General features: G+C 44.0%; 52 protein-coding genes and 1 other RNA gene (1 of these 53 running past the window's edge). 15 read left to right on the top strand and 38 right to left on the bottom strand.

Annotated features, from left to right (window positions below; genetic code table 11):
• Positions 1-108: 108 nt before the first annotated feature.
• Positions 109-1797, bottom strand: a complete 1689-nt coding sequence (locus AC27KT_RS07200; protein WP_487128640.1) for an AIPR family protein — start codon at positions 1795-1797, stop codon at positions 109-111.
• 430 nt (positions 1798-2227) lie between these two features.
• Positions 2228-2586: a transfer-messenger RNA gene (ssrA, locus tag AC27KT_RS07205) on the bottom strand.
• Positions 2587-2979: 393 nt separating this feature from the next.
• Between ssrA and AC27KT_RS07210 the strand changes: the two genes are divergently transcribed.
• The gene (locus AC27KT_RS07210; RefSeq protein WP_487128642.1) at positions 2980-4203 is read left to right on the top strand and encodes an NADH:flavin oxidoreductase/NADH oxidase family protein; all 1224 of its coding nucleotides are present in this window, start codon (positions 2980-2982) and stop codon (positions 4201-4203) included.
• Positions 4204-4247: 44 nt separating this feature from the next.
• Here the strand turns inward: AC27KT_RS07210 and smpB are convergent, their stop codons facing one another.
• Entirely contained in the window at positions 4248-4727 is a 480-nt protein-coding gene (gene smpB / locus AC27KT_RS07215) for an SsrA-binding protein SmpB (protein WP_014949307.1), read from the bottom strand.
• A gap of 145 nt (positions 4728-4872) precedes the next feature.
• Between smpB and AC27KT_RS07220 the strand changes: the two genes are divergently transcribed.
• Positions 4873-5304, top strand: a complete 432-nt coding sequence (locus tag AC27KT_RS07220; RefSeq protein ID WP_014949308.1) for a type II toxin-antitoxin system RatA family toxin — start codon at positions 4873-4875, stop codon at positions 5302-5304.
• Positions 5301-5648, top strand: a complete 348-nt coding sequence (locus AC27KT_RS07225; protein WP_474831862.1) for an RnfH family protein — start codon at positions 5301-5303, stop codon at positions 5646-5648. The genes AC27KT_RS07220 and AC27KT_RS07225 overlap by 4 nt, the downstream gene beginning before the upstream one ends.
• Positions 5649-5739: 91 nt before the next feature.
• Here AC27KT_RS07225 and AC27KT_RS07230 read toward each other — a convergent pair whose 3' ends face one another.
• Positions 5740-6216, bottom strand: a complete 477-nt coding sequence (locus AC27KT_RS07230; RefSeq protein ID WP_012518305.1) for a MarR family winged helix-turn-helix transcriptional regulator — start codon at positions 6214-6216, stop codon at positions 5740-5742.
• Positions 6217-6246: 30 nt separating this feature from the next.
• Positions 6247-8217 (bottom strand): BCCT family transporter, encoded by a 1971-nt coding sequence (locus AC27KT_RS07235; RefSeq protein ID WP_487128645.1) that lies wholly within the window; start codon positions 8215-8217, stop codon positions 6247-6249.
• A gap of 322 nt (positions 8218-8539) precedes the next feature.
• On the opposite strand from AC27KT_RS07235, the gene AC27KT_RS07240 reads away from it, so the two are divergent.
• From AC27KT_RS07240 to AC27KT_RS07250, 3 genes are all read left to right on the top strand, one after another.
• Positions 8540-11242: a TonB-dependent receptor gene (locus AC27KT_RS07240; protein ID WP_487128647.1), complete on the top strand. Its 2703-nt coding sequence runs from the start codon at positions 8540-8542 to the stop codon at positions 11240-11242.
• Positions 11243-11419: 177 nt separating this feature from the next.
• On the top strand, positions 11420-13399 hold the full coding sequence (locus tag AC27KT_RS07245; RefSeq protein ID WP_487128649.1) for a tetratricopeptide repeat-containing sulfotransferase family protein: 1980 nt from the start codon (positions 11420-11422) through the stop codon (positions 13397-13399).
• Positions 13400-13720: 321 nt separating this feature from the next.
• Positions 13721-14635 carry a hypothetical protein gene (locus AC27KT_RS07250; protein WP_487128651.1) on the top strand — a complete coding sequence of 305 codons (915 nt, stop codon included), beginning with the start codon at positions 13721-13723 and terminating at the stop codon, positions 14633-14635.
• 78 nt (positions 14636-14713) lie between these two features.
• Here the strand turns inward: AC27KT_RS07250 and ppsR are convergent, their stop codons facing one another.
• On the bottom strand, positions 14714-15526 hold the full coding sequence (gene ppsR / locus AC27KT_RS07255) for a posphoenolpyruvate synthetase regulatory kinase/phosphorylase PpsR (RefSeq protein WP_039222165.1): 813 nt from the start codon (positions 15524-15526) through the stop codon (positions 14714-14716).
• Between the two features lie 271 nt (positions 15527-15797).
• On the opposite strand from ppsR, the gene ppsA reads away from it, so the two are divergent.
• Both ppsA and AC27KT_RS07265 read left to right on the top strand, forming a co-directional pair.
• On the top strand, positions 15798-18170 hold the full coding sequence (ppsA, locus tag AC27KT_RS07260) for a phosphoenolpyruvate synthase (protein ID WP_487128653.1): 2373 nt from the start codon (positions 15798-15800) through the stop codon (positions 18168-18170).
• Positions 18171-18474: 304 nt separating this feature from the next.
• Positions 18475-18624, top strand: a complete 150-nt coding sequence (locus AC27KT_RS07265; RefSeq protein WP_156964778.1) for a hypothetical protein — start codon at positions 18475-18477, stop codon at positions 18622-18624.
• Between the two features lie 706 nt (positions 18625-19330).
• Here AC27KT_RS07265 and AC27KT_RS07270 read toward each other — a convergent pair.
• The 3 genes from AC27KT_RS07270 to AC27KT_RS07280 all read right to left on the bottom strand — a co-directional run bounded on the left by AC27KT_RS07270 (position 19331) and on the right by AC27KT_RS07280 (position 22681).
• Positions 19331-21592, bottom strand: a complete 2262-nt coding sequence (locus AC27KT_RS07270; protein WP_487128656.1) for a molybdopterin cofactor-binding domain-containing protein — start codon at positions 21590-21592, stop codon at positions 19331-19333.
• Entirely contained in the window at positions 21589-22095 is a 507-nt protein-coding gene (locus AC27KT_RS07275) for a (2Fe-2S)-binding protein (protein WP_487128658.1), read from the bottom strand. The genes AC27KT_RS07270 and AC27KT_RS07275 overlap by 4 nt, the downstream gene beginning before the upstream one ends.
• A gap of 370 nt (positions 22096-22465) precedes the next feature.
• On the bottom strand, positions 22466-22681 hold the full coding sequence (locus tag AC27KT_RS07280; protein WP_487128660.1) for a PGPGW domain-containing protein: 216 nt from the start codon (positions 22679-22681) through the stop codon (positions 22466-22468).
• Positions 22682-23024: 343 nt separating this feature from the next.
• On the opposite strand from AC27KT_RS07280, the gene AC27KT_RS07285 reads away from it, so the two are divergent.
• The gene (locus AC27KT_RS07285) at positions 23025-23444 is read left to right on the top strand and encodes a DUF4826 family protein (protein WP_487128662.1); all 420 of its coding nucleotides are present in this window, start codon (positions 23025-23027) and stop codon (positions 23442-23444) included.
• Between the two features lie 36 nt (positions 23445-23480).
• On the opposite strand, the gene AC27KT_RS07290 is transcribed toward AC27KT_RS07285, so the two are convergent.
• The 7 genes from AC27KT_RS07290 to AC27KT_RS07320 all read right to left on the bottom strand — a co-directional run bounded on the left by AC27KT_RS07290 (position 23481) and on the right by AC27KT_RS07320 (position 30411).
• Positions 23481-23939: a GNAT family N-acetyltransferase gene (locus tag AC27KT_RS07290; RefSeq protein ID WP_487128664.1), complete on the bottom strand. Its 459-nt coding sequence runs from the start codon at positions 23937-23939 to the stop codon at positions 23481-23483.
• A gap of 9 nt (positions 23940-23948) precedes the next feature.
• Complete coding sequence (locus tag AC27KT_RS07295; protein WP_487128666.1) at positions 23949-25115, bottom strand: cupin domain-containing protein; 1167 nt, start codon at positions 25113-25115, stop codon at positions 23949-23951.
• A gap of 348 nt (positions 25116-25463) precedes the next feature.
• Positions 25464-26276, bottom strand: coding sequence for an adenylate/guanylate cyclase domain-containing protein (locus AC27KT_RS07300; RefSeq protein WP_487128668.1), 813 nt, complete (start codon positions 26274-26276; stop codon positions 25464-25466).
• Between the two features lie 104 nt (positions 26277-26380).
• Positions 26381-27748: an adenylosuccinate lyase gene (gene purB, locus AC27KT_RS07305; protein ID WP_487128670.1), complete on the bottom strand. Its 1368-nt coding sequence runs from the start codon at positions 27746-27748 to the stop codon at positions 26381-26383.
• 13 nt (positions 27749-27761) lie between these two features.
• Positions 27762-28388 carry a high frequency lysogenization protein HflD gene (gene hflD / locus AC27KT_RS07310; protein ID WP_487128672.1) on the bottom strand — a complete coding sequence of 209 codons (627 nt, stop codon included), beginning with the start codon at positions 28386-28388 and terminating at the stop codon, positions 27762-27764.
• On the bottom strand, positions 28388-29515 hold the full coding sequence (gene mnmA / locus AC27KT_RS07315) for a tRNA 2-thiouridine(34) synthase MnmA (protein ID WP_044556785.1): 1128 nt from the start codon (positions 29513-29515) through the stop codon (positions 28388-28390). The genes hflD and mnmA overlap by 1 nt, the downstream gene beginning before the upstream one ends.
• 353 nt (positions 29516-29868) lie before the next feature.
• Positions 29869-30411: an rRNA large subunit pseudouridine synthase E gene (locus AC27KT_RS07320; RefSeq protein WP_487128674.1), complete on the bottom strand. Its 543-nt coding sequence runs from the start codon at positions 30409-30411 to the stop codon at positions 29869-29871.
• A 512-nt stretch (positions 30412-30923) separates the two neighbouring features.
• On the opposite strand from AC27KT_RS07320, the gene AC27KT_RS07325 reads away from it, so the two are divergent.
• On the top strand, positions 30924-33143 hold the full coding sequence (locus tag AC27KT_RS07325; RefSeq protein ID WP_487128676.1) for an NADP-dependent isocitrate dehydrogenase: 2220 nt from the start codon (positions 30924-30926) through the stop codon (positions 33141-33143).
• Positions 33144-33625: 482 nt separating this feature from the next.
• On the opposite strand, the gene cspD is transcribed toward AC27KT_RS07325, so the two are convergent.
• Entirely contained in the window at positions 33626-33844 is a 219-nt protein-coding gene (gene cspD, locus AC27KT_RS07330) for a cold shock domain-containing protein CspD (protein ID WP_014949330.1), read from the bottom strand.
• Between the two features lie 243 nt (positions 33845-34087).
• Here cspD and clpS point away from each other — a divergent pair, with 243 nt between their 5' ends.
• Entirely contained in the window at positions 34088-34408 is a 321-nt protein-coding gene (gene clpS, locus AC27KT_RS07335; RefSeq protein WP_014949331.1) for an ATP-dependent Clp protease adapter ClpS, read from the top strand.
• A gap of 24 nt (positions 34409-34432) precedes the next feature.
• Positions 34433-36709 (top strand): ATP-dependent Clp protease ATP-binding subunit ClpA, encoded by a 2277-nt coding sequence (gene clpA / locus AC27KT_RS07340; protein WP_487128679.1) that lies wholly within the window; start codon positions 34433-34435, stop codon positions 36707-36709.
• 173 nt (positions 36710-36882) lie between these two features.
• On the opposite strand, the gene infA is transcribed toward clpA, so the two are convergent.
• The 4 genes from infA to trxB all read right to left on the bottom strand — a co-directional run bounded on the left by infA (position 36883) and on the right by trxB (position 39659).
• Positions 36883-37101 (bottom strand): translation initiation factor IF-1, encoded by a 219-nt coding sequence (infA, locus tag AC27KT_RS07345; RefSeq protein ID WP_014949333.1) that lies wholly within the window; start codon positions 37099-37101, stop codon positions 36883-36885.
• Between the two features lie 75 nt (positions 37102-37176).
• Positions 37177-37899, bottom strand: coding sequence for an arginyltransferase (locus AC27KT_RS07350; protein ID WP_487128681.1), 723 nt, complete (start codon positions 37897-37899; stop codon positions 37177-37179).
• Positions 37896-38642 (bottom strand): leucyl/phenylalanyl-tRNA--protein transferase, encoded by a 747-nt coding sequence (gene aat / locus AC27KT_RS07355; protein WP_487128683.1) that lies wholly within the window; start codon positions 38640-38642, stop codon positions 37896-37898. The genes AC27KT_RS07350 and aat overlap by 4 nt, the downstream gene beginning before the upstream one ends.
• A gap of 51 nt (positions 38643-38693) precedes the next feature.
• On the bottom strand, positions 38694-39659 hold the full coding sequence (gene trxB / locus AC27KT_RS07360) for a thioredoxin-disulfide reductase (protein WP_487128685.1): 966 nt from the start codon (positions 39657-39659) through the stop codon (positions 38694-38696).
• A gap of 576 nt (positions 39660-40235) precedes the next feature.
• On the opposite strand from trxB, the gene yfbV reads away from it, so the two are divergent.
• Positions 40236-40685, top strand: a complete 450-nt coding sequence (gene yfbV, locus AC27KT_RS07365; protein ID WP_487128687.1) for a terminus macrodomain insulation protein YfbV — start codon at positions 40236-40238, stop codon at positions 40683-40685.
• A 73-nt stretch (positions 40686-40758) separates the two neighbouring features.
• Here yfbV and AC27KT_RS07370 read toward each other — a convergent pair whose 3' ends face one another.
• The 3 genes from AC27KT_RS07370 to AC27KT_RS07380 form a co-directional block, all read right to left on the bottom strand.
• A complete protein-coding gene (locus tag AC27KT_RS07370; RefSeq protein WP_487129066.1) occupies positions 40759-41250 on the bottom strand; it encodes a SprT family zinc-dependent metalloprotease in 492 nt (163 codons plus the stop codon).
• A gap of 50 nt (positions 41251-41300) precedes the next feature.
• On the bottom strand, positions 41301-43166 hold the full coding sequence (gene sppA, locus AC27KT_RS07375) for a signal peptide peptidase SppA (protein ID WP_487128689.1): 1866 nt from the start codon (positions 43164-43166) through the stop codon (positions 41301-41303).
• A gap of 161 nt (positions 43167-43327) precedes the next feature.
• Positions 43328-43519 carry a hypothetical protein gene (locus AC27KT_RS07380; protein WP_039220626.1) on the bottom strand — a complete coding sequence of 64 codons (192 nt, stop codon included), beginning with the start codon at positions 43517-43519 and terminating at the stop codon, positions 43328-43330.
• A gap of 44 nt (positions 43520-43563) precedes the next feature.
• Between AC27KT_RS07380 and AC27KT_RS07385 the strand changes: the two genes are divergently transcribed.
• Together AC27KT_RS07385 and AC27KT_RS07390 are read left to right on the top strand one after the other, a co-directional pair.
• Positions 43564-44175: an HvfX family Cu-binding RiPP maturation protein gene (locus AC27KT_RS07385; RefSeq protein WP_487128691.1), complete on the top strand. Its 612-nt coding sequence runs from the start codon at positions 43564-43566 to the stop codon at positions 44173-44175.
• 169 nt (positions 44176-44344) lie between these two features.
• Positions 44345-44896, top strand: a complete 552-nt coding sequence (locus AC27KT_RS07390) for an NAD(P)H nitroreductase (protein WP_014949342.1) — start codon at positions 44345-44347, stop codon at positions 44894-44896.
• 100 nt (positions 44897-44996) lie between these two features.
• Here the strand turns inward: AC27KT_RS07390 and AC27KT_RS07395 are convergent, their stop codons facing one another.
• The 14 genes from AC27KT_RS07395 to AC27KT_RS07460 all read right to left on the bottom strand — a co-directional run.
• Positions 44997-45836: a DUF2797 domain-containing protein gene (locus AC27KT_RS07395; protein ID WP_487128694.1), complete on the bottom strand. Its 840-nt coding sequence runs from the start codon at positions 45834-45836 to the stop codon at positions 44997-44999.
• Between the two features lie 42 nt (positions 45837-45878).
• Positions 45879-46886 (bottom strand): asparaginase, encoded by a 1008-nt coding sequence (ansA, locus tag AC27KT_RS07400; RefSeq protein ID WP_487128696.1) that lies wholly within the window; start codon positions 46884-46886, stop codon positions 45879-45881.
• A gap of 195 nt (positions 46887-47081) precedes the next feature.
• Positions 47082-48044, bottom strand: coding sequence for a lipoyl synthase (gene lipA, locus AC27KT_RS07405; protein WP_487128698.1), 963 nt, complete (start codon positions 48042-48044; stop codon positions 47082-47084).
• Entirely contained in the window at positions 48037-48708 is a 672-nt protein-coding gene (gene lipB, locus AC27KT_RS07410) for a lipoyl(octanoyl) transferase LipB (RefSeq protein ID WP_487128700.1), read from the bottom strand. The genes lipA and lipB overlap by 8 nt, the downstream gene beginning before the upstream one ends.
• Positions 48709-48972 carry a DUF493 family protein YbeD gene (gene ybeD / locus AC27KT_RS07415; RefSeq protein WP_014949347.1) on the bottom strand — a complete coding sequence of 88 codons (264 nt, stop codon included), beginning with the start codon at positions 48970-48972 and terminating at the stop codon, positions 48709-48711.
• 101 nt (positions 48973-49073) lie between these two features.
• Positions 49074-50258 (bottom strand): serine hydrolase, encoded by a 1185-nt coding sequence (locus AC27KT_RS07420; protein WP_487128702.1) that lies wholly within the window; start codon positions 50256-50258, stop codon positions 49074-49076.
• A gap of 316 nt (positions 50259-50574) precedes the next feature.
• Positions 50575-51597 (bottom strand): septal ring lytic transglycosylase RlpA family protein, encoded by a 1023-nt coding sequence (locus tag AC27KT_RS07425; protein WP_487128704.1) that lies wholly within the window; start codon positions 51595-51597, stop codon positions 50575-50577.
• 5 nt (positions 51598-51602) lie between these two features.
• Positions 51603-52718: a rod shape-determining protein RodA gene (rodA, locus tag AC27KT_RS07430; protein WP_239245809.1), complete on the bottom strand. Its 1116-nt coding sequence runs from the start codon at positions 52716-52718 to the stop codon at positions 51603-51605.
• The gene (gene mrdA / locus AC27KT_RS07435) at positions 52718-54631 is read right to left on the bottom strand and encodes a penicillin-binding protein 2 (protein WP_487128706.1); all 1914 of its coding nucleotides are present in this window, start codon (positions 54629-54631) and stop codon (positions 52718-52720) included. Before mrdA ends, rodA begins: the two co-directional genes overlap by 1 nt.
• Positions 54632-54661: 30 nt before the next feature.
• The gene (gene rlmH / locus AC27KT_RS07440; RefSeq protein WP_039220720.1) at positions 54662-55132 is read right to left on the bottom strand and encodes a 23S rRNA (pseudouridine(1915)-N(3))-methyltransferase RlmH; all 471 of its coding nucleotides are present in this window, start codon (positions 55130-55132) and stop codon (positions 54662-54664) included.
• 116 nt (positions 55133-55248) lie between these two features.
• A complete protein-coding gene (gene rsfS / locus AC27KT_RS07445; protein WP_159609639.1) occupies positions 55249-55566 on the bottom strand; it encodes a ribosome silencing factor in 318 nt (105 codons plus the stop codon).
• A gap of 17 nt (positions 55567-55583) precedes the next feature.
• Positions 55584-56285 (bottom strand): nicotinate (nicotinamide) nucleotide adenylyltransferase, encoded by a 702-nt coding sequence (gene nadD, locus AC27KT_RS07450; protein WP_487128709.1) that lies wholly within the window; start codon positions 56283-56285, stop codon positions 55584-55586.
• Between the two features lie 13 nt (positions 56286-56298).
• Positions 56299-57327 carry a DNA polymerase III subunit delta gene (gene holA / locus AC27KT_RS07455; RefSeq protein ID WP_487128711.1) on the bottom strand — a complete coding sequence of 343 codons (1029 nt, stop codon included), beginning with the start codon at positions 57325-57327 and terminating at the stop codon, positions 56299-56301.
• Between the two features lie 15 nt (positions 57328-57342).
• Positions 57343-57671, bottom strand: partial view of an LPS-assembly lipoprotein LptE gene (locus AC27KT_RS07460; protein WP_487128713.1) — the 3' portion only. It continues 208 nt past the right edge of the window; only the last 329 of its 537 coding nucleotides appear in the window; the start codon falls outside the window, past its right edge; its stop codon occupies positions 57343-57345.

Here is a 57671-nt window from a genome sequence, read left to right on the forward strand (position 1 = left end):
CATTAGATTATGTTGAGTTGTATTAGCTTACTTGTGCTAGCTTAGACTTGACCTGACAACTAAGCGTCTTTAAGTTGCGTCGCCGATTGAATTTGAGTTAGGTTATCTTCAAATGAGCGTATTGATAGAGTTTACAACCATAGTGATCAACTCATTTCCCTTTGCGACTTTGTTGGTTGCACCCAAGCTGCCGTAATCTCGCTGGACAATTCTTAACACTTTATTAATAACATCTTCATCAATTAAATCTAGATTCAGGGTCTCAATGCTATTAACAGTCGGCATTCCTTTTAGCACTACATAGCTAACACCAAAGGCAACGTAGTATTTGAGGTCACTCCTAACACTCGTGTCAATGGTGTTATTTGCCTTCAAATTACTATCAACCTTTTGGAGTACAGCAACGCATTTGTAATAAACTTCAAGAGCGATTTTATCGGAAAATAATTTATTGTACTCTTCATCGTTGCTCAACAGCGTAGAAGGCCTTGCTCGCGCGACATTTGGCTTATGCAACAATATCGACATCAAGGCCTGCCCTAAAAGGGAAATAGATATAATTTTGGCAATGGGCTTGCCAGAGTTTTTATAGTAATTCTTCCTTCGATCATAATATAGCCCCTTAGTCACAAAATAATCTTCAATATCTCGATGTATCTTGTCAGTACCTCTTAACGATACCTGCGGAATCTTAGTTTGGCTGTTAGTTGCCTTTATAATGCGGTCTCTGCTTTCTTCAGTTTCAGGACAAATTACACGAACTAAAACATGTCGCTCTCTACAAGGTTTTTCGCTATTTTGACTTCCATTAAAGAAGTTAAATATCTCAGTAGACGTTTGTAAGCCATTTACAATTTCAGGGTTTTCAATCGCTAATTCTTTGCCTGAAGTGAAAATTTTTGTGCCAAGAATAGTTACTCCGTTATTCAACCACCAAAAGTCTTCGTTTTTAGGTTCTTCTAAGGTATTTTGGATATCTTTATTTACGTTGACATTCCCTTGATAGTCCCTCACGTTGGATTCGAATATAGATTTATTAAGCTGTTTTTCCTCATTGCAGATAAAGCTATATAAATTCTTCAATTCAACTAGCGCAATATATAACCCTTTATCAGGTGAAAAGCCTTCTTTTGTTACCAAACTGAAAGTGCTTTTGGGTTGCTTTCTTGCTTCTTCAAGTAGTTCTTTTGCACCCCAGAACGTAAAAGATGCTTCGCTTCCTGAGAGAGTTGCTTGTATATCTTCTACAACTCGTTCGCCCTTTATTATGCATTTATTGTGAATAGTAGATTTGTTTCCTTTTGTAGCGTAATAGCACTTTATATTCAATTTAGGAAACTTTGTTACACTCGCTTTGATAATTTTTCGGATTAATTCAAAGTGGGCTAGTAATTGTGGATTGTATTCTCCATCAAAGGTATCTAAGTCCACATTTAGGTTGAGCATATCGTTTAAGGTTCTTTGAATCGATTCAATTGCCCTTTCTTTAAAAGAGGCTGAATATTTAGTTTGAAAATAATGAACCTCAATTACCGAGTGACGCTTCAGAAAATCAAAGTTATCAGGTTCTTCATTAATCAGCTCTCCATCTATAAATATGTAAGCACTGTCGATTCCACCATCATCTGGCCCATCAAGTATACCTAGTTCAATTTCTTCGAAACTTAGATCTTTATCCTTTAAGATATTCTCAACAGAGAAGACTTCAAAAAAATCACTATCATTTCCTACGTACTCTAGTTCTGACATTTGTCCAGTAACTAGTGCTTCAATAAGTGCCAAGTCGTTATTTGCCATTAGATCCTTCTATAAAAATACTTACTACATTTCAATACTATACAATAAAAAGAGGATTTGAAGAAAGGCTTGCTTTAAGCGTAATTAATTTAGTTGAACAGCATAAATAGAATTCGTGATCTTACAGTTTTATCAAAACCCTTAATCGGTCAGATCAGGCTGATGCGATGGCGATAAACTTTTTACACAAAAACTGCACAGAAAGTAAAAGTGGCACCGTTAGGGCATACGGAAAGGAGAGCAAATCATCGTGTAGTAATGGTGTATTTCCACCAAAATTTAAGCAAAAGCCGAAAACTTCAAATTAGCCTGAAACCCTTTAAATACAGTGCGTGCAGGGAAAGTGTACTTTGTTGTTGATTGCTAGTGGGTTGTTAGTGGGGGATTCCGCTACAGCCCCCGTTGTAGTGGGGCTGTAGTGGGTTTAATGTGGTGGAGCTGGCGGGATTTGAACCCGCGTCCAGAAAATGTCTACCTTTGGTACTACATGCTTAGTTTGTCATTTATTTAACTGCTTGGAACTCCGACAAACAGGATTTCCTTGCAGCTGGCCTAATACTGTTTCGCGGTTCACCCTTAGACAAGGTTCCCTCGCTATCCTACTTGGATGACCTTCCGAATCCCCGCTAGCAGGAAAAGACTAGGGTGGAAGGGCCTATGCCGGTTATTAAGCGGCTAGTGCGTATGTTTCGTCGTTTGCGACTATTTAAATGCGGCTTTTTAAGAGGCAAACCGCTCCTCTGCATGCACCTCCGGCTTCCTAGATCCTGTCGAATCCTAATCAGCCCCGAGTGTGATTTTCAATAATAGCACAATTGTTACATGGTGAAATACATTCTTTTGAAAATTACTATAAATTTTAAGGGTTTGGCTATAAATCAACCAAAAATAACATCTAGTTTTTCAAAAGCTTACCTGTGTGGCCTTCAGTTGAAGCTTTGCTTAAACAGCAACACACAAACATTGAGTATTATTGAACTACCATAGATATGCGGATGCTTGAATAAAATTCAAGTGCCGAGCGCACAAGGGCTGTGCAAAAAACGCAATTTATAAACTAAAGTAGCGCTTTTTATTTGATTACTTTAGCGAATTTTTAAGGAAATAGTGCTGATGTAATGATGCAATTAGTAGCAAGAACCATTAAAGTACGTGAGCATAATTAAAAGGCTTGTAGTGTAAATGTCTTCAGATTCCATATTGTATTCTCCGTATACCTTGCCGTGTGGCGTAACAGCGCGTAATCGTATCGTTAAAGCTGCGATGGAAGAAAATATGTCGAGTATGGGAAATATTCCCGGAGAGTCTTTGTACTCACTCTATCGATATTGGGCCCACGGCAATTTAGGCATGGTGATCACAGGCAACGTTATGGTCGATAAAGGCGCCATGACAGGGCCAGGTGGCGTAGCACTAGAAAAAGATACCGACATCGCGCCGTTTCAAAAGTGGGCAAAAATCATTAAGTCTAATGGCGCTTTGGCCATAATGCAGATTAATCACCCTGGTCGACAGGTATTTAAAGCGATGAAAGGCAAAGCTATTGCGCCTTCTGCGGTACCGCTTGATATGGGTAAACACTCCAAGCTGTTTGCTCAACCACGAGAAATGACCTGCCAAGACATTCACGATGTGTGCAAACGTTTCGTTCAAACTGCTAAGCAAGCTGAAAAAGCCGGGTTTGATGGTGTTGAAATTCACGCGGCTCACGGTTATTTGCTTACGCAGTTTTTGTCTCCGCTTACTAATCAGCGCCAAGACGAGTGGGGCGGTTCTATTATTAATCGCGCACGCTTATTAATAAACATAGTCAGTCAGGTTCGAGCGGTTTGCGCTAAAGACTTTATTGTTATGGTAAAGCTTAACTCTGCAGACTTTCAGAAAAATGGCTTTTCTTTTGATGATGCCTGTGAGGTGGTAAATCGCTTGGAAGCCTTGGGTGTTGATGTTGTAGAGTTGTCTGGCGGCAGTTATGAAGCGCCTGCCATGCAAGGGCAAACTCGTGACGACACCACGCTGGCCAGAGAAGCGTACTTTTTGGAATTTGCGCAGGCACTGGTAAGTAAAACTGATATTCCGCTTATGACAACTGGCGGTATAAAAAGGGCCGAGGTAGCAGAGGAAGTGATTGAACAGGGCTGTGCCCTTGTTGGATTAGCCAGCGCCCTTGCTATTACGCCCGACCTAGCTAAAAAGTGGCAACAAGAATGGGCGTATTCGGGCATAATTCCACACTGCTCTTGGAAAGATAAATCGCTTGCAAGCCTTGCGAATATGGCCATGGTGCGAAGACAACTTAGACGCCTTGGGAATAACCTAACCACCTTGAGAAACCCGTCTCCGCTGTGGAGTCTGATCCTTGATATGCTACATCGCAAGAAAATGACGAAACGAGACGTAGGTTAAACCTATTACATTTCTTTTTCGGCAGCCCAAATAAAAACACAGCGTTAAACGCTGTGTTTCATCATTCTTTCTTTTTGACGTTGCCAATCTTTGTCTTTAATGGTGTCACGCTTGTCATGGGCGTGCTTACCTTTTGCTAAGTGAATTTCTAGTTTCACCCAACACTTTTTCCAATACATAGACGTGGCAACGATTGAATAACCTTGGCGGTCTCGCGCACCCATTAAACGGTCAATTTCTCGTTTGTTCAGCAACAATTTGCGAGCACGCTCAGGAGCAGCGATAACGTGGGTAGAGGCTTGATTCAGCGGACTAATTCTACACCCTACCAAATACGCTTCGGCATTCTGGATAATAATGTACGCATCGGTAATGTTCACTTTACCGGCACGAATACTTTTAATTTCCCACCCTTGAAGCTCAAGTCCGGCTTCGAACTTGTCTTCTAGGAAATAGTCGTGACGCGCTTTTTTATTCTGCGCGATATTTCCTGTGGTGTTTTTGTTGGCTTTATTCTTTTTCATGCTGGCTATTATACTGATTGTTCAAAGGAATGTCTTTAGTTGTCATTGTTATCTTATATTGGGGCATTTGGTTCAAAACCGAATACAAGCGAACCAAATTTTCTGTGATACAATGCCGCCAAGAGTTTTAATTGTAGTGGAATCAATGCCAAGTATTCATAGAAGCGCGCTGGTAGCTCATAGCGCAGAAGCCATGTTTAACTTAGTCAACGATGTAGCTTCCTACCCAGAGTTTTTGCCAGGCTGTACCGATAGCAAAATCCTCGACACGTCAGCGCAAAGCATGAAAGCGTCATTGTTAGTGGCAAAAGCTGGTATCAAGCAATGGTTTACAACGCACAATGTGCTAGAGCCAGGTAAAAGTATTCAAATGCAACTGGTTGACGGTCCGTTCCGCTCACTTACCGGTGGTTGGACATTTTCAGCGTTATCAGAGGAAGCCTGTAAAATTGAATTAAACCTAGAGTTTGAATTCAGCAATAAGCTAGCTGAAATGGCTTTTGGTAAAGTGTTCAATAGTTTAGCCAGCAGTATGGTTGCAGCGTTCACAGACAGAGCGCGGAGCGTGTACGCATGAGTAATAAGCTCATCAATATTGAGGTTGCCTACGCGTTGCCCACCAAGCAAACTATCATTGATGTTGCTATTCATGAAAATGCGACGGTGGAAGAGGCGATCAACGCCTCTAATGTGCTTGAGCAGTTTCCCGAAATCGACTTAAAAGCAACAAAAGTGGGTATTTGGAGCCGTGTTGTTAAGCTACGCGACACGCTTACCGACGGCGATCGTATTGAAATTTACCGCCCGCTTATTGCTGACCCTAAAGAAATTCGAAAACGCCGTGCTGAGAAAGCGAAAGAGGAAGGGCGCGCTGACAAAATCACGGGTGGAAAGGTAAATCCACTTAAGGCGAAGTCATAGTAGCCAGCCGAGCGCTTCTGCGGCAGCGCCAAAGATAGATACAAAAATGGCCTTCAAGTGAAGGCCATTTTTTTAAAGAAGACAAAGGCTATTAGCTTTTTTCTGAAATGCTGCCTAGTTCCAAGAAAGGTGAGGCATCAATATCTTCAGCGTCCATCATGCTAGCAATACGCTGAACGGTAGCGACCATTTGGCTTTGCTCCCACTCTTTAAGCTGCGAAAAACGCTCCACAAAGTGTTCTTGAAGCGGGCGAGGTGCGTCAACCACTGCCTCTTTGCCGCGTTCGGTTAAGAATACGCCCACTTTTCGTTTATCTTGCGTACTTCTTATGCGCGTAGCTAAGTCTCGTGATTCTAGTCTATCTAGAATATTCGTGATGGTTGCAGGACTTAAGTTAATATTCTCTGCAATTTCGCGCACCATTATACCCGGGCGTTCTTCAATATTTTGCATTACCAATAACTGTGGGCCTGTTAAACCTACATGTTTACTTAGCTGCTTGCTGCGTAGGTCTACAGCGCGTATTACGCGCCGTAGTGCTACTAATAGTTCTTCTTCTTTTCGCATGTTACTTCCAACAAATGCGTAACCTATCGGTTACTTAAGCAAATGAATAAAATGTTGGTGCTTATGATAGTGATCGATGACGTCATTAATGACCGAAATCTTCGACCAGCCCATAATATCATAGTTTTGACCACCTTCACTCAAGTGCACTTCGGCGCGATAGTACGTGGCCTTTTCGTTTTCGTCCAGTGCTGGCGTATCACTTGGACCAAATTCAGGCTGTTCTGTCGGCACTGGGTGCACAGCATATATGAATTCAGGGTCATTACCCATATCAACAGTCAAAATGAGCGCTTCGTCCGTATCTTCAATCTTTATTTCAAACTGTTGCGCTTTAAACTCTTCACTTACCTCAGTAAGCGCGGGTTTAACCACTTTGTTTATATAACGACGAACGGCGGTTTCATCCGGAAAGGTCACAATATTTTCAAGGCGTTCTTTCCAGTTTTTATCTGAATCATTATGCTGCGGTGTACCCGTTAGCACTTGTAAACTTTCACGCTTATACGCCTCGATACGCAGCGCTTTCAATAAGCCCGATATGGCGATAAGCAACACAATGGCAAATGGTAGGGCAGCTGCAATCGTCATAGTTTGCAGCGCGCCAAGTCCACCGGCGTATAGTAACACTGAACTCACGACACCAACGCCAACAGCCCAGTAAACTCGCTGCCATAGCGGGGTGTTGTTTTCACCGTGTGAACATAACATGTCAACAACCATAGCTCCCGAGTCGCAAGAGGTTACGAAGAAAACGATGACCATCAATACTGCAATAAGGCTTAGCACTGAAGAGAAAGGGAACTGCTCCAAGAATACAAACAGTGCCACTGAGGTATCTTCATTTACCATTTGGGCCAGTACGTCTTTACCTTGTACCAACACCTGATCGATAGCGGCGTTGCCGAATACGGTCATCCAAAATAGTGTAAATGCTGATGGAATAAGCAGTACGCCCATTACAAATTCACGAATGGTTCTACCGTAAGAAATACGCGCGATAAACAGGCCTACAAACGGTGCCCATGCTAACCACCAACCCCAGTAGAAAATAGTCCAACCGCCAATCCAGTCTGTTTTCTCATAGGCGAACAGGTTAAATGTGTTACGTACTAAATCAGATAAGTAAGCTCCAGTGTTTTGCATAAAGGCTTGCAGTAAAAATACGGTTGGGCCTAAAACAAGAACAATTAAAAGTAGCAGTAAGGCTAAAACCATATTGGTTTCTGACAGACGGCGGATGCCTTTTTCCAAGCCAGTAGTTACAGAAATAACGGCTAAACCAACAACACCTGCCATTATAGCTATTTGAACACCAGTATTTGACGGTAAACCAAATAAATAGTTAAAACCCGCATTTACTTGCGAAGCGCCGAAGCCAAGCGACGTTGATACACCAAAAACTGTTGATGTGACCGCGAATATATCAACGATGTGTCCAGGCCAGCCGTAAATCCGGTCACCAATTAACGGATATAAAGCAGAACGCAGTGTAAGAGGTAAGTTTTGACGGTACGCAAAATAGCCCAAAATCAGCGCTACGACCGCATAAATTGCCCAAGCATGAACACCCCAATGGAAAAACGTAGTTTTCATTGCTTCGCGAACGGCGTCAATGCTTTCAGCCTGCGCCGTAGGGGGCGCTAAAAAGTGCATTAAAGGCTCGGCAACGCCGAAAAACATAAGCCCAATTCCCATTCCAGCAGCAAATAGCATACTTAGCCATGTCCCAAAACCAAATTCGGGGCTTGCGTGATCTGGACCTAGTTTAATCTCGCCGTAGCGCGACATGCCTAAGAAAACAACAAATACTACTATCACTGCGACAGTAAACACATAAAACCAACTGCCGTTAGTGACAATTGCGCTCTGTAGCTTTTGGAAGATCGCATCCGCAGCTTCAGGAGCGCCTGCGGCGAAGATAAGTAAGCATAGAATCAATGCTGACGATGTAATAAACACCGGCTTATTGAGTGGAGATTTCTTTTGGTTTTCAATCACGCAGTAATTTCCTTTCACCTTTTGTTTCAACTTAGGTTATTACGGCGAAATATACAGCATGGAGCACTTTTAATAAATATCAGATGAAATAATTCGATATGTATCTATTGTCGGGTTTGGTGTTGAATCCTAATTGAAAAAGTCTGTTATTTATCTTTGATATATAGACTTTGTGGTAAGTTTTTTGGTTTTACGGTTAAAAAATAATCGTTAGAGTAGAAATAAATAAGAGATGGTGTATCGTAATATATGATCTTTTTGATATGTGTTTGAAGTAAACACAGTCCGAAGAATAAAAAACAATTGAAGGAAATACACACAAATGCGAAAAACTCAGCTTAGCTGTGCCATCATCGCTGCACTGGCATCTACCTCTCTGGCTGCGCAAGAATCAGACGCGCCTGCTAAACTTGAAACCATTGAAGTTACCGCCACCAAACGAAGTGAATCTATTCAAGACGTTCCGGTTGCGGTGACTGCACTTAACGGCAAAGCACTGGAAAATCTTGGAATAGACAATTTCCAAGATTATGTTGAATTTTTACCTAACGTGGTATTCCAGGGCACAGGTCCAGGCCAGAATGAAATCTACATTCGCGGTGCTGCAACAACCCAATCTAATATCATGTTGTCTTCGGTACAGGCGTTACAGCCATCCGTAGCCTTCTATCTTGATGAAATGCCAGTATCTATGGCAGGGCGTAATTTAGATGTTTACGCTACAGACGTTCAACGTGTAGAGGTACTTCCTGGGCCACAGGGCACATTGTTTGGCGCTAGTTCACAGGCGGGCACTATTCGTTTAATCACCAATAAACCTGAGCACACGAGCTTCGCTGCAGGTTTCGATACCAACATCGGTTTTACTAAAGACGGTGAAATGAGCAACTCGGTACAAGCGTATTTCAATATGCCGCTTACCGACGACCTAGCAGTTCGTGTTGCCGCGTACAATGACAAACAAGGCGGTTGGATAGACAATGTCATGAATGTGCCGGGCGAGGGTGGCTACATTGGCAGTGCTGTGGTTATTGACCGCATTTCAGGTGGTCCATTAGCAGATCCGGTGGGCATGGACGCAAACAGAATTACCAATCCGAATATTAATTCTAATACCGACGCGGCCGTTGTTTCCCCACAAAACGATGCTCTTGTCGAAGAAGACTTCAACGATGCGATGTACACAGGTGCGCGTTTTGGATTATCTTATCATTTTAATGATGACTGGGACTTGCTTGTACAGCACACCCAACAGACATTAGACACAGAAGGTGTATTTGCCTACGACCCTACACTTGAAGGTGAAAGCTCGGCGCTGCGTTTCCAGCAAGAAGAGAATAAAGACGAATTCGGTTTAACTACGTGGACGCTTGAAGGGCGTTTAGAAAAACTGAACGTGGTATATACCGGTGGTTATTTAGACCGCGAAATTGATACGCTAGCGGACTATACAGGCTATACAAACGGCGGCTTATTCTCCGCGTATTACGTGTGTAACCACTACGATACGCCTGATAACACCGCAGACGAGCGTTGTTTAGATCCAACCAAATATTATAAAGAAGACACATCTTCTACCCGTAATACTCACGAAATTCGTTTCAATACCACCATGGATACGCCATGGCGGGTGACGGCTGGACTGTTCTATGACGAACAAGAAGTTGCAACTGTTGGTCAGTTCAAGATTGCCAATACAGAAATGACGACATTCGGGTTTGATAACCTTCAACGTACCCTAGTAGGAAATGAAGGCATTAATAGTGATGGTGGCCCTTTCCCTTCTGAAGTGAGCTTTATCAACGATATCACGCACACCATTGAACAAATCGCCGTATTTGGTCAGCTGGAATATGATATTACCGACACGATTACAGCAAGTATTGGCGCACGTTGGTATGAAATCGATGATATCTACGTAGGCTCAACGTCAACCGTTGACGTAACGCGACGTATTCGTGCGTTCGGTACACAAGACCCAGATGAGCTTGCGGCCGTTGGACTAGACCCTGATGCAGTAGCAGCGGCTATTCAAAGCGGGCAGTTAGAGGTAGACCTGTTAGACGACAAGGGCGTGCTAACCGTAGACGACACTATTTTTAAGTTCTCGCTAGACTGGAAGGTTAACAAAGACGTATTACTATTCGCTAACTATTCAGAAGGCTTCCGACCTCCAGTTACTAACCGTGTTGGTGGTGGCCTGGCAACGAATCAGTCTGGTAAATTTGAAAACTTCCGTATTCCTGTATATTCCACAACGGATACGCTAGATAACTACGAATTGGGTCTCAAAGGTGACTTCTTTGATGGTCAATTCCGAGTAAATGCTACGGCTTATTATTCTGAAATTGAAGAACTGCAAACGTCGCGCTTCGACCCTACTAATATCTCGTTCTTGGTATTCACCGACAATGTAGGCGATGCTGAGATTAAGGGTATTGATGCTGACATGACTTGGCTTGCCACTGATGACCTTATCATTAATGCTGCTTTCAGTGTATTGGATACCGAATTAACTCGCGTAAACTCAGAACTTGAAGGTATCGCTGCTGGTGTTGGTTCAGAGCTTCCATACTCAGCGAAATTCTCTGGCAATATTAACGCACGTTACTTCTTCGAACTTGAAGGTGATAAGCGTGGGTATGTGAACGGCTCTGTAAGCTATACTGGCGACCGCTTGGCAGGTATGGTTATGGATGCCTATGTAATGGAAGATGCAACGTCGCTTATTTACGGCACAGGTTCAGGCCTTAAGATTGAACAAGAAGCCGACGTGTTTGAAGGGGTCACTTATACCGATTCAAATGGTGAAACATTCCGTGGTGGCCGTTACGTACAGGAGTCCTATATCCTGACGAACCTTGCTGTTGGCGTAACAAACGACGTATGGAAAGCCGAGCTTTACATTGATAACGTGTTTGATGAGCGTGCAATTTTGAATATTGATACGCAGCAATTCACGCCTAAGGTAGTAACAAATAGGCCGCGTACTATTGGTCTTCGTTTCTCATACGATTACTATTAAGGTTAAGTTAGTAAAGCTAAATTGGCGATTTACGATTAGCAATTAACGTTGCAGGGGCAATACGCCTTCATGACTTTTAAGTAAATGAAGGTGAGTTAGCCCCCAATTTTTGGAACGGCTAGCTCTACGAGTTCGCCGTTTTTTGTTTTTACGCTAATTTAAAAACAGGCGTTTTTAATGACACTAGAAGAACAAAAAGAAATACAGCAGTTAAAGCAAGGGCTTATGCAATCACAGCATCAAGCCGTCATTTCTGGATGCAATGACATGCTGCGACGGGCTAAAGAGCCGTTGGGTGTAAGCCAAAATACGCTCAAAGAGGTGCTATATTTAAAAGCGGTAGCATACCGTCTATTGGCTGATGTAAACAGCGCCATCGAAACGTTAAATGAACTCATTGCATACTTCCCAAATTACGCCCGGGCTTATCAAGAACTGGGCTACTGTTACTTGTCTTCTGATCGAAAAAAGGCTGCGCATAGTTTTTATCAGGCCACACGTTTTAATCCAGCGTTATTAACGGCATGGCTTCAGCTTGAAAAAGTGTATAAAGCAGATGATCAAACACAAGCACTAGCGCTTTGTCAGCAGCAAATTGCATTTCTTACATCGTTGCCCAAGCCGCTATTAGGCGCTACAGATCTAATGCACGAAGGGCAATTGCACAAAGCTGAACAAGTATGTCGACAATTTCTAGCTAGTCATGAGCATCACCCTGAAGCAATGATGTTGCTTGCCGAAATTGGGATTCAATTGAAAGTATATAGCGACGCTGAATTTCTATTAGAAAGCTGTGTCACTTTATACCCAGAAAATGACAGAGCTGCCGCTGCCTACCAAAACCTGTTATCTAAAATGGGTAAATTTCCTGATGCCGCGACTGTAGCTAGCAAGCGACTCAGACAATCACCAGACAACTTCACCGTAAAAGTAGGCTTGGCGCACGCGCTTGTTGGTATAGGTGAGTTAGAGCAAGCCATTAATCTTTATAAAGAGTTACTAAAAGATAGCGAGGATAGGCCTGCAGTTTGGGTAGCGTTAGGGCATGCCCTAAAAGCTAAAGGAGATATTGACGATGCAATACAGGCTTATGAGAAAGCCATTGTATTTGAAAAGGACTTTGGCGATGCATACTGGAGCTTAGCGAACACAAAAACCTATCGGTTTAGTGATGCCCTGATCAGGCAAATGGTCACGCTGGTAGATGCTGATGCGACAAAATTGGATGATGAAATTCACATTTGCTTTGCTTTAGGAAAGGGATTCGAAGACAGAGCAAATGCTTCCCGCGCGTTTGAGTATTATGCGCGGGGTAATAGCCTTAAAAAGCGTACGCTACAATTCGATATTGCTAAAACTGAGAAGGCATTACAGGCTCAGCAGCAGGCTTTTACAAAGGAAAGCTTTAACAAAGCGCAAGGCTGCCAGGCGTCCGATCCTATTTTTATTGTTGGTCTTCCTCGGGCAGGTTCAACTCTTCTTGAGCAGATCCTCGCGTCGCACTCTCAAGTGGACGGTACGATGGAGCTGCACGACATATTAGGGATAGCGTCGTCACTCAGTCATCAAACTACGCCTTACCCATTAAATGTATCAGCATTGAGCGAAGAAACACTGTCAAAACTAGGTGAGCAATATATACAGCAAACCCAAGCCTATCGACAAGGTGCGCCTTTCTTTATTGATAAAATGCCTAACAATTTCATTCATATTGGGCTTATAAAAAAGATATTGCCCAACGCAAAGATTATTGATGCACGAAGAAACCCCATGGACTGCTGTTTTAGCGGCTTTAAACAACTCTTTGGCGAAGGGCAGGAATTTAGCTATTCACTTGATGACATTGGTCGCTATTACAATGCTTATGAAGAACTCATGGCCCACTGGAATGAAGTATTGCCTGGCGAGATTCTGACAGTGCAGCATGAAGATGTCCTAGATGATTTGGAAGGTCAGGTTAAACGCATTCTTGATTTTTGTGGCTTAGCCTTTGAAGATAACTGCCTAGCGTTTCATAAAACCAAAAGAGTCATTAAAACACCAAGTTCAGAGCAGGTTCGTCAACCTATCTACAAGACGGGGATGGGGCAGTGGAAACCTTTTGAATCTGATTTGGGGGAGTTAAAAGCAGTGCTTGACGTAACCAGCGCCCGTTAACACATTTTGAAGAAGTGAGTAATGCCCAGTAAGTAAAAGAAGGCAGGCTATGTTTTGCGAAACAAACCTGTTTTTTAATTAGCGCAGCTGATTCAACGATTACGATTTTCCTCAACGTTTATGTGAAAATAATTTTAGGTATAAAACGTTGAGTTTGGAAAAATGCGAATCGGGTTGCTGCTAAGTGCGATGCGGCTAATTGATACTCCCCATCAACACGACGGTCTTTTTATTTAAAGAGAATCTATGGGTTCTCTTGTTAACTATTACAGGCACTGCTTTTGACGTATACTGCATACAAAATAAGAGCTTTCGCTAGTAATGATAAAAAAACTATCACTCAGCATTTTATTATTCTTTGCGCTTTTTGTATTTCATGCAAACGCCGCCACAAAAGACATCCAGCCTCTTTGCGAAGAAAGCGTTGACAAGTGCTTAGCGAAAATAAGCGTATTACAAAATCAATTAGAGAAAAACACACTCCCATGGTGGGATCTTCAAATAAGAAAGTTTGATATCTTATTTAATGTTCAACGCTACGGTGAGCTTTATGCGCTTCTCAGGCCTTGGCTTGAAACCTCTAATTTAGAAGGAGTATCAGAGTACGAGCCGCTGGTGTCTTTGTTTTTTGGAAAATGGCTAAGGGCTAACGGCCGAGAAGACGAAGCGAGAGCAGCACTAACCGAGTCTTTGACGGGATTAAAAGCACAATATATAAAGATGCCGTCTCCTCAAGTGGGTATAAGGATTCTAAATCTTCTAGCCGTACTGGGTAAAGCAAGAGAAGCACAGGACTTTGCCGAACAACTTGAAAGAGAAAACTACGATGCACCTTTTTTCTACCAAGAAATATTTGCTGAACTGGGGCACATAGCATTGAAAGAAGGCGACAATGCAAAACATATCGAATATCGAGTTAAATCGTTACATTGGGCGTTGAAGGTACCTAACCTGCAGCAGCAGGCCGTTGCCTACAGCAATTATGCTGTAGCGCTTCGCAACAATAGGAATTATCAGGAGGCAGAGCAGGCTTTCCTGAATGGTTTAGCATGTGCGGAGCAAGCGGAGGATATCGCTCAAATTAACAGTATTAAGTTACGGATAGCGGAAAACGCTACGCTTGGCAACGACCCTGAAAAAGCGAGACGTTGGCTCAAGCAAATATCTGTTGAGGGGCTTCCATCTTTACAGTTATCGCGCTACCGAAAATTGGTAAAAGATAACGCACCGCATTAATCGTTAGGTTCATTTCGATTAGCTGCAGGCAAAATGCACATTGCGGCACGCTTTTTTGTTTACCAATTGTTAGATTCACTAATACTTACGGCGTTTCAGTCCAGTCTCGGCTAAAATCTTTGCCGAAATTTCTTCAATAGAATATTTGGTGCTATTCAAAAACGGGATCTTTTCCTTTCTATACAAGTTCTCTACTTCACGAAGTTCCATTCGACATTGTGGTAGCGACGCATATTTGCTGTTTGCACGGCGCTCAGAACGTATTTGATGGAGTCTATCCGCTGCAATAGTTAACCCAAAGAGTTTATGCTTGTATCGTCGTAGAGCAGGGGGAAGCTTCAGCATGTCGCCCATATCTTCCTCTGTAAAAGGGTAGTTAGCTGCTTTGATGCCGTACTGAAGTGCTAAGTACAAGCTTGTAGGCGTTTTTCCTGAGCGTGAAACGCCGGTAAGTATAATATCGGCTTCGTCGTAGTCTTTTAGGTTGGAACCGTCGTCATTGGCCAACGCGTAATTTACGGCTTCAATTCTAATATCGTAGGTGGTTTCGTGGATACTGTGTGTACGATGTTTTTCTGGTTTTGAGGGAACCCCTAATACTTTTTCTAAGGGCGCAACAAATTGATCGAGAAAATTATAGTTAATGCCCACGGATTTAGAGATTATTTTGCGAATATCTACATTCACAATTGTATAAAAAACAAGCGGCCTCTCTCCGGTGTCTTGAAAACTTTCAGAAATTTGCTGTAAAACTTTGTGAGCTTGTTCCTCAGTTTCAACGAAAGGAATAGTGTTGTGATTGAAAGAAACAGGAAACAGAGAAAGCAGGGCGTGGCCAAAGACCTCTGCAGTGATGGCTGTACCATCTGAAATATAAAAAGCTGTGCGCACAACATATCCTTAACATTGGTGTAATTTTATTACAAAAGTAATAAAGGGTTTACTTTCTGAATTTCCCCATTCTAAGATGATTTCGTCGAAAAGCTACACGGTTCTTGTGAATGACGGCAAATTTCAAAGGTTTGCTGTCAAAACTAATGGACAGCGTTAACAGTGGTTTTCGCCACATATCGACAACAATTTGATGAGTTTCAGGTGATAAAAAGCACAAACCTGAAATTAACCTCATACCCTACACATAAAAAAGCTGGAGGCTTGGGCTGTGCAAGAATACGTACTTTGGTATCAAGAACTGGGCATGCATGATGTGGGTCGCGTAGGCGGCAAAAATGCATCATTAGGCGAGATGATTTCAAACCTGGCTAACGCCGGTGTGCAGGTGCCGGGTGGTTTTGCTACCACCGCCGAAGCATTTAATGAGTTTCTAGAGCAAAGCGGCTTAGAAGCTCGTATCCACGAAGTCTTAGACTCGTTAGACGTAGACGATGTAAATGCCCTTACCGAAGCAGGTAAGAACATTCGCCAGTGGATCATCGATACGCCATTCCAAGGCAAATTAGAAGAAGAAATCAAAACTGCGTTTGTCACGCTACAGGGTGATGCTGGTGAAGAGGCCTCATTTGCAGTGCGTTCGTCTGCTACCGCAGAGGATATGCCAGATGCGTCATTCGCAGGACAACAAGAGACTTTCCTAAACGTTAAAGGTTATGAAGCCGTGCTTGTGGCTATAAAGCACGTGTTTGCATCGCTATTTAACGACCGCGCTATTTCTTATCGTGTTCACCAAGGCTACGACCATAAAGGCGTGGCGCTATCCGCTGGTATTCAGCGTATGGTGCGCAGTGACATCGCTTCATCAGGCGTTATGTTTACTATCGATACAGAATCTGGCTTTGAAGACGTTGTATTTATAACCAGCTCATTCGGTTTAGGTGAAATGGTGGTGCAGGGTGCGGTTAACCCTGACGAATTCTACGTACACAAGCCAACGCTAGACAAAGGTCTTCCAGCTATCGTTCGTCGTAACCTTGGTAGTAAGCTAACCAAGATGGTGTATTCAGATGATGAAGCACACGGTAAACAAGTATCTATTGTTGATATTGATGCTGCTGACAGCAAAACCTTCTCGTTAACCGACGAAGAAGTTATGGAGCTTGCTAAGCAGGCACAAATTATTGAACAGCACTACAAGCGTCCTATGGACATTGAATGGGCCAAAGACGGCGCAGACGGCAAGCTTTACATTGTTCAGGCTCGTCCAGAAACAGTACGCAGCCGTGAAGACTCACAAAGCATTGAGCGCTTCCAATTAAAAGGTCAAAGCAACATTGTTGTTGAAGGCCGCGCAATTGGTCACAAAATCGGCGCTGGTGTAGCAAAGGTACTTGATTCAATTGAAGAGATGGACAAGATCCAGGCGGGTGATGTTCTGGTCACTGACATGACAGACCCTGACTGGGAGCCTATCATGAAGAAGGCGTCTGCTATTGTTACCAACCGTGGCGGCCGTACGTGTCACGCGGCTATCATCGCACGTGAGTTAGGCATTCCAGCGGTGGTTGGTTGTGGCAATGCCACTGACAGTATTAATACTGGCGATAAAATCACTGTGTCTTGTGCTGAAGGTGACACCGGTTTTATCTACGGTGACGAACTGGAGTTCGACGTTGTGACATCACGCATTGACGCAATGCCTGACCTTCCGCTTAAAGTTATGATGAACGTGGGTAATCCTGATCGCGCATTTGATTTTGCTCGCTTGCCAAACGCGGGTGTTGGCCTTGCTCGCCTTGAGTTTATTATCAACCGCATGATTGGTGTGCACCCTAAAGCACTACTTAATTTCGACAGCCAGCCTGAAGAGCTGAAAGAAGAAATTAGCGATATGATTGCAGGCTACGAATCGCCAACGGAATACTACATCGAGAAATTGGTAGAAGGTATTTCGACCATTGGTGCTGCATTCTCGCCAGAGAAAGTTATTGTTCGTATGTCAGATTTCAAATCGAACGAATACTTCAACTTAGTGGGCGGTTATCAATACGAGCCAGACGAAGAAAACCCAATGTTGGGTTTCCGTGGTGCAAGCCGCTACATCTCTGAAGATTTTCGCGATTGTTTTGCCCTTGAATGTGAAGCAATTAAACGGGTTCGCAACAAAATGGGCTTAACCAATGTTGAGATCATGATCCCGTTCGTACGCACGCTAGAAGAAGGTCGTAAAGTTATCGAGCTTCTAGAAGAGCAAGGTTTGAAGAAAGGTGAAAATGGACTTCGCGTTATTATGATGTGCGAACTTCCATCAAATGCATTGCTTGCAGATAAGTTCCTAGACATTTTCGATGGTTTCTCTATTGGTTCTAACGACTTAACGCAGCTTACCCTAGGTCTAGACCGTGATAGCGGCCTTATTGCGCACTTGTTTGACGAGCGTGACGAAGCAGTTAAAGCATTGCTTTCAATGGCAATTCGGGCTGCGAAGAAGCGTGGAAAATACGTAGGCATTTGTGGTCAAGGTCCATCCGACCATGAAGATTTTGCCGCCTGGTTGGTGGAAGAAGGTATCGATTCAGTATCACTAAACCCAGATACAGTTGTAGAAACGTGGTTATACCTTGCAGAAAAACACGGCTAACGGCGTAACGCGATGGTTCTTAATTAGATAAATGTTTGGCTCATAGTTAGTCTTACTTTAGAACCAGCTTTAACAACTTTTAGAAGAGACTTTCGGGTCTCTTTTTTTTTGATTGTTACTGAAGTTACTTGAAGATTTAGGTTATTGAAGTCGCGTATTACATTCCTCAAAAAAACTATGGTTATTTAGCAAAAGTATGCGTTTTTGTGTGCTGAAAACATGACTTTGTGTAATTAAAAATGTAATATTACATGGTGACTTTCACTTTGAATCTTTCATTAATAAATAACTTGGTTGAATTCTCATGGCACATAATGACAGCGCGGTTTCAGTAAACACTTCCGAAGAAAATGTTATGCAATCAGGCTCTGTGGTAGAGCAGTTGGCGCAAGCCCAAAAAGAAATTAACGAACTTAAAATGCAGTTGATGTGGATGGAACGCAACTACGAGTGAATATCTAGTTGTTAAACTCGGGCTTAAATAGTCCGAGTTTTTTGTTTGGTTAAAAAGAAATTTTGAAAGTCTACACTTCGACTTTCAGTTTTTGGTTGGTCTTTTCGGGTAAGGCTTTTTCCTTGAGTTTCAATTTATGTGCTAGTGTAGTCAAATAACGTTAGCAATATTTTAGATACAGGGAAGGGAAGAAAAATGGCTTATCGGTTCAAATTTTTTGCTCAACCAGTAATCACTAATATAAGAACCCTTTGTGAAGCAGCCCTTGTAGAATTCACTATTGGTTTGATTTGTGCGGTATTTGCTTACGCAAGTTACGGTATTTTCGTCCATCTTTTCGTCGCGTGCATCGTTATCTCCCTAGCGTGCTTCTGCTTAAGCATCTACAACCTTTACTGTCTTTACTCTCATCCTTGAAGTGTTTTAAAAAATCCTGACCTTTTTTACCAAATTTTGATTCTAAATAAACGTAACAACGAGAGCATGCTTAGCGTCCAAAGTGAACCTTGTACTACTTTGGATAGATAATTCCCCACGCAGAAGGCGTTTGTAAGTTCCCTAGCTAAACGTGGACATGCAGCAAACGTAAAGGGGTATAAAAGTACACCGATAAGAAAAGGGTAAACACATGATGTGTTTACCCTTTTTAAATACTTAAACCATGGCTTTGAGATTTCACTCATGGCGGTGCTGGTTATTTAGGAGCTTATGCTTTTAGCTGGTTACCGATAGGTAATTGACGAATACGCTTACCACACGCCGCAAAAATGGCATTACAGAGCGCTGGTGCGTATACCGGCGTTGCTGGTTCACCTACACCGGCTGGCGGTGCATCGCTTTCAATTACTTCTACGTCTACCTCTAGTGGTGAATCGCTCATACGCGGCACACGGTAGTTGTGAAAGTTACTTTGCTGTACACGACCTTTATCAAAGGTAATACCGTCACTGATGGCGGTGGTAATACCGTATACTGAGCCGCCTTGCGTTTGGTTTTTCACCGTGTCTGTATTAACCACAGTACCTGCATCAATGGCCACCCATGATTTAATTACGTTTAGCTCGCCCGCGTCAGACACCTCAACTTCCACCACAGTGGCTACATATGTTAGGAAGCTGCGGTGCGCTGCTATCCCAAGGCCGCGGCCTTTTGGTATCTCTCGACCCCAACCAGCCATGTCAGCCACTTTCTCGATAACATTGCGCAGGCGCCCTGTATCCAGTGGATAAACCGATTTATCACCCCAATAGTTGTTGTATTCGGCTTTTTGCTCGGTAACATCGATAACTCTGTCAGGGCCGATAACTTCTAAGAGGTAATCCTTCGCGTCTTTACCTGCCTTGTGCGCCGCTTCATTGATAAACGACTGAACGGCAAAAGCGTGAAAAATATTTGATACAGAACGCATCCATCCAATACGCGCTTTTGCTGGTGCTTCACCGCGTTCTAGCTTCATATTTGGTGTAAGAATTGGATTGTCTGTAAAGCCCAAATCTAACTCAAAGCTAAACGGCGCGTTGGCTCCTTCTTGGAAAGTAGAGGCAATGGGTGAAAACGCGGTTCTGTGAAGATAAGCGTCAATTTTGCCATCTTTAGTAAGCGCTGCTTCAACATGCTGTGCAGACACTGCATGGTAGAAACCGTGCTGAATGTCGTCTTCACGGGTCCATTGAACGCGGATTGGTTTGCCCGTTTTCATTGAAAGGAATGCAGCTTCAGCAGAAAAGTCAGGCTTAGACTTACGCCCAAATGCGCCACCCAACATGGTAACGTGAACGTTGATTTTTTCCTTGTCCATGCCAACCATAGCGCCCACGGTTTCCATATCAGCCTGCGGATTTTGTGTTGCGGCCCACACGTCAACGCGATCTTTATGGTACATGGCAGTAGCGCATGGTGGCTCCATGGGAGCTTGTGCTAAATGCGGCAAGTAATAGTCAGCAACCAGCTTGTCGCTGGCTTTTTCTAAAACGCTCAACGCATCGCCTTTTTCTCTAACAAGCGCTTGAGGTGCATTTACTGTGTTAAGCAGCTGCTCTTTAAAGTTCGCTGAGTTATAGTCGCCGTTTGCACCATCGTCCCAAGTCACTTCTAGCGCCTTACGGCCTTGCCACGCTGCCCATGTGTTGTTTGCAATAATTGCAATTCCACCTTTAGGCTGGAACTGAGGCGCACCTTTAGGGGCTGGAATTTCAATAATGTCGACAACACCTTTTACTGCTTTAGCCTTGTCAGCATTAAAGCTTTTCACCTTACCGCCCACTACAGGTGGGCGTTCGATTATAGCAACAAGTGCTTTTGGCTCGCGCACATCGGCGGCAAAGGTGGCTTTACCAGTAACGATATCTTGAAGATCGATATGCGCCATACCGGTATTAATGTAACGCCATTCTTTCCTTTCTTTAAGCGTAAGCTTGTCTGCTTCTGGCGGCGTAATGGTTAATGCATCGTCTATTAAATCTTTATAAGCAAGCGTTTTACCTGAAGTGTGTGTTACCACATGCTGCTCGGCAACACAGGTACTTGGCTCAACACCCCAACGCTTAGCTGCTGCATGCTGCATCATATAACGCACGCTTGCGCCCATTTCTCGAAGACGCTGCATATTAAAGCGAATACTACGCGAGCCATCGGTGTTTTGGTCACCGTACTTAGGGTCGCCTTTGCCCTGAATAACAACGACTTTGTCCCACGCTGCTTCCATTTCATCAGCGACTATCTGGGCAATAGCAGTACGGATCTGTTGACCCATTTCGCTGCGGTGACACGTTACTTCAACCATGCCGTCAGGACGAAGTGCAATAAACAAGTTTGCGCGCTTTGCGTTTTCTGCTGGTTTCGCCAAAACTCCAGCCATAGCACGTGGCGCACCACCCATAAAGTAGGTGCCAAGGACTAACGCGCCTGCGGCCGCTGTGGATTTCAAAAAGCTGCGGCGATTCATGTCAAAATAAGTATTTTCACTCATGCTTCTTCCCCCGCTTGGGTTGGGTCAAAGTAGCTCACGCCTGCATTGCTGGTCATGGATTTCGATGCTGACTTAATGGCTTTATGAATGCGAGGGTAGGTTCCGCATCGGCAGATATTGCCAGACATGTTCTGAACAATTTCTTCGTCGCTTGGTGTTGGGTTGGTCGATAACAGGCTGGCAGCTTGCATGATTTGACCACACTGACAGAAACCACATTGTGGTACTTTGTGTTCTACCCACGCTTTTTGAACGGGGTGCTCACCATTTTCGCTAAGTCCTTCAATAGTGGTAATTTTTCTGCCTTGAACGGCAGAGACAGGCAATACGCAAGAGCGTTGTGCCATACCGTCAATATGAACAGTACAAGCGCCACATTGCGCCATACCACAGCCAAACTTAGGTCCTGTAAGGTTTAATTCGTCACGAAGGTACCACAACACTGGTGTTGATGGATCACCAGAAAATTCGTGTTTGTTACCATTAACGGTAAACGTGATCATGGTCTTGTCTCCATTGGTAAGCGAAAGATATGACTGGGGCCAGATGGTTTAAATATGGCCTACCCAAGCAGCGCAATGCGGGGTAAACGCACTACACAGAATCATATCGATACGGTTACATTGCCTGATGATACGAACTATCTAAGATGCAGAACATTCAAAGATATACGCCACTACTTTTATTGTTAAAGGCTTCGCAATTAATACTTTAGAATACGTTAACACGCATTACATTATTACGCATTTACATAAGATTAAATGTTAAGTGGTTGCGACAAAATGAGATAGCAACGCCGACAGTTTCGCTGCCAAGGAATGTGAAATTTGACCTTGTCTAGGAGGGGCACATAATCGCTTACAAAAAGAGAAACTAGCGAAGCTTTCTCATTAAAAGAAATCGGTCTAGTTTGCGCGCACTTAACGTCATCGCCCTTTGGCTAAATTTGAGCCAACCCCTTGCTCGTGGCCAGTCATAACTCAAAAGAACCAAGCCAGATACAACCAAAAGTATAGAGCCTGGGAGTAAAGTTAAAATAATTCCGCCAACAAACAAGATTGCCCCTAGCGTTAGCCTTAATATACGCATACGTCAGAACTCGGTTAAAATAGAAAATATATTGTTAGTCTTACTCAAAAGTATTTCTTTGCCAATGATAAAAATGTAAATGTTTGTGCTATACCTTTCGATATAGGTGTTTGCAGCAAATACTAAGATATTGTCGAATTAGTAATCGTTTGAATGCCAATGGGTAACCATTAGCCTTATTGCAGTGGAAAGCTCGCTAGAAATACAGTACAAAGGAAGGCAGATACACAAGCACGAGGCGCTGCATTCAATGCCCTCTGCTCTAAGAAATTATGCGTGAGAAGACATCAATGCGTGGACATCAAGATTACGCAAATAAAAAACGATAAGAAAGAGAGAAACCATGGCTGAACAACAAGAAAGACAACCTATCAGCGAAGAAGAACGTGCAGATTGGGTAAGAGAACAATTTCAAAAAGCTAACAAATTCTTAGCCGAAAATGGCGTACTGTTTGACACAGTAATTACCGAAGAAAGCCGTTACTTAATGCCATACCTGGCTGTCTGGAAAATAAGAGCGATGGACGGAAAACTTTATTGGGTAATAAGCGGCGACCTGCCTACTGACTATACGTCGGTGGACAATGCAAAAGATGCAAAAGAAGTGTTGCGTCATTTTGCTATGCACTGGCAAATGAAAGCTGAAAACTTGATTAACGCTGAGGGTGCTGATGAAAGCCAGAAGGCATTTGGCGAACTTTTAGTTAATCGAGCTGAGAGCTTGTTTACCATGCAAAATACCCCAGATTTTTGGGGCCAATAATAGTCCGGCTTTTTCTTATACCTCAATTCCACAAGGTTAATGAAGCTGCGTAACGTCCGGCAGGGGAAACCGCTCTGCCGGGCATTTCAATCTTTGTCTCGGTACACCAGCATCCATAAAAACCTGACCGTCTGGTGTAAAGCCAATGGACTTATGATATGACACGCTTTCAAGGTTGCATATCACTCTAATATTAGGAACGTTATTTCGCTTGGCGGCGGTTATTAAGGCTTCAAACAAAGCACGATAAACAGAGAGTGTTCGGTGGCAGCGCTTAACGGCAATTCGACCTAGTTCACCTCGTTGGGTTAATCGCCCGGTAGCAATGGGTTCGTTTTCATCGTTAATAATAAGTACATGACATGCAGAGTGGTCGTGCTCGTCGAACTCGCTCGCTTCAGGCACGCGCCACTCTAAAACAAAAACATGTTCCCTCAGTGCTTTAAGTCGATGTTTATCCTTTTCCCAATCGACGTTTTGTATAGTAAACGCCATACTTACCTGTTAACCCTCGAACCATTCCCAGTAACCATTATTTATAAGTGTAGTTAAGGTTTCTAAAAATGTAAAAGAGGGGGCATCTTGGCAACAAGTTGCGTTCAAAATGCTGCCTGATGCCAACACTTCAAACCATTCTTGGTCACGTTTAGAAAAAGCGAATTGACTGCCGTTGACGTAAAGCGCACGAGGAAGCCCGCGTTTGCCATCACATATTAATGCTCTAACCCCAGGTGCAGGGGCAAAGCTTATACCAGCGGCAAACTCATTTGAGATTTGCTCTAAGCTAACCTCATCCTCAAGAGGATACTCGGGTATACCTTGCTCGCTCATTGCTTCCAGTAATGCGAAGGTAAAATCCTCACCGTTTATGGCGTCTATTAACTGTTGTTTTAACGCTGCAACATCACTTGAACTCACTAGCGCGGGATTAGCCTGACCCGCTCTGGCAGGATCTGTAAAGCGGTAATTGCCTGAACCTTTATCCAGCATCATTGCTAAGCTTTCAGCTAATTGAAGATTATCGGGAGCGCGATAACCTACTGAGTAGGTCAAACTGTCTTCAATAGTTTGTCCGTCATGAGGCCAACCTGGCGGGACGTAAACTACATCACCAGGTTCAACAATAACGTCTATTACAGGGTCAAAACCCTCTATTTGCCGTAGTTTCGGGTGCGGGAAGATTTCTTTGTAGTTTGCAGGTTTACCCACTCGCCAGCGTCTTTTTCCCTTACCCTGAACAAGAAATACATCGTATTGGTCGATATGAGCGCCAACACCAGCACCGTTTGTGGCAAAACTTACCATCAGGTCATCCAATCGCCAGTTAGGTACAAAAGAGAAAGGTTCCAAGATGGGCGCAACGTCTGGCACATATTTATCTACACCTTGAACGAGCAAGGTCCAGTTTCCTTGGCACGCGTTATCAAAATCGTTAATTGGCCCTTGTTCAACATGCCAGCTCCCCTGCACGTGGCTAATAATCCTAGCGTCAACCTCGGACTCCTGCGCAAGACCTGCTAGATCGTTTTCATCTATTGGGTCGGTGAAGTCTAAAAAGAACTGCTTTATTACAACCGGTTTTTGCTGCCAGTAGTGCTTCAAGAATGTTTCTGCGTTAAAGCCGTTACCGGATTGTGCATCAATAAAATACGTGTTGTCGTTATTGCCCATAGCATCTCTTTTTTGTAAGCCAGTTTAATGGTTTTTTTGCTGACCCAAGTGATAAACAAATAGCAGTTTAGCGCGCGTAAGTATAAATAAGGGTGAGCGAATACAGCACGTGAAACAAGCCAATATCAAAAGCTACTCTGGGTCAAAACGTAATGGTATCGTAAAAGCGGCATTATCATTTATTGGTAACCTGATTGCTACCTTAGTGCAGTAAAAGCTAACAATGATTCATGTTTAATATAAGCGTGTAATCCGGCAAATAATAAAAAATATCGTTAACGGTTTAAATTTGCTGCTGCCGCTTTATTCGAATCTAGGTAACGTGTTTTCGTTGAAGCATCCATGCATTTAGCATATGTACGCGTTTAGAAACGTTGCTTTAGTTTGAATTAGTGTCTTATAAAAACGTAGTGCCTTGATGCAGTGACTTGCAGGGACGTATTCATCGGTTTGCTTTTTATCACTAGGCAACGCTTTGATGTTTTGTTGCCAAAAGGTGGCATTACCATGGGTAATTGGACTAGCGGATTTATCTGCTGGCGTGACAAACACTCGGTGTGTGTTTTCACATATCGCGATAGTACTAGGCGCAGTAAATTGCTCTAACATTGCCGCTTTATTAACAGTAGTACCCCAGATATCAAACCCTGCGGGTGAACGATTGGATGAGCCCGAAATCAAGGCGCCTGTCGCAATGCCAACGCGAAGTTGACAAGACATTGATACGAGCAAGCTATTGCGACTTACAAGGTCACGAGCTTTTATAGCAAACTCTACAGCGCTTGTTGCGCAAAGATGAAGGGCTGCGTCAACCAGTTCATTTTTGGTTAGAAATCCCACAGCAATGTACTGATCGCCGTTGGTTTTTAACGGTGTTAGCTGTGAAGATGTTGCAATTTCATCGAAGTGAGCAAAAAGCGCTTCTATGATGCTAGCACACTTCATGTCCCCGTATTTTTCTGTCAAACGCTGAAAATTCGAAAGATCACAAAAAATGACAACCGCACTAGACACCTTTTGCTTAATGCTGATATTCCCTATGTCATTGCTGTTTAATGACTTAATAGATGCAGTTGACAGCGCGCTTTGGGTGCCAAAATTCGGGAGGCATTGATTATCAGGTTCGAAAATTTTCGTCTCTTTCGTGTTGTGTAAATCCATCTACATGCTCCCGTTTTATATGGACTGAATAGTCAGTAGAGATAGGTATAAAAAAACGCGGTGTTAATGACCGCGTTTTTTAGTGTAGTGGAAAGCGTAGGGGCTTATAACTGATCTACGAGCCTGATTGCATCACCAATGTATGTAGCAGGCGTTAATGCTTTAAGCTCTGCTTTGGCCGCTTCTGGCATGTCTAAGTTATCAATAAACTCAGCAATGACGTCAGCGTTTACTTTCTTACCACGAGTCAGCTCTTTTAGCTTCTCGTATGGCTTTTCAATACCGTAACGACGCATTACCGTCTGAATAGGCTCTGCAAGCAGTTCCCAATTGTTGTTTAACTCGTTAAGTAAGCTTTGCTCGTTTACTTCTAACTTGCTGATCCCTTTCAGAGTGGCCTGATAAGCAATAACCGCATAACCTACACCTACGCCAAGGTTACGTAGCACGGTTGAGTCGGTAAGGTCACGCTGCCAGCGAGAAATAGGAAGCTTGGCTGCTAGGTGGTCGAAAATAGCGTTCGCCAGACCTAAGTTACCTTCCGAGTTCTCAAAATCGATAGGATTAACTTTGTGTGGCATGGTCGAAGAGCCAATTTCGCCAGCTACCGTTTTTTGCTTAAAGTGACCGAGTGCAATATAACCCCAAACGTCACGATCGAAATCGATAAGAATAGTGTTAAAGCGCGCAATGGCATCGAACATTTCTGCAATGTAGTCGTGCGGCTCTATTTGTGTTGTAAACGGGTTCCACGTTAGCCCTAGTGAGGTAACAAACTTCTCTGAAACGTCGTGCCAATCTACATCTTTATACGCTGACAAGTGCGCGTTGTAGTTGCCCACAGCACCATTAATCTTACCAAGTAACTCAACACCTGCGATTTGGCTACGCTGACGCTTCAGGCGAATAGCCACGTTTGCCATTTCTTTGCCCATGGTGGTAGGTGAAGCAGGCTGACCGTGAGTGCGTGCCATCATAGGTACGTTCTGGTAGCGTTTAGCAAGCTCTACTAGCGCTTCGATTAACTTGTCACAGTAAGGAAGAATAACGGTCTCGCGAGCTTCGCGAAGCATTAAACCATGTGAAAGATTGTTGATATCTTCAGACGTACAAGCAAAGTGAATAAACTCATTAACAGCTGAAAGCTCGCTGTTGTCGGCAACCTTCTCTTTTAGAAAGTATTCAACCGCTTTCACGTCGTGGTTTGTTGTGCGCTCGATTTCTTTAATGCGCATGGCATCTTCAACACTAAATTCAGCTACTATTTTGTCTAGTAGTGCATTTGACGTGTCTGTAAAAGCAGGAACTTCTTCAATTTGTGGGTTAGTAGACAGCATTTGTAACCAACGTACTTCTACTTCTACACGGTATTTTAATAAGCCGTACTCACTGAAAATACTGCGTAATTCTACGCTTTTGCCAGCATATCGACCATCGACAGGGGAAATTGCAGTTAACTGACTCAGTTCCACCTTAAGCTCCTCACTAGTTTATTAATCGTAGTGCTTTAACAGCACTGTTAAGAATGTGTTTGCGTTTAAATAAAATGTTTCTTCGTTTTCCACCCATCTGACGCCACATTACTGCAGCCCTAACACCTGCAAGCAAAAGCGCACGCACTTTATGCTGAGTAGCAGGTTGGCTTAAATAATCTGGGTTACCAGCTACCTGAATACGTGGTGCTAGCGGACTGATGATATCGCTGTAAATGCTCGCTAAGGAGGAGACTATTTGTGGGTTTTGGAAATCGATGTGAGCAAGCTGGCGCTGAACATGGGAAATGCGTTCGCCCAGTTCCTGCATTGCTTTAGGCTTTCTCGCTAGCTTTCTTTCAAGGCCTAGAATACTAGCAATATAGCGGGTTAATTCCGTATCTTTTGTTGCTTGTTTGTCAGATAGCTGTGCTGCGAGTGTGGTGTAACCGGTTTTTAAGTTAGTGAGCTGGCCGAAAACCTGTTGAGGTGTTTCTGGGTCAGTAACCAGTATGCTCGATAAGCTGGCCTCTATAGCCTCGTTAACGGCAGAGCCTCGTCTGGCAAGCTGCTGAACCAGCGCAGCAGCTTGACATACACCAGCAAGAGCTAGATTATTTTCTATGTCGGTATCTAACATCAGCGAATATAACTCTCAATAATACCGCCGCCAAGGCAAACTTCGTCACTATAGAACACCGCTGACTGCCCCGGCGTTACCGCCTTCTGCGGCTCATCAAACATCACTTCAATGGTGTCGTCTTGAGTTGGCGTTATTGTACATGGGATATCGGCCTGACGATAACGGGTTTTAACTACCGCGCGCACAGGCTCTGTAATCGTTTTTCTATCCACCCAGTGTAGCTGCTTTGCTACCAAGCCTTTCGAGTATAGGCGAGGGTGGTCGGCACCTTGGCCCACAATAAGCACGTTGCGAGCAACATCTTTATCTACCACATACCAAGGGTCGTCACCGTATTTGGCTAATCCACCAATGTGTAAGCCTTTACGTTGACCTAGCGTGTGATACATCAAGCCTTCGTGTTGGCCAATTTCTTCGCCTTCTGCTGTTTCAATAACGCCAGGCTGAGCTGGAAGGTAACGAGCCAGGAAGTCTTTGAATTTGCGTTCACCAATAAAGCAAATCCCGGTAGAGTCTTTCTTATCATGAGTGATAAGACCTTGCTCCTCGGCAATTTTGCGAACTAATGGCTTTTCGATGTCACCCACAGGGAAGAGCGTTTTAGCAACGTGCTCTTCGCCTAATGTGTAAAGAAAGTAGCTCTGGTCTTTGTTGTTATCAAGACCGCGTAGCATTTGCCATTTACCGTCAACTTCTCGGCGACGAACATAGTGACCAGTAGCAATGTAGTCAGCGCCAAGGTCTTCTGCTGCAAATTCAAGAAACGCTTTAAACTTAATTTCTTTGTTGCACATAATATCTGGGTTTGGCGTACGGCCCGCTTTGTATTCCTCTAAGAAATACTCAAACACGTTATCCCAGTATTCTGCTGCAAAGTTAATGGTGTGCAGTTCAATGCCAAGTTTGTCAGCAACCGCTTGTGCATCTTTTAAATCTTCCGCTGCGGCACAGTATTCATCGTTGTCGTCTTCTTCCCAGTTTTTCATGAAAAGACCTTCAACCTGATAACCCTGTTGTTGGAGTAGGTAGGCTGAAACAGACGAATCGACACCGCCGGACATTCCGACGATCACTTTTTTGCTGGCGTTAGATTCAATATCACTCACTATGGATTGCACACTCATTTGATTAATAAAAAAGAAACCGTATTTGTTAAATCAGTCACCAATTAACATGTTGATAAATATGCTAAGGCGCTTACCCACTCAGTGGGCTATACCACTAATCAGCCACTTACAAATCGGCCCGTTTTCGAGGTCGCGGATTTTATCAGATTCCGATAGCTAATTCACATTTAATCCTTATCTGATTAAGTAATTAAATATGTGCCAAACGGCCGTTGGCCTTTGCTGTAAAAAATTGTCTATATGCAAAGATGAACAGCAACCTTTAACAGCGCTAAAAATCCGTAACGTTTCGGTGCCTTTTTTAGTGTGGTCAAGGAAGGTGATTTCAAGTATTAGACATTGAATTGCCTTTAAAAGTAGACGTAGCTGCCATTATCAATACCATCAATGGTCCAATTACCCACGCGATATCTGATGAGCCGAAGGGTGGGGTAGCCGACGTGCGCCGTCATACGTCGCACTTGTCTGTTTCTGCCTTCTGTAATGGTAATTTCTACCCAGCTAGTAGGGATTGATTGTCGAAAGCGTACGGGCGGATTTCGCGGCCACACGCTAGGTGCTTCCATGGCCTTTACTTTAGCGGGGCGAGTCATTCCATCTTTTAACTCTACGCCGACACGCAGCGCCTGCATCGCTTTTTCGTCCATAATACCTTCAACTTGCACCCAATAGGTTTTGCTGGTTTTAGCTTTTGGGTTAGCAAGTTTATGCTGAAGCTTTCCATCATTGGTGAGTACGAGAAGACCTTCCGAATCTCTGTCTAGTCGTCCTGCGGCATAAACATCGGGAATATCTATGTAATCTTTTAGCGTTTCTCTACCGTCGGCATCTGTGAATTGAGAAAGCACTTGAAAAGGTTTGTTAAAAAGCACCACTTTAGCGTTCGAAGACATGTTACTTCCGCTTGTTTAAATTCAAAATTTCGGGGAGATCTTACGACAAATGACGATGCTTCGCATGTGAAAATCAACCGCAAATAGTGGTTTGCTCTATGAAGTTTGTCTATAAATTCGGTGATCTTATAAGTTAAGACAATGGTATGACTTGTAACTCAAACTTTCGACCCTATACTAATGGACGCTCCCATTTTTATAAGAGAGTGCATCTGCATAATTATTAGACAGTTTTAGCAGTGATAAGCGGGCTTGCTTATACACCGTATCTCGAAATTGCGTACGACTAGGCAGTCAAGCGCAAAGCCATGAGATGCATATTGCTAACATAAGGAATTGAATACTATGCGGGGAAGATTACAACAAGTGACTTTTTGCTTAATAAAAGCAGAAGGTGGAAAACATCAAATACGTTTCGCAATGACTGTGGGCGCGACATCTTAACGTTGCGGGTCGTTGCGACCTAATGGACTAAAAACGACAGTACCCTGTCGAAAAAATTGAGGTATATAATGACCAAGTCTAAGATCATCTATACGAAGACTGATGAAGCGCCAATGTTGGCGACATATTCACTTCTTCCAATTATCCAGAAGTTTGCTGCAGCTGCAGATATCGATGTAGAGCTAAGCGATATCTCACTTGCTGCGCGTGTATTGGCAAATTTCCCAGAGTATCTTTCTGAAGAGCAAAGAGTGCCAGACGCATTAGCAGAACTGGGTGAGATGACCCAAGACCCGAATGCTAACATCATCAAGCTTCCAAACATCAGTGCCTCAATTCCACAGCTTCGTGCAACTATCAAAGAATTAAACGCTAAAGGCTTCAACGTACCTGCGTTCCCTGATTCACCGAAAACAGCTGAAGACGAAGAAATTCGCGAGCGTTACGGTAAAGTATTAGGTAGTGCGGTAAACCCTGTGTTACGTGAAGGTAACTCGGACCGTCGTGCACCAACAGCGGTTAAAAACTATGCCCGCAAGCACCCGCATTCAATGGGGGAGTGGTCTCAAGCCTCTCGTTCACACGTTGCACACATGCGCGGTGGCGACTTTTACTCTGGCGAGAAGTCAGTAACCGTAGAAAAAGACGGCTACGTCAGCATTGAATTCACTGGCAAAGATGGAAGCAAGAAAACGCTTAAGCCTCGCGTAGACCTTCTTGCTGGCGAAGTTATCGACGGCATGTTCATGAGTAAGAAGGCGCTTTGCGAGTTCTTCGAAGAGCAAATTGAAGATGCGAAGAACACTGGCGTTCTTTTCTCATTACACGTGAAAGCGACTATGATGAAGGTGTCTCATCCAATCGTGTTCGGTCACTGTGTAAAGGTATTCTACAAAGATCTATTCAACAAATGGGGCGACCTGTTTGAAGAGCTAGGTGTTAACCCTAACAATGGTCTTGGTAGCGTTTATGACAAAATTGCGACCTTGCCTGAAAGCCAGCGCTCAGAAATTCAAAAAGACATCAATGCATGTTATGCCGATCGCCCACCAATGGCGATGGTGAACTCTGACAAGGGTATCTCGAACCTTCACGTACCAAGTGACGTAATTGTTGATGCATCTATGCCAGCTATGATCCGTAACTCGGGTCAAATGTGGGGACCAGATGGAAAGGCGCACGACACCAAAGCAGTTATCCCTGAAAGTACGTATGCAACTATTTACCAGGAAGTTATTAACTTCTGTAAAACGCATGGTGCATTCGACCCGACAACGATGGGTACGGTACCTAACGTTGGCTTAATGGCACAAAAAGCCGAAGAGTACGGTTCACATGACAAAACGTTTGAGCTAGAAGCAGACGGTACTGTTTCAATTGTTGACCAAGACGGTAACGTACTTATTTCTCACGATGTTGAAGAAGGTGATATCTGGCGTATGTGTCAGGTGAAAGACGCACCTATTCAAGATTGGGTTAAGCTAGCGGTAACGCGTTCACGTCAATCTGGCATGCCTGCTGTATTCTGGCTAGATGACGAACGTGCTCACGATGCACAACTGATCAAAAAAGTTGAAAAATACCTTCAGGATCACGACACCAACGGTCTAGACATTCAAATTATGTCTCCTGTACGTGCTATTCGTTACAGCATGGAACGTGCGATTCGCGGTCTAGATACCATCTCAGTAACCGGTAACGTACTTCGTGACTACTTAACTGACTTGTTCCCAATCCTAGAGCTTGGTACCAGTGCTAAAATGCTATCTATCGTGCCACTGATGGCTGGCGGTGGCCTCTACGAGACTGGCGCGGGCGGCAGTGCACCTAAGCACGTTCAACAGTTTGTAGAAGAAGGCCACTTGCGTTGGGATTCATTGGGTGAATTCCTAGCTCTAGCAGTATCGCTAGAAGATGTTGCAATTAAGCACAGCAACACCAAAGCAAAAGTTATTGCTACAGCGCTAGATAAAGCAACGGAAAAGCTGCTTAACAATGGTAAGTCTCCACTTCGTAAAGCAGGTCAGCTGGATAACCGTGGTAGCCATGTTTACCTAGGTCTATACTGGGCTGAAGAAGTAGCGAACCAGACGGAAGATGCTGACCTAGCAGCACAATTTAAGCCAGTGTATGAAGAGTTATCTGCAAAAATCGATGACATCTTGGCTGAGATTGATGCGACTCAAGGTAGCGCGCAAGAAATTGGCGGTTACTACTACCCTGACGAAGACAAGCTTTTCGCAACCATGTCTCCAAGTAAGACATTAAAAGCTATCCTTGGCGCATAGTGATTTGCGTACATGCGTTAGGCTTTGAGGTCTAGCGCACAGAATAGTATTCTCAAATCTGACAAGCTATTCAAAACAAACTTTAAAAGCCCTCTCTTCAAACGAGAGGGCTTTTTTATGTAGAACCACTGTACCTGCGCTAACACGCCGCGATCACGAACATTTTAAACCTAGCTGAGTAGGCAATGATCTATGCGGACTGGTATAAGGGCTAATAAGGGGTAGGGAGATATACCTTATGTTTTAGAAAGGAATGTATTCTCGAAAAATAAAAGGAACAGGAAAAAAGCTCGTTGATTGTCTGCTTGGAACTATTACGCAACGTTAAGCTAGTACGCAACGTTAAGATAACGTAATGCTTATTTTTGTGGGGAAAATTAAAACGCACTTATCCGCACAGGCGCTTTACTGCACCTACACATTTTGAATGGCAAGAAAAGTAAAAGCCCGACGTAAAAGGTCAGGCTTTAAAAATTCTTTTCTTAACGCTCTGGTTCTTCTTTGAAGCCAATGTTCTCAGCGTGAAGACCTTTAGGGCCTTGCTGAACTTCGAACGTTACCTCTTGACCCGCTTTTAGCGAACGGTAGCCTTCCATTTGAATCGTAGAGTAATGCGCGAAAATATCTTCGCCGCCGTCCTCAGGAACGATAAATCCAAAACCCTTTGCGTTGTTAAACCATTTAACTTTGCCAACCGCCATACTTCGACTTCCTCTTAATCCTTGAACTCACGAGTATATGCCCCCATTATAGATCCGGAGACACGGTGGAAAGAGTATTGATTGTAGCTGCTACGCAGTAAATTATGTCGTAGCTAACGTGCAATACTCAAAACCACTATACAAAATGTAGATTTTTTAACCATATTATGTCAAGGGCAAATGTGAATAAATTTATCCAAAAGTTTGTACACATATGTGCCATTAAACCACTATTATTAAGTTATGAGTAAAGACAACGCTATTAGTATCGAAAAGGAAAAACAGAAAGACGCGCAGCGACAGAAGCCGCAGCCGCCTCCCATGTATAAAGTGTTGTTGAACAATGACGACTATACACCGATGGATTTTGTCATTGAGGTACTCATGCAGTTTTTCAATATGGACGCTGAGAAAGCCAACCAACTTATGCTGACCGTTCATTATCAAGGAAAAGCCGTGTGTGGCATTTTTACTGCTGAGATAGCAGAGACAAAAGTGATGCAGGTTAATCAGTACGCACGCAAACATCAGCACCCGTTGATGTGCACGATGGAGCAGGCATAAGGTTTTTTGTAGAGGGCGAGCAATATGTTAAATAAAGAATTAGAACAAACGTTGAATGATGCGTTTGTATTTGCCAGAGAGCACCGTCACGAGTTTATGACGGTTGAGCACTTGTTGTTGGCATTGCTTGATAACTCAGCTGCTCGTGATGCGCTTAAAGCGTGTGGTGCCGATATCGAGGCGATTAAGAGTGAACTGCTATCGTTCGTTAAAGATACGACGCCACTTATTCTGGATGACCAATTAAACGAACGGGAAACTCAGCCTACGCTAGGTTTTCAGCGCGTGCTTCAGCGGGCAGTTTTTCATGTTCAATCGTCGGGTAAAGACGAAGTTACGGGTGCCAATGTGCTCGTCGCTATCTTCAGTGAGCAAGAGTCGCAGGCGGTTTACATTCTTAAGAAAGCCGACGTAACGCGCTTAGACGTTGTGAACTTTATCAGTCATGGTGTTAGTAAAGCAGATGATGACGAGCCCGTTAACCCTGAAGCATCGGAAGATGCTGAAGCAGGTGAAGAGGGTGGCTCTGCGTTAAGTAAATACGCTACCGACCTTAACCGCCACGCAAAAGACGGCAAAATTGACCCGCTTATTGGGCGCGATTCTGAGGTAGAGCGTACGATCCAAATTTTATGTCGTCGTCGTAAAAATAACCCATTACTAGTGGGCGAAGCTGGCGTAGGTAAAACTGCTATTGCAGAGGGTTTAGCTTACCGAATAGTAAACGAAGACGTGCCTGATGTTATTGCTGAAAGCACAGTATATTCACTTGATTTAGGTGGTCTTCTTGCTGGTACTAAATATCGCGGTGACTTCGAGAAGCGTTTAAAAGCAATCTTGAAAGAACTAGGCAAAGATAAAAACGCTATTTTGTTTATTGATGAAATCCATACCATTATTGGCGCAGGTGCTGCATCAGGCGGTGTGATGGATGCCTCCAACTTACTTAAGCCTAAGCTGTCAAGCGGTGAACTACGTTGCATTGGCTCAACTACATATCAAGAATACCAAGGTATTTTTGAGAAAGATCGCGCGCTGGCACGTCGTTTCCAAAAAGTTGACGTAACTGAACCTAGCGTCAGCGATACCACAAAGATACTGCTTGGCCTTAAGAGCCGCTACGAAGAGCACCATAACGTGCGCTTTACTCAAAAAGCGATTCAAGCTGCGGCAGAATTGTCAGCGAAATACATCAATGAACGTCACCTTCCAGATAAGGCCATTGATGTAATGGACGAGGCGGGGGCAAGTCAGCGTTTGTTGCCACCTTCCAAGCGTAAAAAGACCATTGGTGTGGGTGACATTGAGCAAATAATTGCGAAAATGGCGCGAATTCCAGAGAAGTCCGTCTCAGCCTCTGATAAAGAAGTACTTAAAAACCTTGGTCGAAACCTTAAGATGGTCGTATTTGGTCAAGACAAGGCCATAGAGACGCTAAATGACGCTATCTTGTTATCGCGTTCGGGGCTTGGCAATGAAGCAAAACCTATCGGTAGTTTCTTATTTGCGGGTCCGACTGGCGTGGGTAAGACAGAAGTAACTCAACAACTCGCTAAAATCATGGGTGTGGAGCTTGTTCGCTTTGACATGTCTGAGTACATGGAGCGTCATGCTGTGAGCCGACTTATTGGCGCGCCTCCTGGTTACGTAGGCTTCGACCAAGGTGGTCTGTTAACAGATGCGGTGATTAAGAATCCGTATTCGGTAGTCTTGCTAGATGAAATTGAGAAAGCGCATAGCGACATCTACAATATTCTTCTTCAAGTGATGGACCACGGTACGCTCACTGATAACAACGGCCGCAAAGTTGACTTCAGAAACGTGGTGTTGGTGATGACCACCAATGCTGGTGTTCAGGAAACCGTGCGCAAGTCTATTGGCTTTAAGCAACAAGATCACAGCCACGATGCGATGTCTGAAATCAATAAGGTATTTACGCCAGAATTCAGAAATCGACTAGACGGAATAATTTGGTTCAATCACCTTGATCCTGAAATTATTCTACAAGTGGTCGATAAGTTCATCATTGAGCTTCAAGCACAGCTCGACGTGAAGGGTGTGTCGCTTGAGGTTACCAGTGCAGCTCGCGCTTATATGGCCGAGAAAGGCTATGACAAAGCAATGGGAGCACGTCCTATGGCACGCGTTATTAAAGATGATCTTAAGAAAGAGTTGGCGAACGAGTTATTGTTTGGCGAACTGTCTAAGGGCGGAAACGTTAAAGTGGATTGCGTCGACGACAAACTTACCTTTGAGTACTCAGGGGTAGGAGCGACGTCTGAAGAAGCAGAGCCAAGCTGATAAAGCACAGCACTTAGCGTTAGGTAGTCGCTGTATTGTTGTCTACCGAACGCTACCTCCTCGTTTTTAGCTTTGTAGTGAAATGTTGTCGAGGACGAAGCGAGCAAATCTTAGATACGAAAAAGCCCGATCTTAATCGGGCTTTTTTTATGCGTTACCGCTTAAATGGCTCATTATCTTGCGCGATAAACGATACGACCTTTGGTCAAATCGTAGGGAGTCATCTCAACGGTGACCTTATCGCCAGTAAGAATACGGATATAGTTCTTGCGCATTTTACCAGAGATGTGTGCAGTCACCACGTGACCGTTTTCTAGTTCAACGCGGAACATAGTGTTAGGTAGCGTGTCCAACACAGTACCTTCCATTTCAATACAATCTTCTTTTGCCATGTAAAGCAGTTACCTCAGTAATTCAAAATTTTTGCCGCGCAGACCTTACCCAATCTTGGGTTCGGTGTAAAGCAATTAAGTGGGTATTTTACTATTTTTGGTAAATAGATGCCATTCATTGTCACTAAACTGCTCAAATGGCAAAAATTTATGCTTGTAAGACATTTTTTGGCAGCCCTCTACGTAATAGCCTAAATATACGTAGTGAAGCCCTAAATGCTTTGCTTGCTCAATTTGCATGAGTATCATCCAGGTACCTAGCGACACTGAACTATAGTCGGGGTCAAAAAATGTATACAGAGCAGAGAGTGCCCCCATATCCTCGTTGGCATCGACCACATCAGTTACGGCTACTGCGATCAACCTGTCACCGTCGTATGCCTCAAGGTAGTGGGTTGGCATCCAATCACATCGTACAAAGTTATCGAATTGTGTTTTTGATGGCGGGTACATACTGCCGTCAGCATGTCGTTCTGTGATGTAGCGCTCGTATAACGGGTAGTAGGTGTCTTTGGTTTTATCCACCAACTCAACGCGAAACCCATTATTTTTTTTAAGCAGCCTTTTTTGACTGCGAGAAGGCGTAAAAGCATCGACCGGAATCCGTACCGATTTACAAGCCTTACAAGCTGAACAGTGTGGACGGTAAATTTGTTCACCGCTTCGTCGAAACCCCACTTGAATAAGTTGCGAGTATCGCCACGCCTGAAAATCATTATTTTCGGCGTATACTAATAATTGCTCTTGCTCATCGGGCAAATAGCTACATGAAAATGACTGGGTTATACCAAACTTCACGGAGTAATCACTCTTGGCTTCCAACGATTAAGGTAGTCTTCTGACAGCCTACCGTCTTCAGTTAAAGTGTGGTTGTTGTTTTCAAGTTTTTCAATAAAGTTTTCACGTGGTAACGTATTCGCACCAAGGGATGCCAAATGATCAGTAGGAAGCTGGCAATCAATAAAGGCCATATCGTGAGACTTCATGTGCTCAACTAACGCCAACATAGCAAGCTTTGACGTATTACTTTCCCGGTGAAACATCGATTCACCGCAATAGACTTTACCAATTCCAACGCCATATAGACCACCCACCAGTGTATCGTCATCCCATACCTCCACTGAGTGCGCTAACCCCAAACCGTTAAGCTGCCGATAGGCTGCAATCATGTCATCAGTTATCCATGTTTCGCTGTTTAATTCCCCTGTATTGGGATTTTTGCGAGGGGTCGATGAACAAGCCTCAATGACACGGTCAAACGCATGATTTAACGTTACTGTGTATTTTCTTTTTCGAGCAAGCTTCATGAGGCTTTTTGATGCGACAAAGTTGTCGAGTTCGATGATCGCTCTTGGGTTAGGAGACCACCATAGTAAAGGTTCGTCATCACTGAACCAAGGGAATATGCCTTGAGAATAAGCTGAAAATAAACGGGCAGGACTAAGGTCGCCGCCGAATGCTAATAGTCCGTTAGGATCGTCTAAGGCGGTGTCCACAGAAGGGAAGGGGGCGCCTTCTTCAATATAATGTAACGCTATCATAAATAGGCCGGAAAAAAGCCCTGCAAAGATGCAGGGCTTAGGAGGACAGTATTACCCTTGATCAGGCATAGTACCATCTAAGTATTTTTCAGCGTCTAATGCAGCCATACAGCCCGTGCCTGCAGAAGTAATAGCTTGACGATAAATGTGATCGCTCACGTCACCGGCAGCAAATACACCTTCAACGCTAGTTTGCGTTGCGTTTCCGTTAGTGCCACTATTCACCACGATATAGCCGTCTTTCATTTCTAGCTGGCCATCAAAGATATCAGTGTTTGGCTTGTGACCGATAGCAACGAAAAGACCCATTACATCAATCTCTTCTGTCGCATCACTGTTGGTATCTTTAATGCGAACTTTAGTTACGCCCATTTCATCACCAAGCACTTCATCAAGCGTACGGTTTAGGTGAAGCACAACGTTACCATTTTCCGCTTTGTCACGAAGACGCTGTTCCAAAATCTTTTCGCTTCTAAAGCTATCTCTTCTATGAATAACGTGCACTTCTGACGCAATGTTGGAAAGATACAGTGCTTCTTCAACTGCAGTATTACCACCGCCGATAACCGCTACTTTCTGGTTGCGGTAGAAGAAACCGTCACAGGTCGCACAGGCAGAAACACCTTTACCCATAAAGGCTTGCTCAGACTCAAGACCTAGGTATTTAGCAGACGCGCCTGTAGCAATGATTAATGCGTCACAGGTGTAGGTACCGCTGTCGCCATAAAGCGTGAAAGGACGCTTTGAAAAATCAGTTTTGTTGATATGGTCGAAAATGATTTCGGTGTCGAACTTCTCTGCATGCTTTTGCATACGTACCATTAGATCTGGGCCAGTTAGGCCTTCAGGATCGCCCGGCCAGTTTTCAACTTCTGTTGTGGTAGTAAGCTGTCCGCCTTGTTGAATACCAGTTAACAGTACAGGTTTAAGGTTTGCACGTGCAGCATAAACCGCTGCTGAATAACCTGCTGGGCCTGAACCCAAGATAAGTAGACGGACGTGTCTGCTTTCTGCCATTTTCCTCTCCAAATAATTCACCCGCCGTGGGTTACTTATAAAATTCTCTTAGAAAGCTAGGTAGGGGCGAAAATTCGTAAATCAAGCACAACACCTAGTTACTTTTATTATAGTAGTTTGCCAGTGCAGCATCTGCAGGTCCGTCATTAACTCGTTTAAATAAAAGTAACAACAAAGCCATGCTGCAAATTGTTTGGGCTTAAGCGCTATATGATGCCTTTAAGAGAGAAAAATGTCACTTAAAGATAAGTTCAATTTATACCATTTAATTATTAAGCTCGTTTTGACTTTGTAGTACCTTTACGAACAAGAATGAGTTATGCAGTTTATGCCCTAATAACTGCATCGAAATGCAGAACAAATATCTACAGATAATATTCGGCTGTTAATTAAAGCGCGCCAAGATTGCAATGAAACTTAATGATCCATTAAGCGCTCTTGTTTGATAAAATTAAGGAACAGTGGTTAGCGTGAATAGCACTAACAATATGCGTGAAAAAAAGCGCAATAAAATTGTAATGCCATAAAAGCCGTTTACAATTTAGAAGTACGTACCTAAAAAAGAAGAGGTGAGCCATGTCTCAATCAGTAATGACAATGTTGAAAAACGGTCAGCAGTACATGAAGACATGGCCTGTTAGAAAAGAGCTCTACGCCTTTTTTCCAGAGTGCCGGGTTGTGGCTGCGACCAAATTTGCGATTAAGACAATGCCGCCTGTCGCTATGGTGTCGTGCGCACTTTTGTATCAAAACCTTGGCACAGATTATCTCCCTCAAACTATTACCATAGGCGCTTTTTTCTTAAGCCTGCCCATGCAGGGCTTGTTATGGCTAGGGCATCGCTCAGACCAATACCTTCCGCCACAACTTAAAAGCTGGTATCAAGAAATCCATTCAAAAATGCTAACGCAAGGCGTTAGTGTGAGTAAAGCAAAGTCTAAACCCAAGTACAAAGAACTCGCGCAGCTTCTTAAAACGGCGTTTAACGATTTAGACAATGCTTTTACCAAGCATTGGTTTAACTAACAAAAGGCCAAGTTTCAGCAAGTCGAGAGTTAAACAGGGTAAATGGAGAGTTATTTGGTGAACTGCAAAGCGCTTATGATGCTTTAAGTAGGCTTTGGCATTTCCTGCACTTGTATTGAGCTCCTTTTAAAATATTATTGTGTCTTCGCGTGCTCAACGCATAAGTATCACAGTTACATACATATACAAAGGTTTTGGCTACCTGCTTTACATCGAATTGATGCGTAGCTGATGGCGAGCGCTTAAAAACACTCAGCATAATCGACCGCCATTCTTTCCCGTGGGGTTGGACCCTGCCAAACAATGCCCATACCAGTAAATGACTGACCTCATGCGGGATCACGTCCTCAAGAAACGCATCGACATTATCTTTGAAAAGAAGAGGGTGAAAGTTAACGCGGTTTTGTTGCAAAAATGCAGTGCCTGCATTTTTACCTGAGCGTCTAAAAGTGATGGTTGGGCGGTCAAAACGACGTTTAAAATATTGCTCAGCCTGCTCATAGCAACAAAAAACAGCGTCGGTTATAACGCGACGCTGTTCATTAGTTAGGTCATTTGAAGCGATCTTGCTGCCTCACTATACGTGTCATTATGTTTACTTGTTTTTAATGCATATTACTCGACATCACAAGGTAAACACAAAACATAAGTACCTTTAGGATCGTTAAGCTTATTCATCAGGCTAAACTCTTGAAGCACACGTTTGAACTCGTTAACTAATGCAGAGTCGGCGTGAGCAAACTGCCACTTGCCTACAAACGTCATAGCCTGGCCGAAAAACTCTTTCCAGAAAATTTCTTGTGCACTCAAGGTACGTTGAACATAGAAAGTGTCGTATTTTTCAAGCTCTGCAAATTCTGCCGCGGCAGTAACAGCGTCTTCAAGGGTGCCTAATTGATCAACAAGGCCCAATTCAATTGCGTCTTCACCTATCCATACGCGACCTTGCGCAACGCTATCAACGTCTTCAACAGACATGTCACGTGCCTTAGATACGAGTGACAAGAAATTGCCGTAAGTGTTTTCTACATTGCGTTGTAAAATTTGGCCAAATTCAGGTGCAAGAGGGCGAATAGCTGAGAACCCGGCAAGCTCTGTCGAACCCACGCCGTCACTATGGATACCAAGGTAGTCGAGTGAGTTTTCATATGTCATGAACATGCCGAACACGCCAATAGAACCTGTAATAGTGCTTGGGCTGGCAATAATTTTGTCGGTACTTGCTGCAATCCAGTAGCCACCAGACGCCGCGTAAGTACTCATAGAGGCAATAACCGGCTTGCCGGCTTGTTGGAGCTGCAATACTTCTTGACGAATCACTTCAGAAGCAAATGCACTACCTCCCGGTGAATCAATTTGAAGAACAACAGCTTTTACGTTGTCATCTAAGCGTGCTTTTCTTAGTAAGCGTGCAGTGCTATCTCCACCAATGGCGCCCGCTTTTTGATTGCCATTTAAAATAGTCCCTTTTGCAACAACAATGGCTATTTTATCCATGTCTGACTCGATAACAGGCATGGGTGGATTTACTACTTTGAGGTAAGTGTTGAAGGTAGTGAGGTTTACGCCGTGTTCGTTATCACCTTCACCCACTAAATCGGTTAATTCAACTCTCACTTCCTCTCGAGTTTTTAGAGCATCCACCCAGTTGTTTTCTAGGGCATACTTAGCAAAGTCACCACCAGCAGCTTCAAACTTAGCTAAAAGACCTTCCAAGGTTTCATCGAAGTTAGACTCATCAATGCCGCGAGCTGACGCAACGTCAGACTTGTATTGCGCCCAGTAGCCGTCTAACCATTGCTTTTCTGCTTCTTTTGCTTCATCAGACATGTCGTTACGCATGATAGGCTCAACGGCAGATTTATAAGTTCCTACGCGGAATATGTGAGTGGTAACTTTAAGTTTCTCAAGCATATCTTTAAAGTACATGCCGTAACGTCCGTAACCTTCGAACATCAATCCACCCATGGGATTTAGGTAGATATTGTCAGCATGAGCGGCAAGGTAATATTGATCTTGTGAAAAATAATCGCCAATCGCGTAAACGGGTTTTCCTGATTCTTTGAATGTGTCGATAGCGTTGGCTACATTGCGCAACTTATCTAAACCGCCGCCTGTTAACCCGTGTAGGTCTAGAACAAGGGCTTTTATACGTCGGTCTTTTTTGGCATTCTCTAACACTTTAACTACGTCGCGAACAAGCACTTCTGGGTTTTCGGGCTCGCTACCTAGTGACTCCTGCAAAAATTGCTCAAAAGGGTCAATGCTTTCTTTTTCAATAACGAGTTTGCCGTTCAAGGTAAGGAAAAGCGCGCTGTCCTTATTGACCGTTAGCGGGTCATCATCCTGACCAGCAATGGCGATAATCAATCCAACAAAAATAACAATGAATATCAAATTAAAGAAAAGTTTGCGGGTGAAGTTAAGCACCGTCCACAAGCCAATAAATAAGGATTTAGTCCAATTTCCTTTGGCTGCCATTTTAATCACTACCTTTTTTTGAATTTACTAACCAGAGCAAGATAGATCAGGCATACCTTACTCACGTACTGCATTCTATTATGTTACCTAAATCGAGTAAGATCGCGAACTTAATTGTAATTTTTTGTGAGTGTCTTTTTTTGGGCGACTTACGATGACTCTTATTCTGCGTTCTTTTTTTCGTCTTGCTCCAGCCACTTTTGAATGAGGGAGGCAATACGTTTGTGATTATCCTCGCTCATCGTCATAAGAAATTTTCCATTCTTTGCTTTATAGCCCGTTTTTCCATGGCCCTTTTTCATTAGTCGTAAAAACGGTGAGGGTTTATTTTCGCGCGATGAAATTTTTTTCATAAAGTGCCGTTCTTATTTCTTAATCACACAAAGTAGACAAAACAATGACACACATTTACCAACAAATCGTAGCCCGACTACAAGTAGCAGATGGCATCCCTTTGCTTTTATTGCGCGTGTATTTAGCACCAGTGATGATACAGGCTGGCTGGAATAAAGCATCCAGTTTCGACAGTATTGTAGATTGGTTTGGTAACGATGATTATGGGCTTGGTTTACCAATGCCTTTGGTAATGGCGTTCTTAGCTACAGCGGCAGAACTCGTGGGCGGTGTTCTATTGTTATTGGGGGCATTGACCCGCTTGGTGAGTATTCCATTAATGGTAACCATGATAGTCGCTATGGTGAGCGTTCACGCTAAGAATGGGTGGCTCGCTATTGCTGATGCGTCTTCATGGCTAGCCGACGGTACAATTTTACTGAATGAAAACATTATGGCTGCGCCAGAAAAGCTTGCGGCAGCTAAATCATTGTTACAAGAGCATGGCCATTATGACTGGCTTACTTCCAGCGGAAACTTTGTGGTACTAAACAACGGCATCGAATTCGCTGCTACCTATTTTATTATGCTTTTAGTTTTGTTTATCCATGGTGGTGGACGCTTTTTTAGTGTCGATTACTATGTGAATAAAGCCATGCGTTCTAAAAGTAGTTAGAGACGCTCCATCTGCTGTACAAAAGGGCGGAATTTTCTGGTCTTTTTCGTTTATGAGCCGTAGGATCTAGCATTCAAGTTAGGTAAATCATTGTTGTTGGCACGCTTTTCTCGATTATGAAAATCGAAGCGTGATAACAGCAACGTGAAAAAATAAAGTAGGGACGTAAATGGACGCATTAACATTGTTACTCAACAGAAGTTCACAGCCTCGATTGGAAGCGCCAGCACCTAGTGGTGATGCCTTAGAGAATATTATGCAGGCTGCACTACGTGCCCCAGACCATGCTTGTCTTACTCCGTGGCGTTTTATTGTGTGCACAGGAAAAGGACTGGATAAGCTAGGTGCACTCTACGAGCAATCCGCTATTGAAAATGAAAAGTCGCAGAAAGAAATTGAACGTGCCGTGCAGCTTCCTCACCGCGCACCTATGGTTATCGTAGCCATCGCAAAGCACGTGGAACATGAAAAGGTACCGCGTGTTGAGCAGATAGCGTCGGCAAGCTGTGGCGTTATGGCGATGCAAATGGCAGCAGTAGCACAAGGGTTTAACGGCATGTGGCGCACCGGTGGCTACGCACACTGTGAGACGGTAAGAAACGGATTAGGTTTAAGTGAAGAAGACGAGCTGGTAGGTTTCTTATATTTAGGAACACCAGCGTTTGAGCCTGCACCTAAACCGCAAAGAAATAGTAACGACTACTTTGAATTTTGGCAGTAGTTGATACCTATTCGAATAAACTGCCGCATTAGATAGCTAGCGGCGGGTAATAAAGGTCTTATTTTTATAAGTAAGCTAAAATAAGACCCTAACATTTAACCTAGAAAGATAGGTCTACATTATAACCAGCGAACTTCCTGATATTAATAACGCGATCGCCATCTAGCATCCAGTATTGCCCTTTGATACCTTGCAATACACCAGTAAATGACGGTGTCTTATCTAAGTTTAAAGATTTTATCTTTACCGGATAATCTTCAACAGGGTAATGAATATCATGGATAGGCGTAGTCACTTCTGATACTGCTTGAAGCCCTTTTTCTTGCTTCAGCGCTTCTAGCTCACTTTCTATTTTACCCATTAATTCGGCTTTGGCCTGTTCTAAATCAACCTCGTCAGGTTTGCCTTTTAACATTGTTCGCCAATTGGTTTTATCGGCAATGTGATCCTTGCACAACGTTTCAACCAAACCACTGGTAAGCCTGTCAGGAACTCGCAGCATTACGGTAGCTTGCGTAGCTCCTTGATCCATCCACCGCGTAGACACGCCTTCAGTGACTTGACGAGTGATGCCCACTTTTACCGTACCTGTGTTAGCCAAATAGACAAAATGCTCACTAAAGCAATGTTCTTCACCCCACTGAGGCTCTCTGCAAGTTCCTTCGTGGTAATGGCACTTTTCTGGCTTAATAATGCAGCTATCGCATTGTGCCAGCGATATCAAACACGGGTAGCAGTATCCTTGATTGAAGCTTTTTTTGGTTTTGCGGTTGCAGTGAACACAGTTGATTTCACCAGAGTAGGTTACCGTTACTTCCTTGCCGATAAGAGAATTGATATCTACCAACTCATCACCAATTGGAAGCGAGTAGTGCACGGTATTGTTTTCATCAGCGGTGGTACGCATTTTTTTAAGCATACCCGAATATGTTGTTGTCACTTGTTGAAACCTTTTTCTTAAAAACTTTATTTGTAACGACTGTTAGTCGCTTAATTCGCCGCGCAAGTTTTGCGTTAATAGATGGCTTATTTCTTCAAAAGGAAGCCCTTTACTTAATAAGTAGTGCAGTTTCGCGAGGGCAGCCTCGGGCGTCATATCGCTACCCGATAAAACTCCTACTTCTTGTAGGCCATGGCCAGTGGCATAGCCACCCATGTTTACGCGACCGCGCATACACTGGGTACAATTCAAAACCGGAATTTCTCTGGCTTTTGCGTACTTTAACTGTGCAATAAGCTCAGGATTCTGGGGTGCATTCCCCACACCATAACTCAGTAAAATCAATGCGTTCACCGGCTGCTGCAGCGTGTTTTTTATTACCTCTGGCGCAATACCTGGATACAAACTAACCATGCCGATCGGTTGGGCTTTGACGCTCGAGACCGTTAAGGTGTTGTTTGGGGTCTTTGCTAATTCACCGGCTTTCAGACGAATGTTAATGCCAGCTTCTAACAGTGGAGGAAAGTTAGGGGAGTCAAAGGCACTGAACCCATCTGCATCTACTTTACGGCTGCGGTTGCCACGAAGTAGTCTGTTATTGAAGAACAGTCCGACTTCAGCAATGGGGAAGTTCGCGGCAACGTATAACGCGTTTAGAAGGTTGACTTGACCATCTGAGCGAAGCTCTGCCAGTGGAATTTGAGAACCGGTAACAATGACAGGTTTTGACAAATCCTCAAGCATGAAACTCAGCGCCGAGGCGGTGTATGCCATGGTGTCTGTACCGTGCAAAATAATGAAGCCATCGTACTTGTCGTAGTTGTCGGCGATATCATCGGCAATACGCTGCCAGTCAGACGGATCCATGTCTGATGAATCGATAAGGTTATCGTATTCATGCAGTGTAAAAAGGGGCATTTCAGAACGATGGAACTCCGGCATTTTTTTCAGTGTGTCTGACAAGAAGCCTGCAGCGGGTACGTAGCCTTGCTTAGACGGCTTCATACCAATAGTTCCACCTGTATAGGCAATATATATATGTTTGCGCATGAAATGACCTTACCTTACCCTTAATTTGGGAATACTTTTCAAAAGGGGATAGCGTAAATTGACGGGCATTCTAACAATACCCACGGGTTTGTCACCCTGAAATACTGAGGCACAAAAAAGCGGTGAAGATCACCGCTTTTATCCTATATCAACTTATTAGCAACGCTAGGTTGAGCCCTATGCTGAAGTTCGGTACTACTTAACTTCTTTACCCGCTGCTTGTTGGTCTGCATGGTAGCTAGAGCGGACCATAGGGCCGCATGCTGCATGCGTGAAGCCAATTTCTTTTGCGTAGTCACCTAGGGCGTCGAATTCCTTAGGGTGTACGTAGCGCTTAACCGGGTAGTGGTGACGGCTTGGCTGAAGGTATTGACCCAGCGTAAGCATGTCCACATTGTGAGCGCGCAGATCATCAAGTACGCCTTGAATTTCTTCGTTCTCTTCGCCCATGCCCATCATCAGGCCAGATTTGGTCATCACGTCAGGGTGTTGCGCTTTAAACTTCTTAAGCAAATCCAACGACCACTGATAATTCGCTCCAGGACGACACTCGCGATACAAGCGCGGAATGGTCTCTAGATTATGGTTGAACACATCAGGTACGCCGTTTTTGAAAATCTCAAGCGCACGATCCATACGTCCACGAAAATCGGGAACTAATACTTCGATTGTCGTTGTTGGACTGTGTTCGCGTATAGCGTTGATACAGTCTACGAAATGCTGAGCGCCACCGTCGCGAAGGTCATCGCGGTCAACAGAAGTAATGACCACATAGCGCAAATTCATTTCTGCAATGGTTTTAGCCAGCTTCTCAGGCTCTTCTGCACTAGGCGGAAGCGGCTTACCGTGGGCTACATCGCAGAAAGGGCATCGACGGGTACAAATGTCACCTAAAATCATGAAGGTGGCTGTACCGTGATTAAAACACTCTGCTAGGTTGGGGCAGCTTGCTTCTTCACACACAGAATGAAGATTGTTTTTGCGCAGGGTTTTCTTGATGTGGTCAATTTTCTCGGTAGTACGAGGAAGTTTGATTTTGATCCACTCAGGCTTGCGCAGCATTTCTTCCTTTTCTGTAGGAATAATGGTGACGGGTATGTGTTTTACTTTTTCATCATCGCGAAGTTTTACCCCCGCTTGAGGTCGTGCGTTACTCATCAAAACCTTCTTTATATGTTGGCTGTGCAAGGGAAAGCGCTTCTAGCAACAAATTCGTTAATTCCTTACCAGCGGTTTCAAGTGTCGTTGGACCATTAAGGCGCGCGGTATCGGTCATTTCCATACCGGCGTAACCACATGGGTTGATACGCTGAAACGGTGATAGGTCCATATTAACATTTAAAGCTAAGCCATGAAACGAGCAGCCATTACGTATTCTTAAACCTAAAGAACAAACTTTCTTCTCATCGACGTATACGCCAGGCGCGTCGGGCTTCGGATACGCGGTTACGTCGTATTTTCCAAGTAGTCCGACCACCGCTTCTTCCATAGCAGTGACTAAATGGCGAACACCTAGCTTTCTGCGCTTAATGTTTAGCATCAGATAAATAACTTGTTGGCCTGGACCGTGATAGGTCACTTGGCCGCCTCGGTCAACTTGAACAACAGGAATATCACCAGGCATAAGTATGTGTTCAGCTTTGCCTGCTTGTCCTTGCGTAAAGACGGCATCGTGTTCAACAAGCCAAATTTCATCTTGGGTGTTTTGGTCTCGCTCATCGGTGAAGCGTTTCATTGCCTCGAAGATAGGCTCATACGGCTGACGCCCTAACTGACGCACTATAACGCCGTTCGCGTCAGACGCTATCGACTGCTCATTCACTTAAAGTACAACCCTAACCAGCTCTAATTTGGCAAGTTCAGTGTAAATGGTTTCCATGTGCTCTTTGCTGGTTACACGCACGCTGATAGAAACCGAGTGGTAAGTACCTTTACTACTTGGTTTTACGTTAGGTGAGTAATCGCCAGGCGCATGTTGCTGAAGGCAGCTCACTACCTGTTGAGGTAGGTCTTCATGAGCAACGCCCATGACTTTAAACGTTTGGTTTGTTGGAAAATCTAGTAATTCGTCGAAACGGGTATCCATGCGATATCCTTGGTACTTAAAATATCATATAAAAAAACGGCCAGATTGTAACAAATCTGGCCGCTTCACAACTAGCTTTTTAACGTATTCAGTAAAGGTGTTTACTCGTCGTCAAATCCTAGCTGAAGCATAATGTAGTCTTTAGCGCGGTTAAAAAAGCTGCCTTCTTTTACTTCTTGAAGCGTTACCAATGGGTAACTCGCCACATCTTCACCGTCTAGTTGTAGATACAGTTTTCCAACAACCTGACCTTTTGCAAGTGGCGCTTCAAGCTTGTCATCAAGTTCGAAGTTAGCTTCTAAATTAGCCGCCTGACCGCGTGGAATAGTAATGGGGGTAGATTGATTAATTCCAAGGTCTACTGTCTCTCTATCACCCATATAGATGCGGTGAGCAACGAAACTATGACCAGCTTGGTATGGCGTAAGTGTCTCGTAAAAACGGAAGCCATACTTAAGTAGCTTTTTGTTTTCAACTTTACGTGCACGTTCGCTATCAGTACCCATAACGACAGAGATTAGACGCATACCGCCTTGCTCTGCAGAGGTGATTAGGCTGTAGCCCGCATCAGACGTGTGGCCAGTTTTAATGCCATCAACGTTTAAGCTTTTGTCCCACAACAGGCTATTGCGGTTGTATTGCTTGATGCCGTTGTAGGTGAATTCCTTCTCGCTATAAATCTTGTACATTTCTGGTGTTTCTGCGATAAGCGCGCGAGACAAAATCGCCATGTCACGAGGGGTAGTGTAGTGATCAGGATCGTGAAGACCGTGAGCGTTTACCCAGTGTGAGCTTGTCATGCCCAGTGATGCTGAATGAGCATTCATCATGCTGGCAAAAGCAGATTCCGAACCTGCTACGTGTTCAGCCATTGCCACACAGGCGTCGTTACCTGACTGCACAACGATACCGCGCAGCAAATCACTTACAGAAACTTGTGTTCCAACTTCGATGAACATTTTTGACGAATCAGGGAATTTTTTCGCCCATGCATTCTCAGAAATGGTGACTTCATCGTCAAGACTAATGTTGCCTGCTTGAAGTTCTTTACCAATAACATAAATAGTCATGATTTTGGTTAAACTTGCTGGTGCAAGCTGCATGTCTGCGTTTTTTGATGCAATAACATTACCGGTTTCATAGTCGGTAAGTAAAAAACCTTCTGCAGCTACAGTGGGAGCAGGGGGGGTGACTACTGCTGCGTTTGCTGTATGCAGTAATGTCCCCATCACCAAAAAGGCAAATGAAAGTAATGACGGTTTAGCGCGTTGAATTATTCTGAGCATGGTTCTAATTTCTTTGACCGTTTTATCCGTGTGAGTTAAAGCTTACCCTATTATTGCGATGACCGCGAAACGATGACCGCAAAACAGGGCTACCCAATTTTAGCTTTTGTCCAGTTCGTAACCGAATTCTGTTGTTTCACCTACTTATTAGCTGAGGTGACCAGAGATCTTAACGAAAGGCTGCTTATAAGACTAGGTTTTATCAAAAAAGTTTACGCGATTGTAGGTATTAGGCGAAGAAACCGTGATATTGCCTGCTGAATGACACAATGCTGCCACAATGTCGCTGTTTTAATGAGCGTCGATACACAACAAATTACATCGCTTGTGTAATCGCGTAAGCGTTGGGATAACCGTTTTGCTTTAACTGTTCAAGAACCTCCGCGACGACTGCTTCATCGTGGATAGGGCCTAACTGTAGTTTATAAATGTTATCCGCTACTGGCAGGTGAGCGGGAATTTGATATAGCGCCGATAGCACGTTAGAAATAGATTTTGCTTTCTCGGCGTTTGAAAGCGCGGCGACTTGAATATAAATCGCATCACTTACCGCGTTGCTGCTTTTCTCACTGCTGCTTGTGTTGGTATCCGCGGTGTTCGAAGAGGGGGCTAATGGCGGAGTAGGTGAGTTTGCTGCCAAGGTCGGTGCGGGTACTACCGCAATACCCAAATATTCATCGTAAGTGACGGTTGGACTGTTTCCCACTGTCACATTGTTTTGTTCGTCAAAGTGGATAACTTCAAGTTTGACTCGCGCTGTGCCTTTACTGTGGTAGCCTAGTTTTACTGCGGCTGCATACGACAAATCGATAATTCTATCATCGTGAAAAGGGCCTCGGTCGTTAACGCGGACGATCGCTTGTTTGTTGTTTTCCAAGTTAGTAACACGCACGTAAGAGGGCAGTGGCAATGTTTTGTGGGCCGCGCTCATGGCAAACATATTGTAAGTTTCGCCATTTGAGGTTAAGTGACCATGAAACTTCTGACCATACCAACTGGCGTAACCGACCTCTTCATAGCCTTTACCACTATCCATTGGCGTGTAGTGCTTGCCCAGTACTTTGTATGGCCTGCTGTTAAACATGCGGTAGGCTTCGTATTTAGGTACAGCATCAAGTGTTTCTGGTTTTTTGGCAACGTGCTTAGGCGCAGAGTCTTGCTTTTGGGTATAGCGACCAGATTGTGTAGGTGCACTTTGACATCCCACTAATGCCAAAACTATAAAGACAGCTGAGCCATAGCGAAAAAACTGTCCGTTTGCCAGATTCTGGTTAACAAGACCCGCATTAACTAAACCCGCTTTTACAAAATCAAGTACCGAAAAAAGGCGCTGCAACATACAAGTTATCTAGACATTAAACGTTTCTGAGTGGCAATGGCCATAAGAATGCCAAAACCTGCCATTAAAGTCACCATAGATGTTCCTCCAAAGCTCACTAGAGGAAGGGGAACACCCACCACGGGAAGTAATCCGGACACCATGCCCATGTTTACAAATACATAAACAAAAAAAGTAAGCGTAATACTGCCGCCAAGCAATTTTGCATAGGCGTCTTGTGCTCGACTAGAAATAATTAGGCCGCGCATAATAATGAAAATGTATATTGCCATTAAGCACATAACGCCGGTAAGCCCGAACTCTTCGCTGAAAACTGAAAAGATAAAGTCGGTGTGACGTTCGGGTAAAAATTCAAGTTGTGACTGGGTGCCTTGCAGCCAGCCTTTGCCGTCTACACCACCGGAACCAATGGCAATTTTAGATTGAATTATGTGGTAGCCAGACCCTAGCGGGTCGCTTTCCGGGTTCAAAAAAGTAAGAACCCGCTGTTTTTGATAATCCTTCATTAAAAAGAACCACATAACAGGTGCAAACGCGCCAACTAACCCGCCTACAACAGAAATAAGCCGCCAGCTCATACCTGCCAGGAATATGGCAAAGATACCTGAACTGGCGATGAGTAATGAGGTCCCTAGATCAGGCTGCTTTGCAATGAGAATGGTGGGCACGACCACCAAACCAAACCCAACGATAATATGTGTCGTGCGTGGGGGCATAGTGAATTTACTGATATACCACGCAACCATCATAGGCACGGCAAGCTTCATCAGTTCAGAGGGCTGAAAACGGATAAAGCCCAGGTCTAGCCAGCGCTGTGCGCCTTTGCCCATATCACCAAATAATAATACGGCAATTAGCATGAGCAGGCCTGCACCATAGGCATAGGTTGAGAAAAACCTAAACACGCCCAAAGGGGCTTGGGCTAACCCAAACATAACAATAAAGCTAAATCCCAGCCTGATAAACTGGCGCTCCATTTGCTCCATATCCTGACCTGACGCCGAGTACAGAGTAAATAGCCCAACACAACTTAGCACGAGTAGCCCGACTAACAGCCAGCCATCGATATGAATGCGTTGAAGAAAACTTATTTTATTAGGGTTTATGGTGGTTCTCTTCACTAGTTCGTCCCTAATTCATTATCACTGTTTGCCGAGTCAGCTTTGGCAGATTCAAAAACACGGTCTCTGAAATAGAAATCCATGATTTGACGGGCGACGGGTGCTGCGTTCTTACTACCACCGCCTACGTTTTCAAGGACCACGGTTACCGATATCTCTGGATCATTGAAAGGTGCAAAGCCAACATACATGGCATTGTCTCGAAGACGCTCATCAATTTTAGTAGCGTCATATTTTTCATTCTGACCGACGGTAAATAACTGTGCTGTTCCTGTCTTACCCGCAGAGTCGTAGGGGGTATCTGCAAACGCATGACGCGCGCCGCCTTCTTCCCCACTCACAACATCGCGCATGGCGTTTAACACCACATCCAAATTGTTACGGTTCTTAATTTCTATAGGCCGCAGCGACTTTAATGGGATAAGGTCGACAGAACCATCGGTGTTCATATAACCGCGAATGATTTGTGGAATATAGCGTTCCCCAGCATTGATCAGCGTATTAACAGATGTATTTAACTGTACCGGCGTGGTGGTCCAATAGCTCTGTCCTATACCAACGGGGATGGTGTCACCAATATACCAAGGTTGATTAAAGCGAGCGCGTTTCCAGCCTCGGCTAGGCATGTTAGCATCTGACTCTTCATAAAGATCGATACCCGTGAAATCGCCGAATCCGAATTCGTACATAGATTCACTGATTTTATCGATACCCAATTTATACGCTAGCTCGTAATAATAAGTATCACACGACACTTCTATTGCTTTTGATACGTCAACTTTGCCATGTCCCCACCGACGCCAATCGCGCCACACGTGCGACACATTTGGCAATTGATAGCGACCTGTATCGTTAATGGTGTAGTCTTTGGTGATAATGCCTTCTTCTAGTCCCACAAAACCAAGGTGCGGTTTAATGGTAGAAGCGGGAGGGTATTGTCCTTGTGTCGCCCTGTTAATTAGCGGACGGTCTGGCGAATTCAGTAGCGCAGAGTAATTCTTGCTGCTGATACCGTGCACAAATAAATTGGGGTCGTAACTAGGGTTAGAATAAAGTGCCAGTACGCCACCTGTTTTAACATCGGTAACCACTACAGCGCCGCGCATGCCTTCTATTATTCGCTGGGCTTCTAACTGAAGCTCTAAATCCAGGTTAAGTACGATGTCTTTGCCCGGTGTTGGTGGCTCAACACTGAGTACACGAATAATTCGGCCTTGGTTGTTTACTTCGACCTGCTGATAACCCACTTTTCCATGAAGCAGCTCTTCGTGATATTTCTCTATACCTAGCTTACCGATATCGTGGGTTGCGGCGTAATTATCTTCTTGGCCTGCTTCAACGAGTTTTTGTAAGTCTCGCTTGTTAATGCGTGCAACATAACCCAGTGCATGGGTAAGCGTTTCTTTATAAGGGTAATGACGAGCCAAGCGGGCTTCAATTTGAACACCTGGAAACTTGTGTTTACTGGCAGAGAACAGCGCTACTTCTTCTTCGCTCAGCTGAGTACGAAGCGCAACGGGTTTAAATCTTCGCGTTCCTTTAAGCGTAGATTGAAAGCGTTCAATTTCATCGCTGGTGATGCTCATTAATTCGGTCAGTTCGGCAAGGGTTTGTTCAATATCATCCACTTGCTCTGGAATAACTTCCAAACTGAAAACCGGACGGTTCTCGGCTAAAAGCACGCCGTTACGGTCATAAATGAGACCGCGGTTAGGCGCTACGGGCAGCACTTTAATTCGGTTACCGTTAGAGCGGGTTTGATAATCTTCAAACTGGGTAACCTGTAAAGAATAAAGATTGTTAAGTACAATGCCCAACATGGCAACAACAATAATAAAAGCAATGGTCGCACGGCGTGCAAACAAGTTCGCTTCAGCTGAGTGGTCCCGTATTGCTTGACGTTTTCGTTGCATTGACTTCCTTTGCATTAATAAAGCGACCAATTACTCACGGTGATAAGGGTGATTTTGGGTCACCGACCAGGCGCGGTACAGGCTTTCGGTAAGAATGATCCTAACAAGTGGATGGGGGAGGGTTAGGGCTGATAAGGACCACTTTTGTTCCGACGCAGCAATACATTCCGGTGCTAGCCCTTCTGGACCACCAATAAGCAGACTTACGTCGCGCCCGTCCATTTTCCAATTGTCGAGTTGTTTAGCAAGCGTGGGCGTGTCCCAGGGTTTACCCGTTACTTCCAACGTAACAATGCGGTTCCCTTTTGGAATAGCGGCCAGCATTTGCTCGCCTTCCTTTTCTAAAATGCGCTTAATATCGGCGTTTTTGCCTCGCTTGCCGGCAGGAATTTCAGTGAATGACACTGGCATGTCGCTAGGAAATCGACGAATAAATTCATCTACACCGGTATTTACCCAGTTTGGCATCTTTGTTCCAACCGCGACGATTTGTATACGCACTTCTTTTACCCTTACCGCAGGAATTAGTTTTTCACTTATACAATAAAGGCCATACGCATTTGAGTATGGCCTTTATTGACCGTGCTACTGAATGTTTATAGCAAGCGTTTACGCCACTATGACCACAGTTTCTCTAGCTGGTAGAAATCACGGGTTTCATCTTGCATAACGTGCAAAATAACATCACCAAAATCAACCAGAACCCATTCGCCGGTTTCCTTACCTTCCACGCTTCCAGGTGCGTGGCCCGCTTTCTTCGCTTCTACCATGACATTTTCTGCAATAGATGAAACATGGCGCTTTGAGTTACCTGAACAAATGATCATGGTATCTGTAATAGTTGATTTGCCGCGAACGTCTAGTTCAATAACATCACGGCCTTTCATATCGTCAATTTTGTCTTTAACAAACTGTTTGAGCTGTTGACTCTCCAAGAGTTTTCCTCACTTACTTAACTTTTATATAACTGATGTTCGCTTATGTAATCTAAAACGCTTTCTTCTAACCATAAATTAGATAGGTCAGCATTTGAACTGTTTGGCGTACCCGATTTCTCGGACGTGGCAGCACTTGCTAGTACGTCACGAATTTCAGTAGATGAAACACTAAAAAGCGGTGTGTTGGTTAACACTACATGGCCTGCAGGCTTTGCGTGAATAACATTTTTATCGTTAGTCACATGACAATCTAACCAAGCTTGTATTGCGGGAGGAGGCGAAAATTTCTCATCGTCTCTGCGCATAACCACTAAGTGACAATAATCGAGCAGGTGTTCCCACTCGTACCATTTGTCCAGATTATACAGTGAATCTGCGCCAATGAAAAAACAGATTGTGTCATCGCTTTTTTCTTTAAGTGCACGCAGTGTTTTAACTGTATAAGAGGGTGACGGAAGCGTCAGTTCAATTAACTCTGGAATAAGTCTGTCATTGTTTTGGGCGCAAAGTTCAATCATTTTTACCCGATGGCTTTCTGACACACCTACTGACTTATGCGGAGCTAATTTACAAGGCATGAGATGGACGTGGTTTACTCCAATTTCATCTGCCGCTTTAAGTGCCGCACCAATATGGCCTTTGTGCGGCGGATTAAATGTACCACCAAGAATGGCTTTCACCGGTGGATATGCTCGAGAAGCGCCGGAAAGACTCACTTAGAATCGCCCATTATGCTTGTAACAGCGGAATGTCGCGAAGGTCCATACCCATAAACATCATACACAGGTGACACATTTCAACGTAAGGGCGGGCAATCACATTTTGTTTGAATGCATGATCTGACTGAGTCAGCGCTTTTTGGATGTCTTCTAGCTGCGCGACGCTCAGACGATTCAAGGCACTTTGATAAAAACCTTGTCTATTACGCCAAATACCGAATTTTTGCCACTGAATGGGGGCACCGCTTTGCTGCGCTAGTTTTAGTTTCCACAACTGCTCCCACTCTCGAGTCAGCGCCCAAATAATGATGTTAGGCTCCAGACCCTCGCTCTCTAATCGATATAGCATTTTTATGCAGCGGGTAGTGTCGCCGCTAAGCATAACGTCAACCAATTGGAAAACGTTGAAGCGCGACTGGTCGACCATCGCCTTTTCAATTTGTTCGTCTGAAATAGACTGGTGTGGATAGAGTAGGGCGAGTTTGTCAATTTCTTGCTTAGCAGCAAGCATGTTGCCTTCGCAGAAATCAGCAATCATCTTAGCACCCGACGCTGATACGGAGAGTTGGTGGGCATTTAACTGCTGGTTTAGCCATGCATTGAGCTGCTTGCCTTCTAAAGGGTAACACAATACCGACGCGCCCAAATCATCAAGCACTTTAAACCATTTGCCGCGCTGCACGTCTTTGCCAATTTTGGGGCCGTGAACCAGCAACAAAATATCGGGGTTTAATGATGCCGCGACTTCTTGCAGCATTTTACTGCCTTCAGTGCCCGGTTTTCCCGTAGGTAGCTCTAATTCAATAAACTGTTGGCTTGAGAAAAGCGACATGCTTTGTGTGGCTTCAATCAACTGATTCCAGTTAAAGCCTGTTTCAGCAACAAGAACGGTTCGTTCTTCAAAACCATTGGCTTTTGCTTTAGCGCGTATTTGCTCAATGACATCAAACTTCTGCTGGGGTTCATCTCCAAACACCAGATAGCACGGGCGAAGTGCCTTGGTAATATCTTGGCTAAATTGGTTTGGATAAATCTGCATGAAGAATTCTGATATTTACTGACTAATGGAAGTCGATGCATTTGGTGCAGCGGCTGCCTGACTGGAAAGGCGTCTAATCATGATATCAGCCGCTTCATCACGCATTTCACTTAACATCAATTCAAGTTCACGAGACTTTGCCAACACTTGGTCAGGGTCGTCTTGATAGTCACGTACTACTTCAAATTGCACCATTACCGCTTCCTTACCAGGAAACTGCACGCGGTAACGCACAACATATATCAGTTCATATTCAGCAACTTGACCTGAAGGATAAACTGACAGCAGCTGACGTTCTAATTTTTCTGGTAATAAGTAAATATTAACGTTTTCGTTAGAGCGAG

It is taken from the genome of Alteromonas sp. 5NW40-0090 (assembly GCF_057552975.1).

Excerpts from the sequence above, each read along its gene's own strand:
- AC27KT_RS07200 (WP_487128640.1), bottom strand. The coding sequence starts at position 1,797 with ATGGCAAATAACGACTTGGCACTTATTGAAGCACTAGTTACTGGACAA.
- AC27KT_RS07210 (WP_487128642.1), top strand. The coding sequence starts at position 2,980 with ATGTCTTCAGATTCCATATTGTATTCTCCGTATACCTTGCCGTGTGGC.
- smpB (WP_014949307.1), bottom strand. The coding sequence starts at position 4,727 with ATGAAAAAGAATAAAGCCAACAAAAACACCACAGGAAATATCGCGCAG.
- AC27KT_RS07220 (WP_014949308.1), top strand. The coding sequence starts at position 4,873 with ATGCCAAGTATTCATAGAAGCGCGCTGGTAGCTCATAGCGCAGAAGCC.
- AC27KT_RS07225 (WP_474831862.1), top strand. The coding sequence starts at position 5,301 with ATGAGTAATAAGCTCATCAATATTGAGGTTGCCTACGCGTTGCCCACC.
- AC27KT_RS07230 (WP_012518305.1), bottom strand. The coding sequence starts at position 6,216 with ATGCGAAAAGAAGAAGAACTATTAGTAGCACTACGGCGCGTAATACGC.
- AC27KT_RS07240 (WP_487128647.1), top strand. The coding sequence starts at position 8,540 with ATGCGAAAAACTCAGCTTAGCTGTGCCATCATCGCTGCACTGGCATCT.
- AC27KT_RS07245 (WP_487128649.1), top strand. The coding sequence starts at position 11,420 with ATGACACTAGAAGAACAAAAAGAAATACAGCAGTTAAAGCAAGGGCTT.
- AC27KT_RS07250 (WP_487128651.1), top strand. The coding sequence starts at position 13,721 with ATGATAAAAAAACTATCACTCAGCATTTTATTATTCTTTGCGCTTTTT.
- AC27KT_RS07265 (WP_156964778.1), top strand. The coding sequence starts at position 18,475 with ATGGCACATAATGACAGCGCGGTTTCAGTAAACACTTCCGAAGAAAAT.
- AC27KT_RS07270 (WP_487128656.1), bottom strand. The coding sequence starts at position 21,592 with ATGAGTGAAAATACTTATTTTGACATGAATCGCCGCAGCTTTTTGAAA.
- AC27KT_RS07275 (WP_487128658.1), bottom strand. The coding sequence starts at position 22,095 with ATGATCACGTTTACCGTTAATGGTAACAAACACGAATTTTCTGGTGAT.
- AC27KT_RS07280 (WP_487128660.1), bottom strand. The coding sequence starts at position 22,681 with ATGCGTATATTAAGGCTAACGCTAGGGGCAATCTTGTTTGTTGGCGGA.
- AC27KT_RS07285 (WP_487128662.1), top strand. The coding sequence starts at position 23,025 with ATGGCTGAACAACAAGAAAGACAACCTATCAGCGAAGAAGAACGTGCA.
- AC27KT_RS07290 (WP_487128664.1), bottom strand. The coding sequence starts at position 23,939 with ATGGCGTTTACTATACAAAACGTCGATTGGGAAAAGGATAAACATCGA.
- AC27KT_RS07295 (WP_487128666.1), bottom strand. The coding sequence starts at position 25,115 with ATGGGCAATAACGACAACACGTATTTTATTGATGCACAATCCGGTAAC.
- AC27KT_RS07300 (WP_487128668.1), bottom strand. The coding sequence starts at position 26,276 with ATGGATTTACACAACACGAAAGAGACGAAAATTTTCGAACCTGATAAT.
- hflD (WP_487128672.1), bottom strand. The coding sequence starts at position 28,388 with ATGTTAGATACCGACATAGAAAATAATCTAGCTCTTGCTGGTGTATGT.
- mnmA (WP_044556785.1), bottom strand. The coding sequence starts at position 29,515 with ATGAGTGTGCAATCCATAGTGAGTGATATTGAATCTAACGCCAGCAAA.
- AC27KT_RS07320 (WP_487128674.1), bottom strand. The coding sequence starts at position 30,411 with ATGTCTTCGAACGCTAAAGTGGTGCTTTTTAACAAACCTTTTCAAGTG.
- AC27KT_RS07325 (WP_487128676.1), top strand. The coding sequence starts at position 30,924 with ATGACCAAGTCTAAGATCATCTATACGAAGACTGATGAAGCGCCAATG.
- cspD (WP_014949330.1), bottom strand. The coding sequence starts at position 33,844 with ATGGCGGTTGGCAAAGTTAAATGGTTTAACAACGCAAAGGGTTTTGGA.
- clpS (WP_014949331.1), top strand. The coding sequence starts at position 34,088 with ATGAGTAAAGACAACGCTATTAGTATCGAAAAGGAAAAACAGAAAGAC.
- clpA (WP_487128679.1), top strand. The coding sequence starts at position 34,433 with ATGTTAAATAAAGAATTAGAACAAACGTTGAATGATGCGTTTGTATTT.
- infA (WP_014949333.1), bottom strand. The coding sequence starts at position 37,101 with ATGGCAAAAGAAGATTGTATTGAAATGGAAGGTACTGTGTTGGACACG.
- aat (WP_487128683.1), bottom strand. The coding sequence starts at position 38,642 with ATGATAGCGTTACATTATATTGAAGAAGGCGCCCCCTTCCCTTCTGTG.
- trxB (WP_487128685.1), bottom strand. The coding sequence starts at position 39,659 with ATGGCAGAAAGCAGACACGTCCGTCTACTTATCTTGGGTTCAGGCCCA.
- yfbV (WP_487128687.1), top strand. The coding sequence starts at position 40,236 with ATGTCTCAATCAGTAATGACAATGTTGAAAAACGGTCAGCAGTACATG.
- sppA (WP_487128689.1), bottom strand. The coding sequence starts at position 43,166 with ATGGCAGCCAAAGGAAATTGGACTAAATCCTTATTTATTGGCTTGTGG.
- AC27KT_RS07380 (WP_039220626.1), bottom strand. The coding sequence starts at position 43,519 with ATGAAAAAAATTTCATCGCGCGAAAATAAACCCTCACCGTTTTTACGA.
- AC27KT_RS07385 (WP_487128691.1), top strand. The coding sequence starts at position 43,564 with ATGACACACATTTACCAACAAATCGTAGCCCGACTACAAGTAGCAGAT.
- AC27KT_RS07390 (WP_014949342.1), top strand. The coding sequence starts at position 44,345 with ATGGACGCATTAACATTGTTACTCAACAGAAGTTCACAGCCTCGATTG.
- ansA (WP_487128696.1), bottom strand. The coding sequence starts at position 46,886 with ATGCGCAAACATATATATATTGCCTATACAGGTGGAACTATTGGTATG.
- lipA (WP_487128698.1), bottom strand. The coding sequence starts at position 48,044 with ATGAGTAACGCACGACCTCAAGCGGGGGTAAAACTTCGCGATGATGAA.
- ybeD (WP_014949347.1), bottom strand. The coding sequence starts at position 48,972 with ATGGATACCCGTTTCGACGAATTACTAGATTTTCCAACAAACCAAACG.
- AC27KT_RS07420 (WP_487128702.1), bottom strand. The coding sequence starts at position 50,258 with ATGCTCAGAATAATTCAACGCGCTAAACCGTCATTACTTTCATTTGCC.
- AC27KT_RS07425 (WP_487128704.1), bottom strand. The coding sequence starts at position 51,597 with ATGTTGCAGCGCCTTTTTTCGGTACTTGATTTTGTAAAAGCGGGTTTA.
- mrdA (WP_487128706.1), bottom strand. The coding sequence starts at position 54,631 with ATGCAACGAAAACGTCAAGCAATACGGGACCACTCAGCTGAAGCGAAC.
- holA (WP_487128711.1), bottom strand. The coding sequence starts at position 57,327 with ATGCAGATTTATCCAAACCAATTTAGCCAAGATATTACCAAGGCACTT.